Origin of the sequence: Gilliamella sp. Pra-s52, assembly GCF_009795805.1 — a bacterium.
Lineage (GTDB): Bacteria > Pseudomonadota > Gammaproteobacteria > Enterobacterales > Orbaceae > Gilliamella.
The window spans coordinates 1-57,671 of the sequence record NZ_WTEY01000010.1 but is presented as its reverse complement, the minus strand read 5'-3'; the positions used below and the strand labels follow the sequence as shown (position 1 = coordinate 57,671).

Here is a 57,671-nt window from a genome sequence, read left to right as displayed (position 1 = left end):
AAAGTTATTTCTGTAAGTTGATTATTTTACTATAAGCTGTATAGTTTTTAAGAAGGATTAATGTTACAACATTATATTTTATTGCGTAATTTAATATTTCGCTTTATATTATTGCGAATAATCTTATTCTAGCTTTACACTAATCATTTATAAATATAATTTATGCAAAAAAAACGTCTTTCTTTGATTGTAGCTATTATGATCGTTATGGTTATAGTTATTATCTATTTTGCTAATCAACCTAGTACCATTATATTACAGGGTGAAGTTGAATCTAACCGTGTTGATGTCGCCGCTAGAGTACAAGGTCGAGTGATTCAATTTAATTATGATGTTGGGGATGATGTTAAAAAGGGGGATACGCTTCTTACTCTTTCAAGTCCTGCATTATTAGCTCAGCTTGCAACCGCTGAAGCACAATTAAATGTGGCAATAGCAAGTCGCGATACGACGTATAGTACTAGGCCAGAAACAATTGATGTGCAAAAGGCTCAATTAGATAAAGCAAAATCGGATTTAGCTTTAGCTCAAGCTAGTTATGACCGAATTAATCGTTTAGTCAAAAATGGAACGGTTTCAAAGCAAAACTATGATGAATCGTTTAATCAATATCAAGCAGCTGTCAAGGCTTATGAAGCAGCTAAAGCTAATCTGACATTGGCTGAAAATGGTAGTAGCATAGAACAGAAGAAATTAGCTGATACTCAAGTAGAACAATCAAAAGCTGCTTTAGCGCAAGTAAAAGCAGATGTTAATGAATTAACTTTGATTGCTCCTATTAGTGGTCAAATTACTACACGAGTTGCTGAAACAGGGCAGTTGTATAGCCTAGGAACTCCTCTTTATTCTATTATTGATTTAAACGATATTTGGTTTACTTTCAATATTCGCGAAGATTTATTAGGAAATATTAAAGTCGGTGATAAGTTTCAGGTAAAAGTTCCTGCATTAAATAATCAAGTTATTGATGTTAAAGTTACGGTATTAAATGCTTTAGGTCAATATGCTAATTGGCAGGCGACTAAGGCAACCGGTGACTTTGATCTAAAAACCTTTGAAATGCGTGCAAAACCAATCAATAAAGTGGCAGGTCTACGTCCAGGAATGAGTGTTACCACAAAATGGCAACCTCATTAACATAATTAATCTGGTCATCTTACGCAAAAGGACGGCATTCATGTCTAGTTCGCTATTACAAGTGATTAGATGGGAACTGAGTAAATTAGTGAAACAACGATTTTTGTTTTTACTAGTTTTTATCTACCCTTTATTATTTATTTTTTTATTTCTTTATATGTACCATGCCGGTGTTATTACTCAGGTACCTATTGCTGTTGTTGATCAAGACACAACTAAATCATCACGTTTATTAATTCAACAGGTAGCTGCTTCTCCACAATTACAGGTGGCTAAACGTTATCAAGATCTTTCCTCTGCTAAACATGCTTTGATTAAAGGGGATGTTTATGCAGTACTTTTTATTCAGCCTCAGTTTGAAAAGGATCTTATAGCTGGACGCCAACCTGAAGTAGTCGCTTTTTATAATAATCAATATATGTCTGCTGGCACCATTATTTTTCGGGCCATGAGCACAGCATTAAAAACAGCTAATAGTCAAATTGTATTGCAAGGATTATTAGAAAATGGAGTTGCTTTACCTGTTGCACAAAGTCAAATGAAAACGGTTCCAACTAATTTACATCCATTATTTAACCCAACATTAAATTACCTATATACATTAATGAGTGGTTTAATCCCTACCATTTTGCAGATTATTATTATGATAGCAATGGTTACTAGTATCACTCGTGATCGCTTTGACGGAACAAGCTACCAAAAAACATTACAATTAGCTAATTACAACATTTTTACTTTTTTAGTAGGGCGCATTACTCCTTATTTTAGTTATTTTTTATTTTGCCTAATTTTATTTGATAGCGTTTTAATCGCCTATTTTAATTTACCATTGAATGGATATTTGATGTTGCTTATATTCGGTGATATATGTTTTATCTTGACGTCATGTTTATATGGGATTTTTTTTGGGTTAACTGGTTCAACATTAGCGCAGGCATATGGTACTGCAAGTTTAGTTGCATCGCCTAGTTTTGGTTTTACAGGACTTATTTTCCCTCGTATTGCCATGAATACTTTTGCTTATGTTTGGGGGGCTTTATTACCCGTGACATGGTATATACAGATTCGCCTTGATCAAACACTCAGGGCACCAAATATGATGACTTCATTAGAACCATTTATTTATTTACTGATTCAATTCAGTATTGTATCAATGCTTATTATGCTTCATTTACGAAAAATTCGTAGGCGGTTAATATGATTAAATCTTTACTATTAATTTCCTATGATGAATTAAAGCGAATATTTCAAACCAAAGCGATACTTAGTGTTATGTTTTTGGGAATATTTATCTATTTCTTTTTTTATCCTCAACCTTATTTACATGAAGCGATACGTGATGTTCCTATCGCTGTTATTGACCAAGATAATACTAATTATAGCCGAGAGCTAGTTAGGCAGATTGATGCAAATAAATCTATTGAAACAGATTTGCACATTACAGATTTACAGACAGCTAAAAAACTGATTGAAGAACGCAAAATATATGGTGTAGTATTGATACCTTATCGTTTTCAGCAACATATTTTAGCGGGGAAAACGAGTACTGTTTTATATTATGGCGATGCTAGTTATATTTTGATTTATAGTAATGTGGCAACGGCTATTAATACTGTAGCTAGTAATTTTGGTGCTAAAATTTCGATTTCACGCAAAATAGCTCAAGGCGTTGATCCTGCTGTTGCAACAAGTAATGTTTCGCCTTTTAGCACTCAGCTGATTAGTTTATTTAACCCGCAATCTGGTTATGCAACTTATATTATTCCAGCTGCCTTTATTTTGATTTTATATCAAACATTACTTATTGGTAGCATATTGTGTCGTTTATTCAGCAAAAATTCTGATTTTGAAACAACATTTATTAATCAACAAAGTAATGCTACATCTTCAGCGCTATTGCTACTTTCAGGTAAATTGTTCACTTATTTAGTACTTTATTTGATCTATTTTATTATCTATACCGTATTTGCTAATTATTGGTATAACTTGCCACGCTTAGGTAATATCTTCGTTTCCTTGTCGTTTATTATTCCTTTTATTTTTTCTACGGCGTTATTAGGTAAAGTGGTATCACATTTTGTTCATACAGTTAGTGATGTTTTTTGTTTAATTATACCGTCAAGTATGATTATATTTTTTGTTACCGGACTATCTTGGCCAAAAGAATTGATGCCTTCGTTGTTCCAGTTAATTGATTATATATTTCCAGCAGTACCCGCTATTGTTGGTTCTGTAAAAATTAATCAAATGGGTGCAAGCTTTTCTGAGTTTAGTCAGCAATATTGGCATTTGTGGGTATTGACGATTATCTATTTTATTATCGCCTTTATTTTAGAAAAACGTTATATCAAGAAGACGTTTGTTATGGATGTTAATAAAAATGATTAATAATTTCTGTTAAAAAGTAATTCTTATTTTTATCTGACTAAAAATAATTATCAGTTTAGTATTAAAAATACTTTTAACTAAAGTGTGATTAGGAAGTTTTATAAACTGATGAGTATTTCATTTAATATAGTGCAAGGGACATTAGACGAACTTGATGATATATCATTACTTCTTTCTGAATATTGAGAATTTTATGGTATTAAAAGTTGTTATTCTGAATCAAAGAGATTCATTAGAGAAAGATTGATCAACAATGATTCAATAATTTTTCTTGCTTACGATAATAAAATAGCATGTGGTTTTACACAGCTATATTTTTCTTATCCTTCTTTATCCATATCACCAACTATAATTTTAAATGATTTATATATTATAAAAAGTTACAGAAGGCATAATGTTGCAACTCAATTAATGGAAAAAGTAAAAAATTTTGCAAGTAATTCTGGATATAGTGGCATTTTATTATGTGCATCAGTCGAAAATTACAAAGCAAGAGCTTTGTATGAAAAATTAAATTATAAAATTGATGATCAGTTTGTCTATTATTTTTTAAAACTACATGACGAATAATATAAAATTTCATTTGAGCAGGACTAATTAAGCATAGTCTTTAATGGCTATGTAGGGGGGATTAGTTTTTGTGTTGTACATTTTTTTATTTATTTTTTGGTAAAGGTTTAGTGTTTAAATTTATGATACATAGTTATAAGTATAAAAATTTTGCGTTGTTCTTGAAGGATAAATGGTAACACTATATCATAGCCAATCTTAAAGGCTTTATTCTCTAAAATAACAAATAATTGAGTCCTCATGTTAATTAATGCTAAAACTATTCTTGATAAATTAAACCCACATAATAAAGTAAATTACGATTCCGTTTTAAAAGAGGTGATTACTGATTGGCAATCGACAGCTGTTCGCCCCAAACTGTTGATTCATAGTTGCTGTGCTCCTTGTAGTACATATGTTTTAGAGTATTTAGCACAATATGCTGATATTACGATCTATTTTGCTAATTCTAATATTCATCCTCGTGTTGAATATGAATATCGTAGCGTGGTGCAACAAAAGTTTATTACTGATTTTAATCAAAAAACAGGCAATAACGTTCAGTTTTTAGAAGCTCCTTATCAGCCTGCTGAGTTTATTAAGCAAGTTGAACATTTACGAGATGCCCCAGAAGGGGGAGAACGGTGCCATCTCTGTTATAAAATGCGTTTAGATTTGGCTGCTATTAAAGCGCAAGAGTTGGGCTTTGACTATTTTGCCAGTGCATTAACATTAAGTCCTAAAAAAAACAGCCAAAAAATTAATGAACTAGGATTAGAAATTCAAGAAATTTTTTCGGTCAATTATCTGCCTTCTGATTTTAAAAAAAATAATGGCTATAAACGTTCTATCGAGCTTTGTAAAGAGTATGATGTTTATCGGCAGTGTTATTGTGGCTGTATTTTTGCCGCTAAAGCACAAGGTGTTGATTTAAAAAATGTGATAAAAATAGCTAAACAAGGATTAGCTAAAGAAATTTAAACAAGGATTTCCTGTGTTATCAATTTATCAATTAAAGCCGAAGTTTCAAGCACGACTACGTCCTTATGTTGATCGTCTTTATAAGGCTAATATTACAGCTAATCAAGTAACCTTGATTGCCTGTTTGGGATCTGTCATGATTGCTTTTATTGTTGGAATATTGGCATCATATCAATGGATTTTTTATCTTATTCCAATATGGATGTTTATCCGTATGGCACTCAATGCTATTGATGGTATGCTTGCAAGGGAATATCATCAAAAATCAAATTTAGGTGCTTATTTAAATGAAATTTGTGATGTAATTTCTGACAGTGTGCTATTGGTCACTTTTACACAACTTCAAGAAGTAAATAACAATTTAGTTATTTTTTTGGTTTTACTATCCATTTTAACGGAATATAGTGGCATTCTAGGTGTCATGATTGGAGCATCAAGGAGATATGATGGACCAATGGGTAAAAGTGATCGAGCCTTTGTCTTTGGGGTGATAAGTTTAGGTATTGCAACTTATTTATTACCTTTAATGTGGATTAATACGTTATTCTGGATCATCAGCTTTTTACTTATTTATACTGTCATTAACCGAGTTCGAAAAGGCATGCAAGAAACGCAAAAATAACGAGGAAAAATTATGCGTCAACAGCAACAAAAAAGTTTTATTAGCCATGATGGTTGTCGGTTGTTTTATCGCTATTGGCCTGCTACTGATAATAATAAAGGTCTTTCTAAAGCAATTGTTCTTTTTCATCGAGGGCATGAACATTCTGGGCGCATGGCTCACTTGGCTGACGAACTAGAACTACCTGATTATCAAATATTTGCTTGGGATGCTAGAGGAAATGGTCTATCGGAGGGTGATCGTGGTGATGCTCTCAATTTTGCAACGTTAATTAGAGATGCAAACTGTTTTATTGAACATATTAAACAAACTTATTCGCTTTGTTATGAAGATATTGCCATTATTGCCCAAAGTGTTGGGGCTGTCATTGCCTCGGCATGGGTACATGACTATGTGCCCAATATTCGTGCTTTGGTATTAGCTTCACCGGCCTTTAGTGTAAAATTATATGTACCATTAGCCATATCTGGTTTGAAATTGCTGTATAATTTAAAAGGTAATTTTTTCGTTAACAGCTATGTTAAACCTAAATTGTTGACGCACGACGTTGAACGTGCTGAATCATTTACTCAAGACCCATTGATTACTCGACCAATATCTGTTCGATTACTCCTTGATTTATATGAAGTGTCTGATCGTATTGTTAAAGATGCCAATGCCATTAATATTCCAACGCAATTATTAGTTTCAGGCTCGGATTATGTAGTAAAACGTAAACCGCAAAAACAATTTTATGACAATTTAGGTTCTGAACAAAAAGAGTTTCATGTGTTGCCTGGCTTTTATCATGATACTTTTGGTGAAAAAGAGCGAAAATTTGCAATCGATCGTGCAAGGCGATTTATTCTAGGATCTTTTGCCAATGAACCTAAAATTCAGTCATTTACTAATGCCGATATGCTTGGTTACACAAGACAAGAAGCAGATAATTTATCCTTACCGCCATCAGGTTGGATTAGACCTTTATATTGGAAATTTATTAAAGCTAGTTTAGCATACGCTAGCCGACTTTCGGATGGGATAAAATTGGGCACGACAATAGGGTTTGACTCGGGAGGCTCATTGGATTATGTCTATCGTAATGAACCGTCTGGTACCTCAAAACTAGGGCGTTTTTTAGATTATGTTTACTTACAATCTATCGGATGGAGAGGTATCCGTCAACGAAAGACACACCTTGAAGAACTGTTAAAACTCGCTATCAATCAACTTCACGAACAAAATAAGCCTGTCGATATTGTTGATATTGCTGCAGGGCATGGTCGTTATATTTTAGAAACGATTAACCAACTCGCTAATAAACCCAATTCGGTACTATTACGAGATTATAGTGATATTAACATACAAGATGGCCAAGCATTAATAGAGGAAAAAGGATTAACTGATATAGCCCGTTTTGAAAAAGGTGATGCTTTTAATCGTGAACAGCTAGCCCAATTATCACCACAACCAACATTAGCCGTTGTTTCGGGGTTATATGAATTATTTAGTGATAACCAGTTACTGCGTGCATCTTTGTCAGGTTTAGCTGATTCAATCGCTGAAGGTGGTTATTTAATTTATACTAATCAACCTTGGCACCCACAACTTGAATTTATAGCAAGAGCATTAACATCACATAGAGATGGACAACCTTGGATTATGCGCAGACGTACCCAACTTGAAATGGATCAACTTGTCGCAGACGCTGGGTTTAAAAAGATCACTATGCGTATTGATCAGTGGGGGATTTTTACCGTATCACTGGCTCAACGAATTAAATAATAAAGAATGTATGAGTTAAAATATTGTTTTAATAAGCTAACTGCTTATAAGTTAGCATGGTTAGTTGGTTTAACCGTTTTCTTTTTTACTAGCTATAATTTTGCTAATGAACTTACAGCGATGCGAAGTGATGTAGGCAGTTTAGTTTTTGAATGGGAACACTCAATACCTTTATGGCCTTGGACTATCATACCTTATTGGTCAATAGATCTTATGTATGGATTAGCTATTTTGTTGGCTAGTTCTTATCCTACTCTTAAAAGGCTTGGTTTTAGACTTTTATCTGCTCAGATTATTTGTATTTTTTGTTTTTTAATCTTTCCACTTAAATTTAGTTTTGAACGCCCACCATTAGACGGTTTTTCTGGAGTATTGTTTGATGTTTTAATGGGATTTGATAAGCCATTTAATCAAGCACCTTCATTACACATCACATTACTTATCATTTTATGGCAGTTTTATGTTAATTATTTACATACCAAGCTTGCTCGTTATATTTTGCATGTTTGGTGTCTCTTAATAGGCGTGTCAGTATTAACAACTTGGCAACACCATTTTTTTGATATTCCAACTGGATTATGGGTTGGCTGTTTTTGTATTTGGTTATGGCCAGATAACAACTTATCGCCATTAAAAAATAGACAACTAGCCAAACACTATGTTTGGGCTAGTATCTATTTTATATTATTTTTGTTATTTCTGAGTTTAGCAATCTACTTTAATGGATGGTGGCTTTGGTTGCTTTGGCTTTCTGCTTCCTTATTTTTGGTTTGTGTCAATTACTTATTTGTTGGTGCAATAGGATTTCAAAAGCAGACTAACGGACATTTTAATCTTGCCACTACGATTTTATATTTACCTTATTTTATAATCATGTGGATCAATTCACGATTATGGACATTTAAAAATGAATCAGCCGATTTAATTTATGATAATGTTTATTTAGGACGGATACCCTCTAACAATACATTACGAAAATATTCTTGTTTCTCGATTGTTGATCTGTGTGCTGAATTACCTATAGGATGTGTTTCTGGTAATTATTGCTCAATTCCTGTGTTAGATATGACACCACTAACTATTGAACAATGTCAGCAAGCCTCTAAAATGATTGAGCAGTATCATAAACAAGGAAATGTACTCGTTTGTTGTGCATTAGGTTATTCGCGTAGTGCAACAGCAGTAATTGCTTGGCTATTACTAACAAAAAGGGCTTCTAACCTTGATGATGCTATTACGAAAGTCAAGTCAAACCGTCATTCAGTCGTTATTACAACTAAACAACGTTTAATTTTATCAGATCTATTTTTACAAATACAAAAAGGAAACCTATGCTAGGTTATAACAAAACAAAATCACCTAAAATTATAAATCAAACTACACTGGTGATATTTTGTAGCTTATTGGAAATGAGTAAACAATTTTATATTTTTTCATTAGCTATAACGATAATAACATTATGTTTTGGATTGATAGCAAGTTGGTGGATAGGTTCATTGTTATGCGTTATTGGTTGTCTTATCTGCTTGTTGATGGGGTTAATTAGCAAATATTATGCCCTACGTATTGAATTTGATAAAAAGCTGTTTGATTATTTAGCCACTAATGTTGATCAGTTACCAAATAAATTAATGGAATTAGATGAGGCATTACAGCAATTAAATTTAATTAACACCAATCAATTCCCTACAAGATCGATTATTGAACGTCAAAAGGGAACAATAAAATTATTAAAAAAACAAATTTTTTGGTTTATTTTACAAATACTACTATTAGTTGGAATATTAATCAGTGGAATGATTCGTTTTGGTTAAATAGTTAACTTTATAATTGATTTAAGTTTATTATACTGCAAATGTAATTAAGGGGAAAACAATGTCTGATTATCAACGTGATACTTTATTATTGTTTGTGGGTATAGGTGTATTACTCATTATTGCATCAATAATAGGCTTACAACTAAAAAAACGTATGAAAAGCCCAAATAGTGTCATTGATAATTTAAATACTCGCATTAATTCATGGTGGGTAATGGTAGTAATCATTGGCATTGCATTTTTATTAGGTAAATTGGCGGTTATTTTTCTATTTTTCCTAGCATCATGTATTGCCCTGAGAGAATTTCTTACCTTAATTTCAGCTAATGGTTATGATAATTATGCTTTAATGTTTTCTTATTTTATTGCTTTGCCTTTACAATATATTTTAGTGGCTGTATCTTGGTACGGACTATTTAGTATTTTTATTCCTGTTTATGGTTTTTTGTTATTAGCTATTTTGGCAGCAATCACAGGCTCAACGCATAATTTTCTAGAAAGAACAGCTGAAGTTCAATGGGGATTAATGATTACTGTTTATAGTATCTCTTGCGTGCCAGCATTATTAGCATTAAACATTGAACATTACCAAGATCGTAATTTACTTTTGATTGCTTTTTTAGTCTTGGTTGTCGAACTTTCAGATGTCTTACAATATGTTTTTGGTAAATTATTTGGTAAACATCCTATTAGCCCAAATTTATCACCATCAAAAACCATTGAAGGTTTTATTGGGGGAGTGTTATCGGCAAGTTTAATTGGTGCTTGTTTATTTTGGATAACACCTTTTACTTTTATTCAATCGGGTTTGATTTCGTTGATGATTACTCTACTTGGATTTTTTGGAGGACTTGTCATGTCAGCAATAAAACGAGATAGAGGTATCAAAGATTGGGGAAAAATTATTGGTGGGCATGGTGGTGTGCTTGATCGTTTGGACTCTATCTGTTTTGCTGCACCAATTTTTTTTCATATTGTGCGATATTATTGGACATAACTTGTCTAAAATGCCAGTAATTAAAAGTATTGTATAAAAATCATAACTAAAAAAGAGAAAAATTATTTAATTTATGATATAAATAGAGTCATTGTATTAACGTTAAGATATAAATAAGGACTTTATTATGTTAAAAGAAGAAATGGTAGTAAAAAATTCAACTGGTCTTCATGCTCGCCCTGTTACGGCACTAGTTAAATTAGCTGGTCGTTATAAATCATCAATTGAACTTGTTTATAATGGTAAAGCAATCAAATTAAAAAGCATGATGGGTTTACTTGGTGCTGGCGTTAAAGGTGGTTCAACTGTTGAAATCATCTGTGATGGTGAAGACGAGCAAGCAGCAATGGACGAAATTCGTGAATTATTTGCTACTGGTTTTGGTGAGTAATTGCAACCTTAGTTTAGCTAATAATTATTTTTTAGATTTGATTCCGTCGACTTATGTCGACGGAATTGTTTTTTGAAAGGCGTAACTAGATACTTTTAAGTAGACCTAATTTAAAAAGATTAAATTAATCTTTAATTATTGAATTCAATTCGTTATGATCAATAGACGGCAACATTTTGGTAAAACCTTTAGTTAGATAAATTAAATAAATAAACCCAATTGCTAACCAAACCAAACCAACAATCATTGCAGTCGCATCAAGGCTTGTCCACAACCACAATGAAAGCAAAACGCCAATTGCAGGTAATAGTCCATACTTAAATAGCATTGATGCTGTTTTTGCATTATTACCACCAAGGTAGCTTTTGATCACACATAAATTGACAAAAGTAAAAGCTACTAATGCGCCAAAGCTTATCATTGAAACCACTAAACTAAGATCTAATACTAATGACAACAATGAAAAACAGGCAACAAAAATAATCGATAAATAAGGCGTTCTAAAACGTGGATGAATTTTATAAAAAATCTGTTTAGGTAGCACCCCTTCACGTCCCATTGCATAGAAAATCCGTGACACGCTAGTTTGCGCAGTCATTGCCGATGCAAAAACTCCCGTTAAGTAGGCTGCTTGGAAGAAATTATACATAAAATCACCGCCTAATTGGCTGATTTTACCAACTTGACGAACCACTTCTAAACTTGCAGTATCTTTGTTATCAGTAAAATCAGTCCACATTGGGTAAGCTAAGTGAGCACAATAAGAAACCACTAAAAAAATACAACCCGCAATTAACACAGTCCATATAATGGCTTTTGGTAGTGATTTTTGTGCATCATTAGACTCTTCGGCTAGGGTTGCAATAGCATCAAAGCCCAAAAAAGCAAGACACAATATTGCTGCTCCTGACATTAAACCACTAAAATCGCTGGCATTAACTTGCAATGGTTTCATCATTGCTTCAGGAGTTAAATCCACATTAGTTAAACTCAAAAATATAAATAACCCGATAAAAACCATTTGTACAATGATTAAGGTAAAGTTTACTGAATTAATCAGTTTTATACCAAGGTAATTTAAAAAGCTAACACTAATAAGCGAACCCAATACAAAAACATAAGCAGGAATGCTTGGAAATGCTTCATTAAGATAAATACCTAAAACCAAATAATTTAATATTGGCAAAAATAGGTAATCAAGGATTTGTGCCCAGCCCACCAAAAAACCAACTTTTCCACCAAAAGTACGTTGTACATAAGAATAAGCAGAACCTGCAATAGGTAGCTTATTTGCCATACGACAATAGCTTAATGCAGTGAAAAAAATCATAGCAAGGGTGATGATATAGGCTATAGGTAAGTGTCCATTACTGGCAACAGTGACTTCCCCATAAGTGGTAAAGATCCCTAAAGGAACCATATAAGCTAAACCAAATGCAATTAATGCAGGTGTGGTTAAAACTCGTTTCATTTTTATTGCGGACATGACTTACTTTGCTCCTCTGTCCCAAAAAACAATAAAAAACTACTAAGTATAGTTTTGCCTTTTTACCCGCTTAAAGCGGCAGGGAATTCTGACATATTATGATAATTATGCAAGTTAATTTTTAGTAAAATAGTACTAAAACGGGCGAATTATAAACTTTAAAATGTATTACTTGGTATTTCAGGGCGATTTAATTTAAATGAGATACTTAAAACATGATAAGTTTTAATTTTCATATTTGTGATCCAAATCTATTATTTTCTAAACAAAATAAATGTCAGCATAAATAAATTTTTGTATATTGAACATACAAAGCAAAATAAAATTAATTTATTTTGGATAGTTATCATTAATTAAAGAGAGTCTATTTATGCAGTCAATTCCTGTTTTATCGGTTGATTTGACTAGTGATGTTACTAATCAAAAATCTTCCGTTATTAATTTAATGGCTAAAGCTAGCCAAGTTTATTTAACAAATGTTAAAAGTTTTTTTGATGATGTGATGGCTCATGAGCAGGAAATGGAAACAGATATGTTACCAGATATTGCTTTGCCTCATGCCAAAAGTACAGCAGTTAATTCGCCATTTATTGTTGTCGGTAAATATATTGATGGCATAGTTTGGAATAATGATAATAAAGTCAAATTAGTAATTTTAATTGGTGCGCCAGAGCATGCTAATAAAGAACATCTATCTATTATTGCTAAATTAGCATCAAATTTAGCTGATGATGATTTTATTCAGGATTTACTTAACAGCGATATTCAATTTGTAGCTAATAAAATCAGAGGATTATATGAGTAAAAAAAAGATTGTTGCGATTTGTGCATGTACAGCTGGCATGGCGCATACTTATATTGCCAAACAAAAAATTGAAAATGAAGCCAAAAAACGTGGCTGGGATTATAAGGTTGAAACACAAGGTGCTGCTGGAATTGATAATCCATTAACCGAGCAAGATCTTAAAACTGCGGATGTTATTGTATTAGCTACCGATATTTCAATCGAAAATGCTGATAGACTGGAACCTTATAAAAATATCATTAAAGTTAGTACTGGTGAAGCTGTAAAAAATACCGTTACAATTTTTAATAATGCGGATCAAATATCAACCAAAGAGGTTAAAGATAGTATAGGTAAAGAAATATTTAGAGCGTTAAATACAGGTATCAGTAAATTTTTACCAGTCATCATCGCATCAGGAATACTTTTTTCAATTGTGTTAATGACAGGCGATGTTACTAATGGCGATATCTTACCAAGTAATCAATTTTTTGTCGATTTAAAACAGGTTGCACTATATGGTTTTGCCATGATGGTACCCGTACTAGCAGCCTATATGGCTTATTCCATTGGGGGGAATGCAGCTTTAGCGCCTGCATTTATTATGGGATATGTAGTGAATAATCCAATTGGTGCTAATCAAGTCAGCACTGGTTTTATTGGTGCAATGATATTTGGTATCTTAATTGGTTATTTTGTTAAATGGTTTAAAACGGTTAAAGTTCATCCTGTGATAGAGTCGATTATGCCAGTAATGATTATTCCAACAGTAACTTTATTGGTTATGGCTCCCATTTATATTTATGGCTTATCTTATCCTCTTGTTTGGTTTGTTAAAGCTATGGTGGCTACTTTAAAAGGTATGTCTGAGGTAAATGCAGCATTTCTAGGTATTGGCATTGGTATATTGGCCGCGTTAGATATGGGTGGACCATGTAGCAAGGCTGCCACAGCATTTACATTAGCGGCAATGGCGGAAGGCGTTTATTGCCCAAATGGTGTGTTTCGTATGTGCTGTGCTATTCCACCATTAGGATTAGCGGTGTCATCATTGATAGTATCAAGATCTAAATATACCAAAGAAGAAAAAAAATTTGGTATTACAGCGTTCTTTTTATCACTAGCAGGAATAACAGAAGGTGCTATTCCGTTTGCTGCCAAAGACCCTAAACGAGTTATCATTGCAATTGTGGTTGGTACGGCGATAGCAGGTATGCTAGGTATGCTAAATGGTATAGATTCGCTTGTTGCATTTGGTGGTTTAGTGGCATTAGGTGGAGTCACTAAAGGTGCAATGTGGTATGTCATTGACATGTTTATAGGTGCGCTTATTATCGCAGCTATTTTACATTTCACTAAAAAAACAGCTGTTGAGAGCGAAGTAAATACGGAAGTTGAATGATAACAGGTAATTACACTGGCAGTAACTGCCAGTGTAATGATTTACAGCTTTAAAAAACAGAAAAGTTAACCGTGTATTTTGTATTATTGTTGATAAACTGTTTTCCCGCCAACGATAGTGGTTAGTACTTTCACATTTTGAATATCAGTTGTTGGAATAGTAAATGGATTACGATCTAAAATAATTAAATCCGCAAATTTTCCTTTCTCGATTGAACCAATATATGCCTCTTGTTTTAGAACATAAGCCGCATTGATTGTTGCGCTACGTAATACTTCGGTAATGGTTAAATTGCGATCACTGTCTAATCGAGGATGTTCGGCATCGATTTGTCTGGTCATGGCAATTTGGAAATCATACCACTCATTTAATGGATCAATTGGCCAATCACTTCCAAATGCGCAAGTTACACTTGCATTTATATATTGTCCGTGAGCTTCTAAACCGTTATAACGCTCAGGACCAAATAATGTCTTATATTGTTCGATCATCGCTGAGCTACAGCCGGCCCATTGGAACGAGAAAACTACACAAGCGTTCAATTGCTGATATCTAGTAAATTGATGTGACGCACTAAGCTCATTATGAGCAGTACTTGGACGTATGTCTGCATTAGGCAATGCTTTACGCATTTTTTCAATGGAATTTAAAACGACTTCAATCGCACCTTCACCTACTGTATGCATATGTGGATGAAACCCTGCTCGAGATGACTCAAGAATTAAAGCATCTAGCATCTCAGTAGAATAATAAAGATCACCATAACGATCTTTTTCATTTTCAAGCAAATAGGGTTTTAATAGCCTTGCAGTCATTAATGGTGCTTGCATTACGCCGTCAACAAACAACTTAGTATGTGAAATTTTGATTCCTGGTTTTGGTTGCCAGTTTTTATCGTCATAACGTGCTGCAAATTGCTTTACTTTGTTAATAACATTTGGGATATCTTCAATTGATGATACATCATCTGGTGGTAGTTCACGAGCACCAAATAAGCGGACAGATAGCTGGTCTTGTTGCTGTAGTTTTAAAAAAGCATCGGCTTGAACTTCTGTAATTCGGGCATCCATAACTGCAGTGACACCTTGCTTATTGAGTTCCGCTTGTGATAGTTTAGCAATGTTTACAGCTTGCTCATCGGTAAGTTTAGATATGCTATCAAATGCTCGCATAGCTGGCGCATCTTCTAAAATGCCGTTAAGTTCGCCATCTTCAGTACGACCAATTTTACCGTCAGTTGGTTCAGGTGTATTTCTATTTAGTCCAAATTTTTCTAAAGCAGTGCTATTGGCAACTAACGTATGGCAATCGTTTGAAAATAAAATAACAGGGCGTTTTGTATTGAGCTTATCAAGGTCAAAGCGTGTGATATCGGTGCCAATTGGCAAAACTTCTTGTCGTAACCAACCTCGAACTTGTAGCCAGTGATTATTATCGTTTATAGAATCCTTATCTAAATATTGTTGTATAATGGCTAAAGTATCATCAATTGTTAAGCTTTGATAATTCAAATTACATGATGATAATTGCATTCCTCCCCAAAAAGTATGCAAATGCGAATCAATGATACCCGGCATCATGGTTTTACCTTGTAAGTCACAAATGATCGTATGATTATCGACATATTGACTGCTATTTATTTCTTGCGTGGTGCCTGTTGCAATAATATAACCGTTTTCGATTGCTACAGCTTGGCAAACAGTGTCTTGCTTGTCAGCTGTATAAATATAGCCATTAATGTAAATAACATCCGCTTTAACCATGATTAATGATTCCTTAAAATAAAGATCGAAATGAAAAGTGAACGATAGCAGATTTATAAAAAATTTGTCAAATGCAATAATTTTCTTTATTGTGTGCCGAGATTATGCTAAAACTAGTTTATTTGTTACAGCGTCACAAGGTGAGTCAGTGAAATATCAGCAATTAGAGAACCTTGAATGTGGTTGGAAGTGGCACTATTTAGTAAAAAGGCATCAGGACGGTGAACGTATTACACGGCATGTTGAAAACAGTGCAGCTGAGCATGCTGTGAATGAATTATTGTTATTACAACATAATCCAACAGCAGTTATTGATTGGATAAAAGCACATTTAAATCCCGATTTAGATAACCGTATGAAGCAAACTATTCGGGCAAGACGAAAACGGCATTTTAATGCAGAGCAACAAAATACACGGAAAAAGTCTATCGATTTGGAATTTTTAGTTTGGCAACGACTTGCTAATTTGGCTAAACGCCGAGGTTGTACGTTGTCGCAAACAATTACACAACTAATTGAAGATGCTGAGCAGAAAGAGCAATATGTAACAAAAGTATCAACAATTAAAGATGATTTGCTGTCGATGCTTGATGTGAAGCAAAACAGTAAATAACGTAAATTACAGGATAAATAGGTTTAATTATGGGAAAATCCCTTGTTATTGTGGAATCACCAGCCAAAGCTAAAACGATTAATAAATATCTTGGTAAAGATTTCGTGGTTAAATCAAGTGTAGGTCACATTCGAGATCTACCTGTGAGTGGTAGTAGCCAACGAGCTGAAAAAACTGCAAAAGATACAAAAAATAAAACCGAGAAAAAGGTTAAACGTTCAGAAAAGCAGGTCTTAGTTGATCGTATGAGCGTTGATCCTTATAACGGTTGGAAAGCACATTACGAAATTTTACCGGGTAAAGAGCGGGTTGTATCTGAACTTAAAAAGCTAGCAAAAGACGCAGACATGATCTATCTCGCAACCGACTTGGATAGAGAAGGGGAAGCCATTGCATGGCACCTTAAAGATGTTATTGGAGGTGATGATAGTAAATACCGTCGTGTGGTCTTTAATGAAATTACCAAAACCGCAATCAAAAATGCGTTTAATGAGCCATCAATGCTTGATATGGATCGCGTAAATGCACAGCAAGCACGTCGATTTATGGATCGTGTTGTAGGGTTTATGTTATCGCCATTACTTTGGAAGAAAGTTGCCCGAGGATTATCAGCTGGCCGTGTACAATCGGTTGCGGTTCGTCTTGTCGTTGAGCGTGAGCGTGAAATCCACGCCTTTATTCCTGAGGAATATTGGGATCTTTATGCCGATCTAAACACCGCAAAGAAAGATCAGCTTACTTTACAAGTTACACACTACAAAGATAAAGCTTTTGAACCTAAGGATAAAGTTGCGATTGATATTGCTTTGGCCGAGCTCAACAAAAGCCAATATCAAGTCACAAATATTGAAGAAAAGCCAACCAAAAGCAATCCTACAGCGCCGTTTATAACCTCGACTTTACAACAAGCGGCTAGCACACGTTTAGGGTTTGGTGTTAAAAAAACCATGATGTTGGCACAGCGATTATACGAAGCAGGTTACATCACCTACATGCGTACTGACTCGACCAATTTAAGTCAAGATGCTTTAACCATGGTACGCGATTATATTGGTAAAAACTTTGGTGACAAATATCTACCTAAATCAGCTAATGTATACAGTAGCAAAAAGAACTCGCAAGAAGCACACGAAGCGATTCGACCATCAGATGTTACTATCTTAGCTGACAATCTTAGTGATGTTGAAGCCGATGCGTGCAAATTATATCAACTAATTTGGCGTCAATTTGTGGCATGTCAAATGACATCGGCTGAATACAATTCAACAACACTGACTGTTGAATCTGGCGATTTCACTTTAAAAGCTAAAGGTCGTACATTGCGTTTTGATGGTTGGACTAAAGTGCAACCACAGCTAGCTAAAAATAGTGAAGATAAGATATTACCGCAGGTATCGGTAAACGATAAGCTCGATTTAATTAGTTTAAACCCAAATCAGCACTTTACTAAGCCACCAGCACGTTACAACGAAGCGTCATTAGTTAAAGAGCTTGAAAAACGTGAAATTGGACGCCCTTCGACTTATGCGACTATTATTTCGACTATTCAAGATCGAGGTTATGTACGTTTAGATAACCGTCGTTTTTATGCTGAAAAAATTGGAGAAATTGTTACTGACAGACTTAGCGAGAATTTCAATGATTTGATGAGCTATGATTTTACCGCTCGTATGGAGCATGCACTTGATGAAATTGCACATAAAAAACAAGAATGGCGTGAAGTGCTTGACCAATTTTTTAGCGACTTCAGTCAACATCTTGAAGTGGCCGAACAAACGCCTGATAAAGGTGGTATGCAACTTAATCCATTGGTATTAACGCCTGAAATCAAATGCCCAAATTGTAGCCGTGAAATGGGAATTAAAACTGCGGGTACTGGCGTATTTTTAGCCTGTTCTGGTTATGCATTGCCTCCTAAAGAGCGTTGTAAACAAACGATTAACTTAATCCCTGAGCATGAAACACTTAATCTTTTAGAAGAGTCTGAGACAGCCGAAACTGACGCATTAAGAGCACGTAAACGTTGTCCAAAATGCCACACAGCAATGGATAGTTATTTACTTGATAACGAACGTAAATTACATATTTGTGGTAATAACCCAATTTGTGATGGCTTTATTGTCGAGAAAGGTAACTTCAAAATAAAAAGCTATGAAGGTCCAATTATTGAGTGTGAAAAATGTGGTTCAGAAATGCATTTAAAATCAGGTCGTTTTGGTCTTTATATGGGATGTACTAACCCTGATTGTAAAAATACACGTAAAATCTTAAAAAATGGTGAAGTTGCGCCACCGAAAGAAGATCCTGTTGATTTACCTGAGCTTCAATGCAGTAAATCAGATGCACACTTTGTGTTACGTGATGGTGCTTCAGGAATCTTTTTAGCTGCGCATAACTTTCCAAAATCAAGGGAAACACGAGCGCCTTTAATTGAAGAGTTACAACGCTTTAAAGATCGCTTACCAGAAAAATTTATTTACTTAACCGAAGCACCAAATAAAGATCCTGAAGGCAATCCCTCTATTGTTCGTTTTAGTCGTAAAAATAAACAACAGTATGTCACTTCTGAAGTTAATGGAAAATCGACAGGTTGGGTAATGCACTATGTGGATGGCAAGTGGATTAATGGTAAAAAATAGGTAAGAACCTTTAAATTTTATTAAAAGTTTCAAAGGAGTATACCTTTCAGTATAAAACGATTGTTTTTTGTGCTGATGTGTGAAAAACTTACCTCCTAAATTCTCCCTTTTAAAACATTATTAAAAGGGAGAAAGCATACAGTTAAAGGAGCTTTTGTTTGTCATGAAATTGCAGCAATTACGTTATATTGTTGAAGTCGCAAATAACGATCTTAATGTATCGCTAACATCCGAAAAACTGTATACCTCTCAGCCAGGCATTAGCAAACAAATAAAGCTATTAGAAGATGAACTTGGTGTGCAAATTTTTACTCGAACAGGTAAACACCTTTCACAAGTAACCCCCGTTGGTGAAAAAATTATTGCATCGGCTAGAGAAATCCTCAATAAATCTAACGATATCAAAATTATTGCCAAAGAGTTTAGTCAGCCAAATCAAGGATCACTCACTATTACAACCACTTATACTCAAGCCCGTTATGCTTTGCCGTCTGTGATCCAAAAATTTATGAAGCAATACTCAAATATTACTTTACATATGGAACAAGGATCATCTGCACAATGCATATTACAAGCACAAACAGGGCTAGCGGAATTTGCTATTGTGACTGATATTTCACAATTAAATGACGATATGATCGCTTTGCCTTGCTATCACTGGAACCAAGCGGTTATTGTTATGAAAGATCATCCTTTAGCAAAAAGCCGCTTGATATCGATTGAAGAATTATCTAAATATCCGTTAGTCAGTTATGATTTTTCAAATGATGGTTCAGATTTAAATCAAGCCTTCTTAAAGGCTAAGCAATCGCCAAATATTGTTTTTAGTACAACCGATGCTGATTTAATTAAAACTTATGTAAAGCTAGGTGTAGGGGTGGGTATTGTTGCAAAAATGGCGGTAAGTAATAATTCAGATGATAATTTTGTTGTACTTAACGCAGGACATATCTTTCCTTACAGTACGACCTATATTGTTTTTTCACGATCGCTATTTTTACGTAGTTATATGTACGATTTTACTCATCTTTTTGCACCTCATTTGAATCGACAAACAGTTGATAAGCTTATTTTATGTGAAAACAATACCGAAGTATTAGCAATGTTTAACGGGGTAAAATTACCCGTTTGCTAAGTTGATTTATTGTTTTATGCTAATTGAATATAAAATTAACACTAAAGTGCAATGGGATTTGCACTTTAGCTAGGTTTATTATTTATGTCTTGCTTTTAAAATCCCGATCACATCTTGTAGCGATAGATTCTGATCTTGAAGTAAAACTAAAAGATGATAAACCAAATCAGCAGATTCATTTTTTAACTCTTCGCGATCATGTACGGTTGCGGCTAATGCTGTCTCAACGCCTTCTTCACCAACTTTCTGAGCAATACGTTTAGTGCCGTCATGATAGAGTTTGGCGGTATATGATGATTTAGGATCGGCATTTTTACGCCCCGCTATTAACTGTTCTAACTCAAACAAAAATCCCCATTCGGTTTTTACTTTATCAAAACAGCTATTTGATCCTGTGTGACAAGTTGGACCAATAGGATCAACTAAAATCAGTAAAGTATCATTATCACAATCTGCCGAAATACTCACCACATTTAAAAAGTTACCAGACGTTTCGCCTTTGGTCCAAAGTCGCTGTTTGGTGCGTGAATAAAACGTCACTTTACCACTATTTTTTGTTTGCGCTAATGCCTCTTGATTCATATAACCCAGCATCAGCACATCACCAGAAACATAATGCTGAATAATCACCGGCATTAGATTGTTTACTTTTTGCCAATCCAGTTGTTGCAAATCTAGTTGTTGTAAATTTAATTGTTGTAAATCTAATTTTGTATCGCAATTTTGAGTTAACATAATCGAATTTCTACTCCATTTTGAGCTAAATACTGTTTAAGTTCACCAATATTAATAATTTGCTTATGAAATACTGAAGCAGCTAATGCACCATCAACGTTGGCCGTTGTAAAAGCTTGTAAAAAATGAGCCATAGAGCCCGCACCACCCGAAGCAATAAGTGGTACATGACAGACTTCACGAATAGCTTTAAGTTGAGTCAGATCATAGCCATTACGCACACCATCTTGGTTCATCATATTAAGGACAATTTCGCCAGCACCACGCTTTTGCACCTCTTTAACCCAATCAAGCGTGTTCCATTTAGTGGCAATGGTGCGCTTTTCATCTCCTGTAAATTGGTAAACGTGATAATTATCAGATTCTTTGTCATACCAAGTATCAATACCAACAACAATACACTGCACACCATAACGATCGGCAAGGCGAGTAATTAAGGTTGGATCAGCAAGTGCAGGGGAGTTGATTGAAATTTTATCAGCACCAAATGAGAGTATTTGCCCTGCATCTTCAATTGTTTTAATTCCACCAGCGACACAAAACGGAATATCAATCACCTCGGCAACTTTAGCAACCCAGCTTTTATCTACTACACGACCGTCAGATGAAGCCGTAATATCATAAAAAACGAGCTCATCAGCGCCTTCTTGAGCATAGCGTTTTGCTAAAGGGACAATATCGCCAATAATTTCGTGATTTCGAAATTGCACGCCTTTAACCACTTGACCATCACGAACATCTAAACAAGGGATTATCCTTTTTGCCAGCATAAAATTGCCTCCTGAACAGTAAATTTACCTTCAAGCAGTGCTCGCCCGACAATCACGCCAGCAACACCACTATCTTTAAGCGCTTCAATATCATCTAATTGACCAATTCCGCCAGAAGCTTGAAAAGCGATTTGAGGGTATTTTTGACTGATTTCTTGATACAACTTAACATTTGAACCGCTAAGCGTACCATCTTTCGAAATATCAGTACAAAGCACATGTTTCAATCCATAAGGCAAATAGCTATCAATTACGCATTCCAATGTCTGTTTTGAGTCTTCTTGCCAACCGTGGATAGCGACATACTTGTTTCCTTTAGAATCAATTCGTACATCAAGCGCTAATACCAATTTTTCAGCACCATATTTTGTAAACCACTGTTTAACAATTTCAGGTTGTTTAATGGCGGTTGAACCAATCACCACACGCGCAGCACCTGCGGATAATAATGCTTCAACATCATTTTGGGTACGAATACCACCACCAATCTGCACAGGAATTTGAACACCACTAATAAGTGATTTTATTAACGAAATTTGCCTAGCATTAGGATCTTTCGCACCAGTTAAATCCACCAAATGCAATAGCTTAGCACCTTGCTTTTCGTAATCTTGTAAACGTAAAAGCGGATTATTGCCATAATCACGTTTTTGTTCATAATCGCCTTGATGTAATCGCACCACATTACCGTCAATTAAATCAAGAGCAGGAATAATTATTGGGTAAACAGCCATAATTACATCTCCAAAAAGTTTTTGAGCAATTTTGCACCGGCTAAACCAGAACGTTCTGGATGAAATTGCACGCCGTAAAAATTGTCTTTTTGCACGGCTGCGGTAAAGCTTTCGCCGTAATTGGTTTCTGCTATTGTTGCTGAGCATAGAGGCATTGCGTATCCATGTACAAAATAAAAATAAGCACCATCAGGAATTTCTCGAAAAAGATGATGTCCGGCTTTTGGGTAGACTTTATTCCACCCCATATGCGGAAGGGGTAATCCACAATCAGGAATTTCAGTCACTTTTTCATTAATTATACCAAGTGTATGCACATTCCCTTCATTACTATAATCAGCTAAAAGCTGCATACCAAGACAGATCCCTAATACTGGCTGAGTACAAACTTTTATCAGTTCAATTAAATTACGCTCTTTTAGTTTTTGCATCGCTGCTGAAGCAGAACCCACACCGGGCAAAAAAAGCTTGTCTGAATTTAACACTACTTCGGGATCAAGGCTAATAATTGGCTTATAACCTAATCTTTCTATTGCATACTTAACCGATGAAAGATTGGCGCAGCCAGTATCTAAAATGACAACATTCATTTATAGCACTCCTTTTGAGCTAGGTAGTTGGTCACTTTCAATCTTAATTGCTTGTTTTAAGGTGCGAGCAAAAGCTTTAAACAAGCTTTCAACTTTATGGTGATCATTATCGCCTTCTGTTTCAATATGCAAGGTGATTGCCATTGCATAGCTGATTGAATAAAAAAAGTGCTCAACCATTTGAGTGCTCATATCGCCCACTTTCTGGTGGGTAAACTGAGCCGAAAATTTAAGATAAGGGCGACCTGAAATATCCATTGCACATTTTGCTAAACACTCATCCATCGGAATTACTGAAGCATAGCGAGTTATACCACGTTTATCACCGAGTGCTATTTTTAAAGCCTCACCCAAGGCAAGCCCTGTATCTTCGATAGTATGATGATCATCAATATGCAAATCGCCATCGACTTGAATATTAAGTTTAATTCCACCGTGAGTGGTAATTTGATCAAGCATATGATCAAAAAAACCGATCCCCGTATTGATATGACTACCACCTTGACGATCAAGCCATACTTCAACGCGTATTTTTGTTTCTTTGGTGTTGCGTTCAACTTTCGCATAGCGATCTTTAGTGGTTAATTGTTGGGCGATTTCGCTCCAATTTAAATTTTCAGGGTGATAGCGTAGTCCTTTGATTTGCATATTTTCAGCTAACTGAATATCTGTGACCCTGTCACCAATAACGTAACTATTGGCTTTATCTAATTTGCCACTGGTAAGATAAGGTAAAACTAATTGAATTTTTGGTTTACGGCACTCACAATTATCTTTAGGAAAATGAGGGCAGATAAGGACCTCCTCAAAATTAACCCCTTGTGATTTAAAAATCTGCATCATTAAATTATGCGGACCCACAAAATCGGCTTGTGGATAGCTACTGGTACCAAGTCCATCTTGATTCGTCACCATCACTAGCTTATAGCCAGCGGCTTGCAATTTAAGAAGGGCAGGGATTACATTCGGCTCAAAAGCCAGTTTATCAAAGCGATCAACTTGAAAGTCAACGGGTGGTTCGGTAATTAATGTGCCGTCTCGGTCAATAAATAAGTATTTTTGTAACATATTTGCTCCTATTTTATTGCTTTGAGCGCAGAAATAACCGCTTCGCACTCAGCTTGGGTGCCAATGGTAATTCGAATCATATTATCTTGCCCAATCGACTTGCTTTGATCGCGTAAAATAATACCTTTATGCCATAAGGTTTCAAACACTGCTTTATGGTCTTGGAACTTTACGCATAAATAGTTTGACGAACTGGGATAAACTTTTTCAACAATCGATAATTGTGTGAGTAAACTGGCAAATTTTTCTTTTTGTTTATTTAAATTGATGACATGCAACTTCATAGTATTAATCCCCTCTTTACTCAGCGCTTGAGCGGCAATATCGGCAACAGGCGTCGCAAGAGGATAGGGGGCAATCACTTTTTGTAATGCATCAATAACCGGTTTATTTGCGATGGTAAAGCCACAACGTAATCCTGCCAAAGCAAACGCTTTTGATAGTGTGCGTAAAACCACTAAATGTGGATAGTCAGCAAGCCAACTTACGACCGTTGAATTTGGAGAAAACTCAATATAAGCTTCATCAATTATAACTAAGGCACGATCGTAAGCGATATTGAGTAACGTCTTGATATCTTCAGGATCAATCAAGTTACCCGTTGGATTATTTGGCGAACAGACATAAATCAACTTAACTCCCTCAAGATTTTGCTCAATACTTTCAAGATCGAGTTGCCAATCAGCTGTGGTAGGCACGGTTTTAGTATTTATACCTAACGTTTCCGCACTCACTTGATACATACCATAAGTTGGAGGGCAGTACAAAATGCTGTCTTTTTCTGGCTCACAAAATGCACGCATTAATAGCTCAATGGCTTCATCTGCACCCCGGCTAACAATTAACTGCTCAGATTGCACGCCTGCATATTGTGCATAACGCTGAATTACTTTTTCAGGCTGTGGTTCTGGATAACGGTTTAAGGATTGATCGGTCAATTCAAAATGTGGAGCAACAGGATACTCGTTTGCATTTAGCCATACATTACCTTGACCACCAATACGGCGAGCAGATTGATAAGGCGTTAATTGCTGAACATTTTTTCGAACTAATTTATTGATATCCATTTTAACCACCTATTTTTGATTTATTGAATTTAATACCGCAAGTCTAAGGCTAACCGCTTGTTTATGGGCGGTGAGTTGTTCCGCTTCTGCCATTAACTCAACCGCATGACCAATAGCTTTTAACCCCTCTGGTGATAATTTTTGCACCGTCATACGTTTTTGAAAATCTGCCAAACCAAGACTAGAGCAGGTTGCTGTATAGCCATAAGTTGGCAAAACATGGTTCGTTCCTGAAGCATAATCGCCGGCTGATTCTGGCGACCAATCGCCTAAAAATATTGAACCAGCACTGGTTATCTGTTCCACTAACTCATCGGCATTACGGGTTTGGATAATTAAATGCTCAGGTCCATAACGATTACTAATTGCCACACACTCATCCAAATCTTTTGTGACAATCAAACGGCTTTCTTGGAGTGCCTTTTCGGCAATACCTTGGCGAGACAGCTCAGCCAACTGTTTATCCACTTCTTGCGAAACAGCTTGAGCAATCGTTTCATCTGGCGTTAATAACACCACTTGCGAATCAGGACCATGCTCAGCTTGCGATAAAAGATCGGCGGCAATAAAAGCAGGATTCGCTGAACTATCCGCAATCACCAACACTTCAGACGGACCTGCTGGCATATCAATGGCAGCGCCATCAAGTCGCTGGCTAACTTGTCGTTTAGCCTCGGTAACATAAGCATTACCTGGACCAAAAATCTTATCAACTTTAGGAACCGACTCAGTACCTAGCGCCATTGCACCAATGGCTTGCGCACCGCCTAATTGATAAACCTCGCTAACACCACACAACTGAGCAGCATATAAAATCTCGTCAGCGATGGGCGGTGGCGAACATAAAATAACTTGACGACAACCCGCAATTTTAGCTGGCGTTGCAAGCATTAACACAGTAGATAATAAAGGGGCAGAACCACCCGGAATATAAAGCCCAACTGAATCAATAGGACGAGTAACTAACTGACATTTTACCCCCGGCATTGTTTCGACCGTAATGGATTGATAGGCTTGTGCTTGGTGAAATTTTTTAATGTTGGCAACCGCTAATTGCATGGCTTGTTTTAATTCAGGATTAACACGATTTGCGGCGGTTTTAATTTCTTCTTTTGTAAGCTTTATTTGCTCAATTTGAACTTTATCAAATTTGTTACTTAATGCTTTTAGAGCCTCATCGCCGTGCTGTTTTACTTGTGCCAAAATATCGGCTACTGCCTTGCTAATCGAATCCGACGCATTAATTGCAGGGCGAGTCAGTAGTATCTTTCGTTGATCGTCAGTACATTGTTGCCAATAAGAAAGTTTCATCTTATTACTCCATCATTTTTTCAATTGGTAATACAAGAATTGAACTTGCGCCTAATGCTTTTAACTCTTCCATGGTTTCCCAAAATAGAGACTCACTACTCACCATATGTAATGCAACACGATTTTGCTCACCAGTGAGAGGCAAAATAGTAGGGTTTTCTGCACCCGGTAATAAGGCAACAATATCTTCCAAAACAGCGGTAGGGGCGTGGAGCATAATATATTTCGATTCGCGAGCCTGAATAACGCCTTGAATGCGTGTCATGATTTTATCGATTAACGCCTGTTTTATTGGTGGCATTTCGCCTTGACGTTGAATTAAGCAGGCTTTGGATTTATAGATAACTTCGATCTCTTTTAGTCCATTGGCCTCAAGCGTTGCACCGCTAGACACCAAATCACAAATAACATCAGCAAGCCCTGCTCTAGGGGCAACTTCGACCGAACCATTCAGCAAACAGGTCTTAAAGGTAACATTATATTGAGCAAGATAACGGCGGAGCAGATGAGGGTAAGTGGTGGCAATACGCAAATCATTTAAACATTCTGGTCCAGAATATTCAAAATCACGAGGTGCAGCGATCGACAACCGACAGCCACCAAAATCTAAACTGCGCAATTTTTTAAATTGTGGATCTTCGCCTTCGGCCTGCCTATCTAATACTTCTTCTTCTAAAACATTTTCGCCGACAATCCCAATATCGACAACACCATCAATAACCAATCCGGGGATATCGTCATCACGAACACGCAAGATATCAATTGGCATATTTTCGGCAAAAGCGATCAAACGTTGTTCTTGAAGATTAATTTTAATACCACATTGAGCAAGTAACTTTTTTGATTCGTCACTTAATCGACCTGACTTTTGCATTGCAATGCGTAAACGCGAATTATCCAACATATCTTTCTCCAAAGTTATCTAAAAATTTATAAACCACAAACAAAAAACCCTCGGAAGTTTGATCTTCCGAGGGTTCTCTGCTTGCTTTTGCGATATCACCGGAAGATCAACGTCTTCCAGCACCAATCGCCCGAAGACTATTCAGGAATGACGGTGATGATGTGTACTAATAGCATTAGTAATAAAAACGCAAAAACAATTCATAAAAATAAAAAACCTTTAACTGAGTTGATAATTAAAGCTACTGAACAAAATATAACAGAATTTACATGCTCGCAACTTTTTTTTGATTTTTATTTAAAAATTTTTATATAAAAATAGTAAACAAGTTTAGATGTAAATCTTTAAAATAGCATTATCGAATCACTTTTGACTGATGACTAACTTTATAACGGCAATAGTGCTCAAGCTTGTCTAAAAAGTGGATTAAATTTTGGTCTGTAAATTCACTTTTTATAAAATAACACCCATCGCCTGTGATTTTATAAAATTCGATGATTTCCTTAAACGACATGACCATGTTTTCGAACAAGGTGAATTGATTTGAATTCATATAAATTGTAATAAACTGAAGCTGATTTGTTTTTTCTTTAATAGTAAATTTTTCAATAATATGACTATCATACAATTCTTGAACTCGCTGTCCAACAGCCTGTCCTGACAAAAATACTTTTTCGCCAATTTCTTTCCATGATTGGCGACTATTTTTTTTAAGTTCATCTAAAATAGCGCGATCTTTTTTATCCATACTTGCTCATCTTTTTCATATTGAAAGTAGCTAAGTAATAATACTTTCAATTCGTTATGTAACAGATAGCGTAATTATCGCATAATTATCAACTCAAACATAATTTAAGGACAAAACAATGAAACAAGGGTTAATAATTATCGACGTACAAAATGACTATTTCCCAACGGGTAAATTTACTTTAAACAATACAGAATTAACATTACAAAATACCTTAAAACTACAAAAACACTTTAGATCACAACAACTCCCAATCTTTTATATCCAGCATATAAAACCCGATCCTCATGCTGATTTTTTTGCTAACGGAAGTTTAGGTGCTGAAATTCACCCAAGTTTGTTACAGCTTGGTAACTTGCATGAATATCTTGTAAAAAAAGCATTTCCTAACAGTTTTTATCAAACAGAGTTACAACAAAAATTACAACAAGAACAGATTCAACAACTTGTTATTTGTGGAATGATGAGCCATATGTGTGTTGACTCAACAACACGTCACGCATCTGAACTTGGTTATCAACCGATATTAATTCATGACGCTTGTACAACTCGTGATCTTGAATTTGACGGTAAAACGATTCCATTCCAAGTGGTACATAATAGTTTTATGTCTGCCTTAAGCAATTTTGCATCGGTTATAAGTTGTGAAACGTTTATTCAAACCAAATAGATTATTTGATAAATTATCGTATTATGATTAAATGATTATGGCTAATGGATGCCACAAAAGTGATAGCATAACAAACGTCCTAAAATCCTACACCTAATTTATTCTAATCATCTAAAAAAGGCGATATTCCCCACCCAAAAACTATTCAGGAAAGACGTTGATTTTATTGGTATTTTTTGGGTGTTTTGTCAAAAAACAGCTAATATCCTCACTAATATGCAATATACTTAGGCAACACACTAAATCGACCACTCCCCAACAACACTAAACTAAGTGCAGTGAGGGCCATAAAAGCTGGGTATTCCCAACCGCCACCTGAATTACTAAATGACCAGCCATTCACCGAGTGAATAAATGTAATAACAGTCATTTGAATCACTGCTAATAAACTAATAATGCGCGTTAAAATGCCTAAAAGTAATAATAGACCACCACCAATTTCAAACATAATTGTTAAGTAACCTACAAAACTTGGAAAGCCAAGTGATTGAAAATATTGTGCGGTGCCTGTTGGAGTAAAGACAAATAGTTTGGTGAAACCATGCGCTAAAAACATAACACCTAATGCAATTCGTAATATTAGCGAAGCTAGATCTATTTGGTAGTATTTCATTTTTGATGTCCTATAGGTTGATTATTACGATCAATTATTACTGTTTGTTTATCATAATGGTTATTATTTTGTAGATAAATAAGCTATTATGTGATTTATTGTCATAATAAATGGAACAATTGATTTGTGTAGGTGAAAGCAAATGGATAGATCTAACAAATTACTAGAAATGACGGTTTTTGTGGCGGTGGTTGATTGTAGTAGCTTTGTTGATGCGGCAATTAAGTTAAATATGTCTAAGCAGGCGGTGTCACGTTATATTCAAGCATTAGAAGATCGCTTGCAAGTTCGGTTATTGCAACGAACCACTCGCAAAATGGTTATTACTCACGAAGGGCAAATTTTTTATTTGCAAGCTAAAGCCATTATTAATGCCACTATAGAAGCTGAAAATAACCTCACTTTAGATCAAGCAAGTCCTCAAGGTATTCTTCGGGTTAATGTGCCTGTGAGTTTTGGTATTTTGCACTTGGCACCTTTATGGCAAAATTTTATCGATAAATATCCCAAAATTGAACTAGATATTACATTATCAGATCGTGTGGTTGATTTGCTTGAAGAGGGTTACGATCTTGCTGTTCGAATAGGCCAGTTAGAAAGTTCGTCGCTGATTTGTCGTAAGTTGGCCACTACGCAAATTATCGCCGCCGCGTCGCCTGATTATATTGCTAAGTATGGCATGCCGAATGATCCTAACGATTTGTTCAATCATAAAATTGTGATGTATAGTCAGTGGGCTAAAAAAGAGCAATGGCACTTTTATAAAGGTAATACCCGTCAGTCAGTTAACTTAAAAGCGAATGTCTATTGTAATAATGGTGATACTTGTCGCCAAATTATGTTACAAGGCGGAGGTATTTCGTTGCAACCTGATTTTATTATTGGTCAAGACCTAAAAATAGGGCGATTGGTGCGTGTTTTGTTGGATTACAATATTGAGGATTTGAATATTTATGCAGTTTATCCAAGTCGTAAATTGTTACCACTTCGAACTCGTTGTTTAATTGATTTTTTAGTTAGTGAACTAAATGATTATCAATGGTCTGTTAACTAAAAAATAATAGTTATTATTTGAAATATTTTCTGAAATCATATAATTTATTGAAATAATACAATTAGATTTAATATCAATTTTAATAAAATAAATGAATAATAAATAAGGAATTAGAAATGAGTTTATTTTCACGCTTGTTTGGCAAAAAGTCCCAACCGCAGTCTCAACTTTGCCAAGCAGATGATGTATTGATCGAAAATACCAATATTAAAGAAGCATTATCGTTAAGTATTGTATTTAAAGGTTCGGTCAACTTTAATGAAAGTGATTTGTTAGATTCGCTGCGTAAGTTAAATCCCACGCTAAAAAACGCACAATATCAAACTCCTTTTGGGCAGTTGGATGAGGGATCTTATGCCTTAGTAGGTTGGGGAAAGCATGTGGTAAAGCTGTTTGGTATTAATGCACCTTATCCTGTTGATATTTTAGAGGAGTGTGTTACTCCTGCTCATTATAGTCAGGAGCTTAAAGAACAAATTCGTCATAACGATAGCCATTTGCTTTTATATTATGTGGGATATGACCAAGATGTGCTTGAGCAATATTTAGCTTTAACTTATGTAGCAGCTTGTTTTGAGCCATTTAATGCCTTAGCGGTGATTAATCCTAATGGCCATACTTCTTTGCCTGTTAATGTTATTCATAAACTAATCGCAGATAAAGATGGTATTAATAGTTTATGTTATTGTTTACCGACGTTTTTTTGTGGTTTTGTTAAATATGATGTCGAAAACGTTAAAGGTGTTTGGATGCGTACCTATGGTGCCAGTGTTTTTTGTTTGCCAGATTTTGCTGTATTGGCAAATACCCATGATGAGGGCGAATACTATTTTGATATGTTTGGTAATATTCTACAGTATTTGCGTGATAGTGGTGCAACAATGGTACCAGGAGATACTATGGAAGTAGGGGATAATAAAATAATGTCACTACGTGCACCTAAAGGTGATGAGTATTTTTTAAAAGATACAGGCTATGTTTTGGTGGTTGAAATTAATAATAACTCAATCTGATAAATAGCAACGTGTTAAAAAAGCAATCTAATAAACTAAAACGCCTAATTTTAAATAGGCGTTTTAGTTTATGCTAATTTCTTTCATCATTATAGGCTACCACTAAATAGATTATTTTCCGATTGTTTAACTTGGCAAAACCATAACCACCCATCATGATGGAAATAGAATGCAATATTGTTATCAGTGCAAATAAGCAGGCTATCATCACAAATGCAATCTAAGCAAGTTGTCGATATTTCTATTCCTTTAGTATTGGCATCATAGTAGTAGCCTGATTTAATCGAATAATGTTTTACTATTTGATTAAATGCCTCAAAAGTATTGTTATCAATTTTTACACAATAGTGATTTAAATGGTTATCAAGATGTTTAATATTACTGGAAAATTTTTTCCATTTGCTATGAAGCAAAAAGTGATATCGTTGTTTTCTGTTTGTTTGTATAAAATTGTTTATAAAAAATTTTAAATGATTAATTTTTTTGCTAAAAAGATTCCATTTAATTGTTTTTTTGATATTTCGATTTGTTTTGCGATGACCTCTACATAAAATTTATCGCTTTGAACAATATAATGCCAATAATCACCACAATCATAATGTTGCCAATCAGGAAAATGGGATTGTCGTTCATTTTTTAATTGTTCAAGCCATGATGATTCTGGAATAATCCAATAACAAGCATTAAAATCATCACCATCACAATGGCTATAGTAAGCAAGCTGTTTGTTTCGTTCAAAACGCATTGCCCAAACATCAGAAAACTGAAATATTCCTGTAAATTTAGAATATTTTGCTGGTTTGTACCATATTTTACAATAGGCGGTTAACTTATCGCCGCTAGATTTTATAACAAGATCATTGTTGGGTGCTTGCCAAAAAGGAAGTTCAATGGGATAGGCAAGATCTTTTACTTGTGATTGTTGATAAGTGATACCATGAGAGGTTAAAGTTGTTTGAATATGCTCTTCAACGTGACAATTAAGGCATTTATCTCTTGCAATCATAAAACTAAGAATATAAGTTGGACGAAGAGCAATATCAAAAATACGATCGATTTTGTCATGAACCATTATTGTAAAATCATCTAATTTAGCCTTAGCTATGCTACTGTCATTTTTATAGGTGAATGTACTGTTGAAGGTCTGCTCAAGATTGTCCAATAATTGTTCAAATGTGCAATCCTCATTAATTAAAAATCTTAACCATTTTTGGGGTGTATTCATCTGTTCCTACTTAGCACTATTCTTTTGCGATTAATTTAAGGGCGATCTGGCAAAAATATTTCCCTGTTTTCGATAATATTTAATGAATTTTATTCTTTTTTGAGATGAATTGTTAGGTTAAATTGATTTTTGTTGTCTAAATCGATGATACAGTATGTAAAATCAGTAAACAAACTAGGCAAATAGCACTAAAATTTAGTTGAAAATTTAAAGTAATTTAACTACTCATATTGTTAAGTGATAATTTTACTGTAAAGTTTAATAGGTTTATAGAAAAATGGATTACATAGAATAATAATTCATTTCCATCCCGATACTTAAAATAGAAAAGATATAACGAAAAAATTTGTTTTTATTCTTATCCTTATTTTTAGCCTTTGTGGATGTGCGTATAAAAATATTTTACCGAACAAAGACGTTATTATAAAATTAAAAGCCGATGAAAACACCGGTATTATTGCCGAATCCAAACAATATTCATACCAATTTACTAGTCCAGATGCGTTACAGAAACTCAAAATTTATCGTGAATTTTTAACCGAATATAAGAATTATGTTAAAAGTGTATCAATCACTTTTTATCAAGAAAATATAGATGGTGAAATTACTGCTCGGTATACCAATTTTATCTTCAAAAAAACATTAGGTGATAAAAAATTCCTTGAAAAGGATAAATCAAATTTGGTTTTAGAAGATGGCTATTATCAAGTGCTATTTACAACCAAAGGGATGGCTTATAAGCAAGCCAATACGTTGTCTGAACAATATTTATTGTCAAAACCAATAAGCATATCATTTAAAACAAATCATGAAATAAATATCATTTGATATTAGTGGGGAGGATTATATTTCCAATTTTTATTCCTATGGCAATGATTTGTTGTGCTGTCGGCTTTTGTTAAAATATCTATCATATTGACTTGTTTAGCATTAATTTTATACTGTTACGTTAAAATATTAATTATTGACCGATGAAGATTTTGATTGAATTGCTTAATTATCTCCTTTTCCCTATACGCAAGCCCAATTTTTGCCAGTTAACACAGTCTTTACAACATAAAACAATTATTATTACTGGCGCTAGTTTTGGAGTTGGTGAGGCGTTATGTTATCTTTTGGCTGATATTGAGTGTCAACTGATTTTAGTGGCTAGAACAGCAGATAAATTGCAATTCATTAAGCAATCGTTATCAAACAAAAAAGCAAAAGTTGCACTGTTTAGTGCCGATTTGCGTGATGCTAAACAGTTAGATAGTTTTATTACTTATTTAGAACCTTATCATGTTGATGTCTTTATTAATAACGCAGGTATATCAATTTGCCGCCCAATTATGCAATCGTTAGATCGTATGCATGATTTTGAAAGAACCATTAAGCTAAACTATTTGGCTCCCGTTAAATTGTGTTTGGCATTAGTTCCTAAATTACAACAAGCGAAAGGGCACATTGTTAATGTTTCGGCAATAAACGTTTTGTTAGCACCAACAGTTAATTGGGCGGCTTATCAAGCATCTAAAACCGCTTTTGACCAGTGGCTACGTTGTGCTAGTAGCGAGTTTGAAAACCAGCAGATAGCCGTTTCGACAGCTTATTTGCCTTTAGTTAAAACCCGAATGATAGCGCCGACTAAAATCTATAAAAAACTTCCTGCATTGCAACCTAACCAAGCGGCAACTATTATTAGTCGTTTGCTTGTTACCAAAAAACGTCAATATAAACCATGGTGGGCGATTTTGGGGCAACTGGCTTCTGTTATTTTTAACGGCGTTTGGTGCAAATTAAATTATTATTATATTAAGAAAAAACAATGATAAAATCGATTTTAGCTTTGTATAAAACGCAATTATTGACCTTTAAAGGCATTAGGTATTTATTTACTAGTATTCGTCTTGTTGGTATGAATTTAATGGCTTTGCTATATATTCGCCAAAGACTTTGCCCTGAGCAAATTGCGATTAGCCAAGATGGTGTTTGTATTAATTACCGCACACTTTATTGTCAATCTCAACATTTGGCAATGCAATTAGCGTTACATTGTGGTATTAAACCTCATCAAAAAGTCGCTATTATGGCAAGTAATCACACAATTTTGGTTCATGCTTTATTTGCAGTGGCAAGGCTTGGGGCTGATATTTATTTATTAAATACTGAGCTATCGGCGGCACAAGTTAATGATATTAGCAATAATGTGCAATTTGATTGGGTCATTTATGATCCTGATGTTACTGCGCTACCACCTATAAAAAACAGCTTGCCAACTTATCATGAAAGCCAAACTTCTGTTTATTCATTATTAACCGCTTTGCCGTTAACGCCTCAAACTAAAATTAAAGTGACGCACTTTGCTAAGGTGACAGTTTTAACCAGTGGTACAACGGGGCGCTTTAAGATGGCAGGGCGTAGCAGTAAAGCGCAGAATTTTATGCGTCCATTTTTGCAGTTATTAGTAAAATTGAAACTTAGCCATTATAAAAAAATCTATATTGCTACACCGATTTATCATGGTTTTGGTATAGCGACTTTATGTATGTCGGTATTATTAGGGGCAACCATGTTTTTAACTAGGCGATTTGAAGCTAAAAGATCATGTCAATTAATTGCTGATAATCAAATTGAAGTGGTGACATTGGTGCCTTTAATGTTAAATCGAATGTTGACATATTCTGTTGATCAACTTAAAAGCCTGAGTTGTATTATTACTGGTGGAGCACCGATTACTGCGATGTTGGTTAAACAAACATTAGATCAGCTTGGTAAGGTTTTATTCAATTTGTATGGCACGTCTGAAGCTGGCGTTTGTATGATTGCCACTCCCGATGATTTAGCTATCAAGCCAACGACAATAGGTAGGCCACTTAAAGGGCTTTGCGCTAAATTAGTAGCAAAAGAAGATAAAAAGGAGCTTTATATCAAATGTGCTTGGTCAACGTTGGGCAAGCGTTGGGTTGCAACTGGGGATTTGGCTGATAAAGATGCTGAGGGATTTTATTATCTAAAAGGTCGAGTAGATGATATGATTGTTTCAGGTGGGGAAAACGTTTATCCGTTTGAACTAGAGCAACATTTACTATCGCATCTTGAAATTAAAGATACCGCTGTTATTAGTGTTCCTGATACAGAATTTGGGCAACGGTTAGTGGCTTTTGTTGTTTTAGTACCTAATAGTAAATTAACCGAAACAGTACTATTTTGTTGGTTAAAGTCTCAAATTGCCCGTTATCAAATGCCGAAAAAGATCAATATTATCGATCAATTACCTATGACAAAGATCGGTAAAGTTGATCGAAAACGACTAACTCAACTGTATTTGTCTTGTTAGTCATATTTTGTAATTTAATGATATTGAATTGGCTGTCCGTGTTGTTCATTTGGTTGTTCGTCGTTAACTAAAAGTAGGCAGGTATTACTTGATAATACGGCTTGTTGTAATCGTTGTTTGTCTTGTTCATTAAGATCGTTGATGCACGCAACGATATAACTGCAGGTTTGGCTTCGTAGTGCCTTTTCTATTGTCGATATTAGATTTTCGTTTTTTAAATTACTTAAATGAACAACTTTTTGTTTGTCTAACCCTGCAGTATTAATCCATGAACGTTTTAACATTGGGCGTTCAGAAAGCCATAATTGCCATTTTTTGGCTTTATTAAGTGATTTTAATAAAGAGCGTTGTTGCTGTAACAGTTGTTGAAAAGGTGATTCAAAATGAATTGCCATAAGTTGTTGTGATGAATGTTCAATTAGCATAATAACCTCAATACTGTGTCTATATACAGTGTATATTAATACAGTATTTTGGTGTTGTAAACTCTATTTGTGATTATTTTTTGTATTATTTGTTAATTAAATCACTTTAAGATCGCAAATATTGGTACGATAAAATCCCTAAAAATGTCATTAAAACAGAGCCAATTACATGAATCAATATGGCTGCTAAGCCCCAAGATATTCGACCTTCTTGTAAAAAGTTAACAATTTCGGCTGAAAAAGTCGAAAAAGTTGATAGTCCACCACAAAAACCGGTTATCACAAGCAAACGCCATTCGGCAGAAAGGTTAGAATGGTTAAAAAAGGCAATGGCAAAACCAATAATATAACCTGCAACCAAATTAGACAGTAATGTGCCTAGCGGAATTGCAAAAGCAATAATATTTAATTTAAGCGATAAAAACCAACGCAACAAACCACCCGCCACCGAACCGATCGAAATAGCTAAAATCAGTTTTAACATATGATATGTCCTTGCTTATATACTGAAATAAAAAGTTATTTTATAAAATTGAAATATGAATTTGCTATCGATATCAATAATAATTGATGCATAAACATTTGAAGCGATCATACCAGTAGAAAATAGAAATAGGAAATTCTAAGCAGATTGAGATAGAATGTTGAGTATTATTAAGTATTGAGGTTTATATATGTTTACAGGTATTGTGCAAGGTGTTGGTCAGATTATTGATATTGAAGATAAAGATAAATTAAGAACATATAAAGTTAAATTGCCACATCAATTGGCCAATAAAATTGAAATTGGTGCTTCAATTGCTAATGATGGTTGTTGCTTGACGGTGACAGGTTTTGAGCAAGATTGGGTATCGTTTGATATTATGCAAGAAACCTTAGCGTTAACGACATTAGGCGATAAGAAAGTCCATGATTTTGTTAATATTGAACGTAGTGCAAAATATGGCGATGAAGTAGGTGGACATATTATGTCTGGTCATATTTCTTGTACTGCAACGATTGTTGATATTCAAAAAACCGCAACCAATTGCCAAATGATGTTACAGTTGCCTGTAGAGTTTAGTAAGTATGTATTATATAAGGGCTTTATTGGGATTGATGGTGCAAGCTTGACAGTTGGTAAGGTTAACGATAGTTGTTTTCAGATTCATCTAATTCCTGAAACGCTTGCCATTACCACATTAGATGCTAAAAAAATTGGGGACAAAGTTAATATCGAAATTGATTCTCAAACTCAAGCAATTGTCGATACCGTTGAGCGAGTATTAGCAACAAAAAATTGGGTTAATTAAATCGTTAAAATATCAAGATGAAAGTTACTTTAAAACTTAGAATAAAGGTTAGATAAAATAATTAAGATTAGGGGGATTGGATATAAGGATAATCTGTACCCCCACCTAGTAAGGCGGGGGATTTTATTATTTTGATGATGTTCTTGGATCTGGTCCGTATTGGTTTGCACCTGGAGTTGGAGTCATTACTAGAGATACGCCTATTAAAACTGCTCCAGCGATAAAATAAGCAAGGCACCACCAACCACTCATTCCTGCATCATGTAGTCGTCTAACATTGTAGGATAACATTGCTAAGAAGCTAACAATCAAAAATATAACCAAACTCACTACGAGTTGAATTACCTTTATAACAAAATACTTTTTATAGCCATTAAGTCATGAATTAATGGCTTTATTTAATACTTAATACTCCTTATGTATTTTTTATTTTATAAAAACTGTGCGACTATATAATAAGATAATGATTATTTCAAATTTTCATATTAGCAAGGTAATAGTATTTTATTAACGAATATTCTTTTAGTTGATTGTATTCGAAAGTTTGTTAATTTTGAGTGTTTTTTAAAATAGGAGATAAAAAGATCTAATCATTACTCAAAAAACGGTCAGGAAAGGTATTGATTTTATTGAAGTTTTTTATTTTTCTTTTTTTGTTTAAAATCAATAAGTTGGGTGGCACTAAGCAACCTAATAATCCTTTTCAATCCTATCTTGTGCTCTTTATCAATAAGTTGGTTATTTTTTACAGTAGAGTTTTTGACTAATTGTAGAGAGATTTTTGTTGTTCAATATTGCATTAATTATCGGCAGTTTAAAGACTATTTTATTGGTTTGTGGTATGATTAGCGCCAAATTCAATGGCAATAAGTTATGGTGATTATGAGTTATCAAGTTTTAGCACGCAAATGGCGACCAAAATCATTTTCTGAAGTAGTGGGGCAGGAGCATGTCCTTAAAATTTTGTCTAATGCTCTATCACTTGGTCGTGTTCATCATGCTTATTTGTTTTCAGGCACGCGGGGCGTGGGTAAAACATCAATTGCACGTTTATTAGCAAAAGGACTCAATTGTGAAACGGGTATTACGGCAACGCCTTGTGGGGTTTGTGATAATTGTCGTGATATTGAGCAAGGGCGATTTGTTGATTTGCTCGAAATCGACGCAGCATCGCGAACCAAGGTCGAAGACACGCGCGAAATCCTTGATAACATTCAATACTTACCAACCAAAGGGCGGTTTAAGGTCTACTTGATTGACGAAGTTCATATGCTGTCACGCAGTAGCTTTAATGCATTACTAAAAACCTTAGAAGAGCCGCCCGAACATGTTAAATTTTTATTGGCAACTACTGATCCTCAAAAGTTGCCAATTACTATTTTGTCACGCTGTTTGCATTTGCATTTAAATGTGCTTGATTCGACGTTAATCAGCAAACAACTGGATCATATTTTACAGTTAGAACAAATTAGTCATGATCCTAAAGGCATTGGCCTATTGGCTAAAGCTGCTAATGGTAGTATGCGCGATGCGCTAAGTTTAACTGATCAAGCCATTGCTCTTGGTAACGGTAAAGTCGACGCTGAATCAGTATCAGTAATGCTTGGTACACTTGATAAATCGATCCCATTTTCGTTGCTCGAAGCATTGCATCATTGTGACGGTAATGCCTTAATGCAACAAATCGAGTCTGCGGCAATTCAAGGTGCTGATTGGGACAATTTATTAGCCGAAACCATTACGCTATTGCACCAAATTGCGTTATTACAAGTGGTGCCAACCGCATTAGGCGATTATACCGATAACGAAGAACGTATCCGTTTTTTAGCACAATATATGGCTCCGAATGATGTGCAGTTGTTTTATCAAATTTTGTTAATGGGTCGTAAAGAGCTTGCTTTTGCTCCCGATAAAAAAATTGGTGTTGAAATGAGCTTTTTGCGGGCTTTGGCTTTTATGCCAAAGGACGTTGATGCAGTTGTTCCTCCAACTGCACTACAGCCACAATCGCAAACCCAAACTCAACATCAATCACAAACTCAATCCCAAGCTCAAGTTCAAGTTCAAACGATGGGGAAAACGAATGTATCGAAGCAAGCAGAGGGTAATAAGTCAGTTAATTCTCAAACGCAAATTTCGCATGCAACAACACCAGCACAAACTACAAAGGCACCACAAGTAAGTCAGCTAGGACATAATTCGGTTAACCATTCAGAGCCCGTTAAACCCTTTTCACTTGAAGCACAACAATCAGCGCTTGGTTCGCCTTTATCTGAACCTGAACAACCGCATGTTTCTTCTAAACCTGCGCATGATAAGTCGTTAGTTGCCAGCCCTAAAGTTGAACAAACGACTAAATCAGGAGGTGATGATTTAGCGATTCCTGATGAGGTTTCGTCGGTGACTAAGAGTATTTTAGAAATGCGTATGCAGTTGATGAAAGAGGAACAAAATCCAAAAAAGTCTAAAGCGGTTGATGCAACTAAGGCCGCTCAACCTAAAAGTTCAGTCATCAACGCATCACTTGAGCGGATTAAGCAAAATTCTGTTTCTGTTGAGTCTGTCAATACTGATAGCGGTGATAGTCGTATCGATAATGATGACGAGGAAGAAGAAATCACTGCTGAAAATTATCAATGGCAAGCTAGTGGCTTAATTCCGATGAAAGAAGAGCTTGTTGTGGATACGAAAGCTTTTCGTGAGTCTCTTAACGGTGAAAAAACACCCGAAATGACTAAAAAGTTGATTGCCGAAATGGCTCAAAAGGATGCATGGTGTGCTGAAATTGAGCAATTGGATTTGTCACCTTTGATTAAGCAAATTGTCGTTAACTCTTTTTTTGAACAAACAGATGATGGGATGATTGTGTTGCACCTGCGTTCAAGCGTTAAGCATTTGATTAATTCGATATCGAATGTGATTAAAGTAAAAAAAGCCCTTTGTAAACATCGTAATCAAGAGCTTGATGTGAATATTATTATTGATGATGATCTAAATTATAAAACACCAATCGAAATGCGCGAGGAGTTGTACCAAGAAAAACTTGCGCAGGCAAAGATAGCCGTTGCCGAAGATCCAAAAGTGGCAACAATTTGCCGATATTTTGACGCTAAGATTGATGAAGCAAGTGTTCGTCCTGTATAATCATGGTCATATTTTTTTAAACGAGGAATTATTATGTTTTCAGGTGGAAAAGGTGGATTGGGCAACTTAATGAAACAAGCCCAACAAATGCAAGCAAAAATGCAACAAGCGCAAGAAGAGATCGCTAAATTAGAAGTTACAGGCGAATCAGGTGCAGGTATGGTTAAAGTGACCGTTAATGGTACACATAGCTGTAAACGTGTTGAAATCGATCCATCGCTATTAACCGAAGATGATAAAGAAATGCTAGAAGATCTTATTGCGGCAGCTTATAACGATGCAAGCCGCCGTTTAGACGAAGCGCAAAAAGAGCGAATGGCGCAAGTAACAGGTGGCATGCAATTACCACCAGGTTTTAAAATGCCGTTTTAAAAATAGATTATTTTGAGTGTGAGCAGGAAGAAAAATTATATTTTCTTTCTGCTTTTTTGCTAAAAATTATTTTCCAATAAAGATAAAATCGTTTACTAGTTTTTCATTATCATAAGTAATATCACTTAATCGCTTTTTGTAAATTTCACATAAGTCATATATCGAAATTTCTTTTACTTTCACATTATCGAAATCGCTTATCTCTTTGCTTTCTCCTTTGGTAATAATCCAAACTTGTTTATTTTTGCCTGTTAATGGAATTGTTTTAGGGGTGATTCCACCATCATTTTTTTTAATGTTGAAAGTTAATTGTGCTTTTTGGTTTAGTTTATTTATGTAGTTTTCTATTTGTTCTTCTTTAAACGATTCAAAGTTTTTTTGCAGCGTACAGTCATACATTACAGCTAAATTTTCGATAATAAAAAAGCCATCGGCCTTACCCGCTTGATTATCACGATCAAATTGAAATATTTTATTTAAACCAATCACTTTTAATAAATTGAAGACTGAATCTTCAAACGCCAGTGGTTCGTTAATATACTTGATTTGTTGGACAGAATTTATTAAAAGTGCTTGATAGCCTTGGGCATCAATTTTATTTTTCAAAGATTTATCATCAGATAAGCTCTGTTGATTGTTTTCTGTTGCTTGATCTCTGATGATTTTAATATTTGTTGCAAATCGTTGACCTGAATCTTTTTCATTAGCAGTAAATGCCACTCGTAGGCCTATTTCTATTTCATCTATAGGTAAATTATCAAAATCCTTTTTGGTAAAGTAATAATCCTTTCCTTCATCCAATGCTCTTACAAATCCATAATAGGCATCTTCATTATTTTTATCTTTACAAAGTTTTTTTATTTGACTAATCATATATAACGCTCCTTAATGGAATAAATTATGACTTCAAAACATAATTTTTGATTATTGAATAACTACAACCTCTATAGACAAAGCGACTATTTTAATCAGTATTATATATAGATTCATTCCATATATCATTTAGTAAAATGATATATGCTGTAATTAACTTTTGATTTGCCTGTCTATTTATACAGTTTTTCTTTATTATTTGTTTGCTATCGGGTAAACTAACCAATTATTTGCTTAATTGTTATGCTTTATTTTTAAGGATATATTGTGATTGGTCGTTTACGTGGCACCATTATTGAAAAACAACCCCCGAAAGTTCTGATTGAAGTTGGTGGCGTCGGTTATAATGTGTTTATGCCGATGACCTGTTTTTATGAATTACCTGAAAACGGGCAAGAAGTTATTGTATTAACTCATTTTGCTGTGCGTGAAGATGCGCAAGTACTTTATGGGTTTAATCAAGAGCAAGAGCGCGAGTTATTTCGTGAGCTTATTAAAGTTAATGGTGTGGGACCTAAATTAGCGTTAGCTATTTTGTCAGGTATGTCAGCATCGCAATTTATTGGTGCGGTTGAACAGGGCGAAATTAAGACTTTAGTTAAGCTACCCGGTGTGGGCAATAAAACAGCACAGCGGTTAATTGTTGAAATGAAAGATCGTATTAAGCATTTAGGAGAACCATTATCCAATACTAGTACGTTTGTTGATATGGATAACGTTCAAAAATCGGCTAATCAAATTGAAGGCGAGGCGGTTTCGGCTCTAATTGCATTAGGCTATAAACCACAAGAAGCTAGCCGTATTATTAGTAAAGTCATTAAACCTGAAATGGATAGCGAAACGCTGATTCGTGAAGCCTTAAAGTCGGCACTGTAAATAGGGATTGATTATGATTGAAGCGGATCGTTTGATTGCGCCACAAGCGCAAAAGGAAGAAGAATCACTAGATCGTGCAATTCGTCCTAAATGTTTGGATGAATATATTGGGCAACCACAGGTGCGTGAACAGATGAAGATCTTTATTCAAGCAGCCAAACAACGTAAAGATGCACTCGATCATGTGTTGATTTTTGGGCCACCAGGATTGGGGAAAACCACGTTAGCTAATATCGTTGCTAATGAAATGAATGTTAATCTACGGACTACTTCTGGCCCTGTGCTCGAAAAAGCTGGCGATTTAGCTGCTATGCTGACCAATTTGGAGCCTAATGATGTGTTGTTTATTGATGAAATCCATCGATTGTCTCCTGTTGTTGAGGAAATTTTATATCCAGCAATGGAAGATTATCAATTGGATATTATGATTGGTGAAGGACCTGCTGCGCGTTCGATTAAAATTGATCTTCCCCCTTTTACGTTAATTGGTGCAACAACGCGTGCTGGGTCATTAACTTCGCCACTACGTGATCGTTTTGGTATTGTGCAACGTCTTGAGTTTTATCGTGTCGAGGATTTGGAGTATATTGTGAGTCGTAGTGCCAAATTTTTGGGGATGGATTTGTCTGATGAAGGTGCACATTTAATTGCTAAACGTTCTCGAGGTACCCCTCGGATTGCTAATCGTCTTTTGCGCCGTGTGCGTGATTATGCCGATGTAAAATCAAAAGGTGTTATCGATCAAAAAATAGCTACTCAAGCACTTGATATGCTTGATGTTGATAACGAAGGGTTTGATTATATGGATCGTAAATTATTGCTAGCCATTATTGAAAAATTTATGGGTGGGCCCGTTGGTCTCGATAACATTGCTGCAGCTATCGGTGAAGAACGTGAAACGATCGAAGATGTACTTGAGCCTTTTTTAATTCAACAAGGTTATATTCAACGAACGCCTCGTGGCAGAATTGCAACACCACATGCGTATCGGCATTTTGGCATTATTCAAGATGCATAGGCGGATATGTTTAATTTATTATTAATATTTTGTTGATAAATATGTGATTTATTATTCTAACACCACTATAAGGTGGTGTTAGTTTTTAAGATATTCATTTGATGTCGTTTATCCCAACTCTTTTTCAGTAAAAATCCCACTAAATAAATCGGTACTTAAATAACGTTCGCCAGAAGAGGGTAAAATAACGACGATGGTTTTGTTGGCGTTTTCAGGTAATTTTGCGAGGCGATCTGCTGCAAAAACTGCGGCGCCAGATGAGATCCCCGCTAATATGCCTTCTTTTTCCATTAATTCTCGAGCTGTGTTGATGGCTTGTTCATTGGTGACTTTTTCAACTAAGTCAATTAAGCTTAAATCTAAATTATCAGGAATAAATCCTGCACCAATACCTTGGATCTTGTGTGGCCCCGGTTTTATTGGTTCACCAGCGAGTGCTTGGCTAATGACTGATGAGTTAGTTGGTTCAACGGCAACCGCAGTAATATCCTTTCCTTGTGTTTTTTTAAGGTAACGTGTTACACCTGTAAAAGTGCCTCCAGTTCCGACGCCAGCAATAAAAATATCGACTTTACCATCGGTATCTTGCCAAATTTCAGGACCCGTTGTTTTTTCATGAATTTCTGGATTGGCTGGATTGCTAAATTGTTGTAGCATAATATTTTTTGTAGGATCATTTGCGACAATTTCTTCAGCTTTTTCGATAGCGCCTTTCATTCCTTTGGCTGCTTCGGTTAATACTAAGTTAGCGCCAAGCGCTTTAAGTAGCTTTCTACGCTCTATACTCATGCTTTCAGGCATTGTTAATGTTAATTTATAACCACGAGCGGCTGCAACAGCGGCGAGCGCAATGCCCGTATTGCCACTGGTGGGTTCAACTAATTCAACGTCAGAATTTAATAAACCTCGTTTTTCAGCATCCCAAATCATATTCGATGCAATGCGGCATTTAACACTAAAACTCGGATTGCGTGATTCGACTTTGGCTAATATGTTGCCATGACCAAAGTGTTTTAATCTGACTAATGGAGTATGCCCAATGGTTTGTGAGTTATCATCAAATATGTTACTCATATCAAAATCCTTAATTAATCGTTTTAAAATAAATAGTATTGTACTACTGATTATGAATAATCATTATTATAAATATAATCCAAAAAGACGATACTAATTAATCATTATAACAATATTCACTTTAGTCATAAGAATAATCTTATGATAAGAAAAATAAACACTAATCCCGTATAATGTTTTTTTAATTTTATTTTTATCATCATCTTAAATGATAGATTTTTTGTTATTATATTAACGCAATTAATAGATTAATTTGACCGTAGCTTAATGAGAAAACGACTAAAACCAACAAGATCAAAGCCAAAAATAGAAATATTAGGACCGTTCCAAAAGTCTTTAATTTGTACCTTGATAATGGGTAGTATTACAGGAATATTGTTAGGGGCTGTGTGTTGTGTTTTATTCATTTTTGTAATTGATTTTTATTTTGTCGATACTTTACTTTTTTTTGACGTAGTTAATCGTTTTTTAGGTTTGAATTTATTGAATTTTAATAGTTGTATATGTGGGATTTTTTTAATTACTAGTCTGTTGTATATAGTGAAAATGTTTTTTTCGCCAGTTTTTTCTATAGTTAGCAATAATAAAATTATTGTATCACGAAAATTTAGGCGAGATATTTGTTATGATATCAATAGTGATCTTAATGTTAAAATTACTATGCGATTATCTCGTCAGCATGATGGAATAAATAGGTATAGATCTTCAGCATTCGTAAATTCATGTTTGTTATGTTTGACTTTCAAAAATGATAAGATTAAGTTAAATAAACGTTGGGTAAGTGGTTTTTATTCGTATGAGGAAACAAGCGCATTTATCTACGCTTTGAAAAGTCGTCAGGTTCAATTTTATTTTAAAGGCTATGGTGCTAAATATTTTTCTCAATTAATGGGTTTTAAATCATCAAATCATTGATAATGATTTATTAAAGGCTGGTATTTAATTTTATAATTTTATGCAATAGTTATGTAACTATTTTGTTTACGACATTAAATTGGCTTTTATTAGAAATCATTGATATCACTTTCCATCTCAAACTCAATTTTTTTAATTGCTTGTTCACAGCGGTAAATTCGATTATCAAGTGCAGCTATTTTGCTTTGATTAATGATGTCAGATGATAGTTCTAACTCGTATTTCATTTCTTGCAATCGACGTAAATAATCTAAATGGCGCATGTGTTTTTGAGCTAGGGTTTCTTCAATAATGATTTGGGGCTCTTTTTTGCGCAAATTGTGGGTGGCTAGTTCACGTGTTAGGGCTGTAATTTGGTTGACTAACATGTCTGATAAAAAAGTGATTTGTTCGACTTTTTCTGATTCGATATTAGCAACTAATGTTTGATAGGTGTGTTTTATTTTTTCAAGATAAAATGTTTTGTCTGTCACAATTTTATTGGTTTGAAATAGTTGTTCGTCAAAATAGGGCTCTTGATATTGCTTTTCGTTTGCTAAATTGATTTGTTGTTCTAGCTGGTTAATTTGATTTTGTAGTGTTGTGAGTAAATCTGCCATTATTGTCGGCCTTTTTAATAAGGTAAGGTATCATCTGAACCAAAGTAATCACCTAAGTGCAATTTGGCTAAATTTATAATTTTCATAAATGCTTCAAATGTTAGTTTATTGTCTTCTGAGCTATTTTCTGCGATGATTTTTTTAGCAATCAACTTTAATTTTAATTGATTATAACAGTCAATTAAGTTAAGTGGTAAAGGTGATAGTGCGCGTCGTCCTAGCCAAAATATCCCTTGTAAAGGTAAACTTAAGGCAAATAATATGGTTATTGCTGTTACTGCAATTTGAGCAGGCAGGCAATATTGCCAAACTAGTAAGCCAATAATGATAGGGGGCAAGTATTTATTTGCGGTTTTTATGTGGTTAATGATTTTTAATTCAGGAAATGAATGCATTAGCTGTTTGTCCGTCGGACAAAGCTTCATATACCTTATCCCTGCTTTAATTGTGTTTATTAGGTTCATCTTTTGCGGATTCCTCGACATTCACTTCTTATTGTCTTAAAATAGTGTTATTCAAATTGGAGACTCCTCTATTTTATCTCAAAAAGCAAGATATCAGAAGTCACCTAGTGTAGTCACATTGATTTTATCATGTGCTGAGTTACCAATTTTGATTGGTATATGTCTTTTTATTCAATCTATAGGAATTACTATGTCATCAAGTAATAACGCTCTTGTTCTTAATTGCGGAAGTTCATCATTAAAATTTGCCATTATAAACCCTGAAAACGGTGATGAATTTTTATCTGGTTTAGCTGAATGTTTTAACCTTCCTGATGCACGTATTAAGTGGAAACTTGACGGTGTTAAAGGTGAAGCCTCTTTAGGTGCAGGTGCTGCACATAGTGAAGCAATTCGTTTTATTGTTAATAGCATCTTTCCACAAAAACCAGAATTATTAGATAGCATTAAATCGATTGGTCATCGTATTGTTCATGGTGGTGAAAAATATACTCAATCGGTAGTTATTGATGATTCAGTATTAAAAGGAATCGAAGAAGCAGCAGCATTTGCACCATTACATAATCCTGCTCATTTAATTGGTATTCGTGAAGCATTTGCAGCGTTTCCACATTTAAAAGCTAAAAATGTAGCTGTATTTGATACTGCTTTCCATACTACAATGCCAAAAGAAGCATATTTATATGCTATTCCTAACGAACTTTATACTAAACATGGTGTTCGTCGTTATGGTGCACATGGTACTAGCCATTATTATGTTAGTCGTGAAGCAGCAAAATTATTAAATAAACCAGTTGATCAAACTAATGTTATCACTTGTCATTTAGGTAACGGTGCTTCAATTACAGCTGTTAAAAATGGTAAATGTGTTGAAACTTCAATGGGCTTAACACCACTAGAAGGTTTAGTAATGGGTACTCGTAGTGGTGATATCGATCCTGCTATTATGTTTTTCTTACATGACAATTTAAAAATGTCTGTTTCTGATATTAATAATCTATTAAATAAAAAATCAGGTTTATTAGGTTTAACAGGTGTAAGTAGTGACTGCCGTTATGTAACTGATAATTACGAAACAGATGAAAATGCTAAAAACGCTTTAGATGTTTTTGTTCACCGTTTAGTTAAATATATTGGTGGTTATGCAATGCTTTTAGATGGTCGTTTAGATGCTATCATCTTTACCGGTGGTATTGGTGAAAATTCTGAAGAGGTTCGTCGCATGGCGTTACAAAAATTAAGTATTCTTGGTTTTGAACTTGATCAAGAGCGTAACTTAGCTGCTCGTTTTGGTAAAGGTGGCACAATCACTAAAGATGGTTCAGCTATCGCAATGGTAATTCCAACTAATGAAGAGCTTGTGATTGCTCAAGATGCTGCGCGTCTAACTGCGTAATATTCAATAAAAACCGCCTTAATGGCGGTTTGTTTTTATTTAATAAAGAATTAAGAGGTAAAATTATGTCTCGTACAATTATGCTCATTCCAACCGGTACTAATGTCGGGTTAACCGGTGTGAGCCTTGGTGTTATTCGAGCAATGGAGCGTCAAGGTATTAACTTAAATGTGTTCAAGCCAGTAGCACAACCAAGATCTGGTGGTGATGCTCCAGATAACACAACAACTTTAGTTAGCCATAACACGTCAATTCCAACTTTGAAACCGCTTAAAATGAGCCATGTTGAAAACCTATTAGGTTTGAATCAACAAGATGTGCTAATGGAAGAAATCGTTGCACTTTATGCTGAAAACACTAAAGGTGCTGACGTTGTTTTAGTTGAGGGTATTGTACCAACATCTGATTATCCTTTTGCTAATGAGCTTAATAATAATATTGCTAAAACACTTGGTGCTGAAATTATTTTTGTTGTCAATATGGGTAAAGATTCACCAGAGCAACTTAAAGATCGTATTGAAATTGCACGTTCTAATTTTGGTGGTATCAAAAATGAAAAAATCATTGGTGTTATTGTTAATAAAGTTAATGCACCAGTTGAAGAGCAAAGTCTTGCTCGTCCTGATGTGGCAGAAATTTATCATACGCCTAAATTTGACGGTAAAAAAGTCACAATCAAAGATTTAAATGAGTATAGCCCACTCCCTGTTCTTGGTTGTATTCCTTGGAATATGGACTTAAGTGCTTGTCGATCTGTTGATATTGCTAAACATTTTGATGCAAAAATTATTAACGAAGGTGATATCAAAAACCGTCGTATCAAACATATTTCTTTCTGTTCACGTAGTGTTCCTAATATTATCAGTCATTTACAACCAAATGCTCTTTTAGTAACATCAGCCGATCGTTCAGATGTATTAACCACTATTTGTTTAGCTGCAATGAATGGCGTCTCAATTGGTGGTGTTTTATTAACTGGTGGTTATGAAATCGATGAAAAAGTCGCAAAATTATGCCAACCAGCTTTTGATACAGGTTTACCTGTATTTACTGTTAAAACCAATACTTTCCAAACCTCTATCAATTTACAACAATTCAATTTGGAAATTCCTGTTGATGATAAAGAGCGCATGGAAAATACCCAGAATTTTGTTGCTGATCATATAGATGCAAATTGGATTAAATCATTAAATGAAGTAGTGAATTCTGCACGTCGTCTATCACCACCAGCTTTCCGTTATCAATTAACTGAACTTGCGCGTAATGCTAAGAAAGTTGTTGTATTACCAGAAGGTGATGAGCCAAGAACAGTCAAAGCTGCGGCAATTTGTGCTGAACGCAACATTGCAAAATGTGTGCTTATTGGTAATCCTGATGAAGTACGTAAAGTTGCTGCTTCACAAGGTGTGATTTTAGGACAAGGGGTTGAGATCGTTGATCCTGAAAATATTCGTGAAAAATATGTTCCTCGTCTTGTTGAATTACGTAAAAACAAAGGCATGACTGAAGTTATTGCTCGCGAGCAATTAGCTGATAACGTAGTACTTGGTACGATGATGCTTGAAGCTAACGAAGTTGATGGTTTAGTATCAGGTGCGGTTCACACAACAGCTAACACTATTCGTCCACCATTACAATTAATTAAAACAGCACCAGGTAGTTCACTTGTTTCATCAGTATTTTTTATGTTAATGCCTGATCAAGTTTACATTTACGGTGACTGTGCAATTAATCCTGATCCAAATGCACAAGAATTAGCTGAAATTGCGATTCAATCAGCTGATACAGCTATCGCATTCGGTATTGAACCACGCGTTGCAATGATCTCTTATTCAACAGGTAGTTCAGGTCAAGGTGCTGATGTAGAAAAAGTAAAAGAAGCCACTCGTATTGCTCAAGAAAAACGCCCAGATCTTATGATCGATGGTCCATTACAATATGATGCAGCCGTAATGCCTGATGTGGCTAAATCAAAAGCGCCTAATTCGCAAGTTGCTGGTAAAGCAACTGTATTTATCTTCCCTGATCTTAATACGGGTAATACGACTTATAAAGCAGTACAGCGTTCTGCAGATCTTGTTTCAATTGGTCCAATGCTACAAGGTATGCGTAAGCCAGTTAATGACTTGTCTCGTGGTGCATTAGTTGACGATATCGTTTACACTATAGCATTAACCGCAATTCAATCGGCTCAAGAACAAAACGCTTCAAAATAAGTTTAGTAATACATTTTGACTATAGATAAAAGGTGATGAAATATCACCTTTTTTTAATTAAATTGCGCCAAGTAATGAGCTTTAAAAAGTTTGAGTTATAACGATTCAGTTTTAAAGTATTTTGTTCTAGAAATTTGAGAGAAGGTCTTCAAAAACTTATTTTAAGTCAAGTCTAAGCATTCAAAGTTGATAAAAACAATAAATAATAAAAAGTTATAAATGATTTTATCCCTCCATGTTGGTTTTTAATAGTGTTAATAACATTTTCATAAATTGTTCTTTATCACCTTGTAATGTTGAAAAAAAATCTTTATCTATTTGTTCAACCAAAGGTACAGTTTCATTCGCTTTATTCAATCCTTTTTGTGTTAATTGAATGGATTTTGCCCGGCTATCTTTAATTGAGCAAGAGCGTTTTATATAATCCTTTTTTTCTAAATTCTCTAATATTTGGGAAATTGTCATCACATCGATATTTGTTTTATTTGATAAAATAACTTGTGTTATTTCGTCTGGTTGCTGTGATAGATAAGCAAGTGTTGCAAGCACAATAAATTGAGGATGAGTGATAGACTGTTTTTTCAAGCAATTTTTGATATTTGTATGCCAAGACGAATAAGTTTTCATAAAAACAAAACCAATAGATTCAGAATCAGTTTGGAATTGAGTCAAAAACTTATTGTCCTTTGTCATAATTTACCCTTCAACTAAGCTATTTAATTTGTAAGCTTTATCAATAATATCATCTGAAATCTGTTTTATAAAATCATAAGATGCTTTAGTATCCATTTTTTTGTTCGGTTTTAGAGAAATTTCTGATTTTAATGCATATTGATTATGCGATATTTCAATAATTTGATGTGAGAAAAAAAGTAAACCTATTTCAGGCATATCAAATTGTTCTGTAAATTCTTGCTCATCAATAATCTTTGATAAAGTAACTTCCATTTCTGGTATATTTTGTAATTTGAAAATACCTTTAGATCCTGTTTTTAAGTCACCAAATATACGAAATTCTTCAAGATCAGTTTCCCATAATTTTCTTAAATTAAGATCAGTATAGTATTGCCAAATTTGAGTTGGTTTAGCTTTGGTTGGTAATATGAAAGAAATTGAAATGGTATCCATAGCGTCTCCTTTTAATAAGTTGACTTATTATAAGTTTACTTATTAACTGGGTAAAGGGAATTTAATTTTTTTGATTTGCTGACTTATCACAAGGTTAGTCTGATGACCATGATATTGAATTCTGTAATAAGGTGATTTGAAAATTATTGATAATATAAAATATTTATAATTGTTTTTAATTAATGCTCTCAATTTATTTGGTAAATGGTACAATATCACCCTAATTTTGTATTAGTTCATAGTTTAGGAATAAAATTGATGAAAAAAGACATCCACCAGCAACGCATTTTAATTCTTGATTTTGGTTCGCAAGTTACTCAGTTAATTGCTCGTCGTATTCGCGAAATTGGTGTTTATTGTGAACTTTGGCCGTGGGATGTATCGGAAGAAAAAATCAAACAATTTAATCCCAAAGGTATTATTTTATCAGGTGGCCCTGAAAGTACTACTGAACCAAACAGCCCACGAGCACCCGGATATGTGTTCAATGCAGGTGTGCCAGTATTGGGGATCTGTTATGGCATGCAAACTATGGCAGTTCAAGTAGGTAAAGGAGGGCAAGTTACCGCTTCTAATCAACGAGAGTTTGGTTATGCCAAAGTGGATATTGTTGGATCATCTAAGTTAACTGATGGCATTTTAGATAATACGACTGATACAGGGATTAACCAACTCGATGTATGGATGAGCCATGGCGATAAAGTCACAACGCTACCAGACAGTTTTACACTTATTGGTCGTACCGAAACATGTCCATTTGCTATTATGGCTAATGATGAAAAACAATTTTATGGTGTGCAATTTCACCCAGAAGTGACGCATACGATTAAAGGTTTTGAATTACTGCAACGTTTTGTGATCGACATTTGTCACTGCGAAAAACTTTGGACTCCATCATCAATTATTAGTGACGCTATTGCTCGCATTAAAGAAAAGGTTGGTAATGACAAAGTGTTACTTGGCTTATCAGGTGGAGTGGATTCTTCTGTAACTGCATTATTATTACATCAAGCTATTGGTGATCAGTTAACTTGTGTATTTGTTGATCATGGTTTATTGCGCCTGAATGAAGCGCAGCAAGTTATGGATATGTTTGGTAATAAATTTGGCTTAAATATTATTGCTGTAAACGCCGAAGATCGCTTTTTAGCTGCACTAAAAGGTGAAGCGGATCCGGAAGCTAAACGTAAAATTATTGGACGTGAATTTGTTGCTGTATTCGATGAAGAAGCAGCAAAACTTAAAGATGTAAAATGGTTAGCACAAGGTACTATCTATCCTGATGTTATTGAATCGGCAGCAGCCGACACAGGTAAGGCTCATGTGATTAAATCACATCATAATGTTGGTGGTTTACCTGAAGATATGAAAATGGGCTTAGTTGAACCATTAAGAGAGCTATTTAAAGACGAAGTACGCAAAATAGGTTTAGAACTTGGCTTACCTTACGATATGCTTTATCGCCATCCATTCCCAGGACCAGGTTTAGGTGTACGAGTTCTTGGTGAAGTTAAAAAAGAGTATTGTGACTTATTACGTCAAGCTGATGCTATTTTTATCGAAGAACTTTACAAAGCTGAACTTTATCATAAAGTTAGTCAAGCCTTTACTGTGTTTTTACCTGTACGTTCAGTAGGTGTAATGGGGGATGGGCGTAAATATGATTGGGTTGTTTCACTGCGGGCAGTTGAAACGGTTGACTTTATGACTGCTCATTGGGCTCACTTACCATATGAATTCCTTGGGCGAGTTTCTAACCGCATTATTAATGAGGTTAACGGCATATCCCGTGTTGTGTATGATATAAGCGGAAAACCGCCAGCTACTATTGAGTGGGAATGATTGCATTTAATATCATGTAATCTCATATTGTCTTTTTTTGTTATTTTAAGCCTTGTTTATCAAGGCTTTTTTGTTTCATTTTGTCTTATTTTGTCTCATTTAAGCTCACTTTTTTTGACGGTAGCTTTGACGGTATCATAATTTTAACATAGAATATTTTACTAAAATTACCGACACGCATGACGGTATAGGAGATAAATATGTTAACAGAAACTAAGCTTAAATCAATAAAGCCAAAAGACAAACAATATAAAATTCCAGATCGAGATGGGTTGTATGTTGCCGTATCTAAAGCAGGTACGTTGTCTTTTCGTTATGATTACCGCATTAACGGGCGACGAGAAACAATCACTTTTGGTAAACATGGTGAATTATCACTATCTGAAGCAAGAGATAAGCTACTTGAAGCAAAGAAATTAATTGCAAATGGGCTTTCACCCGCAAAGGAAAAGCAACGTGAAAAGCAAACAAAAAATAATGATGTTTTTGGGTATTGGTTGGATAAATGGTTTAATGATGTTGATTATGCAATTAGTACCAGAGATGTAGTGCAAGGAATAATCGCAAGAGATGTTGCTCCAAAATTCGGTAAATTGTTATTGTCAGAAATAACTCCAACAATGTTGAGGCAATATTGTGAGAAAATTAAAGAACGCGCACCTGTAACGGCGGTAAGAACACGAGATATTGTTGGCATGGTCTTTACATACGCGAAGGCGAGGGGGGCTAATTATGATAATCCTGCTGATTATGTAAAAGGATCTTCAATAGCGACTTTCACACCAAGGGATAGAGCGTTAACAAAGCAAGAAGTGGGTATATTTTTTAACACATTGAAAATTAGCAAAACGTCTCTTCAATTAAAGATCGCACTAAAGCTAATTATGCTAACAATGACAAGAAAAAGTGGAATAGTTGATGCAACGTGGGATGAAATAGATTTTAAAAATGCGGAATGGACAATCCCTGCCGAACGCATGAAAGCGAGCAGACAGGGGGCAGGTAGACCTCATGTTGTTTATTTATCTAAACAAGCAATCGATTTGTTTATGCAGTTAAAGATATTATCAAGCGAATCACCATTTGTTTTACCAAGCTTTGGGCAATCAAAGTACGGGAATATATCAAAATCATCACTAAACAGAGCTTGCACGCATACTATTCAATTGGCTCAAAAGAACGGTTTTAATCTCGGTGATTTTACTGTACATGACATGAGAAGAACCGCATCAACTCACCTACATGAAGCTGGATACAATTCTGACTGGATAGAAAAGGCTTTAGCTCATGAGCAACGAGGCGTTAGAGCTGTTTACAATAAAGCTGAATACTCAGAGCAAAGGCGAAAACTATTACAAGATTGGGCGGATATGATAGATAAATGGACTACTGAATATACGAGTTAGCCTTTTCTTGTAGCCAATTTTTTACTTGAGCTTCGTCCCAGACGACCCTCTTGGCTGATATTTTTATTGGTCGAGGGAAGTTTTCTGTTTGTATTTTTCTATATATTGTTGCTCGGCTAAAGCTTGTTATAGATTTTACGCCTTGCAACGATACTGCTTTTGTTAAAATAATTTTTTCCATGATTACTCCTATAATTTCTTCTCATCTCTCATCAATAAATAACACTCAGTAATTCGCAGTGTTTATTCACTGTAAACTCTCTTTTTGACTCTACCGTCAGTTGTTTTTAGTGGTTTTTTCATCGTTCGCCGTCTCATTCAATATAAACCTAGACATTACTCCGATGCTCAACATTACATACCCGTCGCGCAAATACTCAGTATCGTCTAAAATATGAGAGACAATAACGCCACATTGATTACCAGTACGATTGCTGTGCTCATCAATTTCATGCAACTTTAGAATATCTCCGACTTGATAATTTCGGTCGTTGTAACGAATTTCAGCCTTTTTTATGCCTTTTATAACGTCCATGAAATGCTCTGATTTAATTTTTAGTTCGTGTGTTGTCATAATTGTTTCCTTTAGATAATAGAAATCGCACGCCAAATAGTCAGCGCAGATATTTGTAATAAATTAATAGAATAGGGTGGTTGTTCAGTGTGTTATTAACAGATTTTGGGGATTAAAAAAGGGCATAATGCCCTTAATTTATAGTTTCTGTAATTGTTTCTTTTCTAGCTGTTGTTTAAACATTGAAGCAACAAAAGCACCGTCGCCAAAATGATCGTGAAGTCTTACACCGAAATTAGACCCCAGCATTTTAAAAACATCATATAAACGATTATCTATGTAGAAATCGTTCAACCAAATCATGTGATGAACTAAACAAATCAAATTGGTTCTGTTTACCTCAATCATATCTTTTCTTGTTTTTGTAACCCCACCCAACCACTTAATAGCTTCGTCGAACTTACTAGCAAGTAAATCCTGATAACGTGGGATTTTGAATTGTTCATAAAGTTTAGTGTAGATGGCTTGATAATGCTCACCTGTTCTAAATGAACGTTCATTTACCGCTTGTTTGATTGCTTGTTGCTGTTCGGTGTTAATTGTTGTTGGATGTAATATTTGCATTAATCGTTTTTCACATTCAATGAAATATTTTCTTGCTTGCCTTCCTTTTTCAGTTCTCTCAATCATGGCTAATTCTTTCGCCATATCTAAAGTAATATGATAGTCTTTTGAACGACGATCCCCACCTCTATTTTTGATTACTCTTTTTTGAGTAACCAAAACAAAATCAATATTTTCAATAAATTGATAATCATTTATACGACGAATGATCCAATCATTGAATCTTGTATCAACCTCTAAAAAGGAATGTAAAAGTTTAGCATTGACGGATTTTACTTCTTCTTGGTTTATAACACTGTTAAAGATAGGGATAATTTGATTTTGCATGATGTTGCACCTTGTATTTAGTTTCTACACTAAGCCCAAATAGGGCGATCAAGAGGTTAGAAAACCGTACAAGTCGGCTGGACTTATTCCCATTTATGGTATTGTATTCGTCGCCCTCTCGATCATAGAACGAAATTTAGGTACAAAAAAATCACACTAACGGGGCGATATATCCGCTTGTAAAGGTTTCTACACCTCAAGGGTCAATATATCGCAATATGATATTTGAAGTCAATATTTTAAAAGATATTAATAAAGATAGTAATTATGAAAAAGATTTAGTAGGTGATCGGGCTTCAACTACCGCATACGACGGCGGGACTTATTCCTCTTTCGAGTATTGTATTACGTCCTCTCGACCCGATCATAGACATGATCAAATACCTAAAAATAGGCATAAAAAAACCGCTAGCTTTCGGGTGCGGAAGTCCGCGTATGTTGTAGTGATTACAACTATACAACCCGATAAAATTATTGTCAAACTAAAATGGAATCTCATCATCTATAAACTCATCTTGCTGAGCCTGAGCCTGAGCCGGTGCGTGCGGTTTAGGTTGTTGTGCTTGTTGCTCATCATGCTTTTTAGTCAATTGAATTTGAGATACACGCAAACACGGTCTTGTGAATGTTGCGCCATCTTTCTGCCATTCTTCAACATAAAACTCACCACCGACCACAACTAAATCTCCTTTTTTGATATTTGGAGCATAACCTTCTGCCGCTTTACCCCATAGCACACACTTAATCCATGATGTTTTTTGATTATCTCCGTAGCCTGCTTTAACTGGTAATTGAAATTCTGCTACTGCTGTATTGTTTTGTAGATAACGTAGTTCAGCGTCTTTACCAACGTTACCTGTTGCTGTCATTGTGTTAA

At 34.9% G+C, this 57,671-nt stretch carries 58 protein-coding genes and 1 other annotated feature; of the genes, 31 read left to right on the top strand and 27 right to left on the bottom strand.

Going from position 1 to position 57,671, the window contains the following annotated elements:
- Positions 1 to 162 precede the first annotated feature (162 nt).
- The 11 genes from GQ594_RS08310 to GQ594_RS08260 all read left to right on the top strand — a co-directional run bounded on the left by GQ594_RS08310 (position 163) and on the right by GQ594_RS08260 (position 10,646).
- Positions 163 to 1,137: an HlyD family secretion protein gene (locus GQ594_RS08310; RefSeq protein ID WP_160412191.1), complete on the top strand. Its 975-nt coding sequence runs from the start codon at positions 163 to 165 to the stop codon at positions 1,135 to 1,137.
- A gap of 40 nt (positions 1,138 to 1,177) precedes the next feature.
- Positions 1,178 to 2,338, top strand: a complete 1,161-nt coding sequence (locus GQ594_RS08305) for an ABC transporter permease (RefSeq protein ID WP_160412189.1) — start codon at positions 1,178 to 1,180, stop codon at positions 2,336 to 2,338.
- Positions 2,335 to 3,525, top strand: coding sequence for an ABC transporter permease (locus GQ594_RS08300; RefSeq protein WP_160412187.1), 1,191 nt, complete (start codon positions 2,335 to 2,337; stop codon positions 3,523 to 3,525). The genes GQ594_RS08305 and GQ594_RS08300 overlap by 4 nt, the downstream gene beginning before the upstream one ends.
- Positions 3,526 to 3,768: 243 nt before the next feature.
- Complete coding sequence (locus GQ594_RS08295) at positions 3,769 to 4,095, top strand: GNAT family N-acetyltransferase (protein WP_160412186.1); 327 nt, start codon at positions 3,769 to 3,771, stop codon at positions 4,093 to 4,095.
- Between the two features lie 240 nt (positions 4,096 to 4,335).
- Positions 4,336 to 5,055 carry an epoxyqueuosine reductase QueH gene (locus GQ594_RS08290; protein ID WP_160399703.1) on the top strand — a complete coding sequence of 240 codons (720 nt, stop codon included), beginning with the start codon at positions 4,336 to 4,338 and terminating at the stop codon, positions 5,053 to 5,055.
- Between the two features lie 13 nt (positions 5,056 to 5,068).
- Positions 5,069 to 5,677 carry a CDP-alcohol phosphatidyltransferase family protein gene (locus tag GQ594_RS08285; protein ID WP_160412184.1) on the top strand — a complete coding sequence of 203 codons (609 nt, stop codon included), beginning with the start codon at positions 5,069 to 5,071 and terminating at the stop codon, positions 5,675 to 5,677.
- Between the two features lie 12 nt (positions 5,678 to 5,689).
- A complete protein-coding gene (locus GQ594_RS08280) occupies positions 5,690 to 7,441 on the top strand; it encodes a bifunctional alpha/beta hydrolase/class I SAM-dependent methyltransferase (protein WP_160399705.1) in 1,752 nt (583 codons plus the stop codon).
- A gap of 6 nt (positions 7,442 to 7,447) precedes the next feature.
- Entirely contained in the window at positions 7,448 to 8,779 is a 1,332-nt protein-coding gene (locus GQ594_RS08275) for a phosphatase PAP2/dual specificity phosphatase family protein (RefSeq protein WP_160412182.1), read from the top strand.
- Positions 8,780 to 8,850: 71 nt separating this feature from the next.
- Entirely contained in the window at positions 8,851 to 9,255 is a 405-nt protein-coding gene (locus GQ594_RS08270; protein WP_160399707.1) for a hypothetical protein, read from the top strand.
- Positions 9,256 to 9,316: 61 nt separating this feature from the next.
- Positions 9,317 to 10,255: a phosphatidate cytidylyltransferase gene (locus GQ594_RS08265; RefSeq protein ID WP_160412180.1), complete on the top strand. Its 939-nt coding sequence runs from the start codon at positions 9,317 to 9,319 to the stop codon at positions 10,253 to 10,255.
- A 127-nt stretch (positions 10,256 to 10,382) separates the two neighbouring features.
- Positions 10,383 to 10,646: an HPr family phosphocarrier protein gene (locus tag GQ594_RS08260; protein ID WP_160399709.1), complete on the top strand. Its 264-nt coding sequence runs from the start codon at positions 10,383 to 10,385 to the stop codon at positions 10,644 to 10,646.
- 124 nt (positions 10,647 to 10,770) lie between these two features.
- Here the strand turns inward: GQ594_RS08260 and GQ594_RS08255 are convergent, their stop codons facing one another.
- Positions 10,771 to 12,132 (bottom strand): APC family permease, encoded by a 1,362-nt coding sequence (locus GQ594_RS08255; RefSeq protein WP_160399710.1) that lies wholly within the window; start codon positions 12,130 to 12,132, stop codon positions 10,771 to 10,773.
- Positions 12,133 to 12,502: 370 nt separating this feature from the next.
- Between GQ594_RS08255 and GQ594_RS08250 the strand changes: the two genes are divergently transcribed.
- Entirely contained in the window at positions 12,503 to 12,937 is a 435-nt protein-coding gene (locus GQ594_RS08250; RefSeq protein ID WP_160399711.1) for a PTS sugar transporter subunit IIA, read from the top strand.
- Positions 12,930 to 14,318 (top strand): PTS fructose transporter subunit IIC, encoded by a 1,389-nt coding sequence (locus GQ594_RS08245; RefSeq protein ID WP_160412178.1) that lies wholly within the window; start codon positions 12,930 to 12,932, stop codon positions 14,316 to 14,318. The genes GQ594_RS08250 and GQ594_RS08245 overlap by 8 nt, the downstream gene beginning before the upstream one ends.
- An 83-nt stretch (positions 14,319 to 14,401) precedes the next feature.
- Here the strand turns inward: GQ594_RS08245 and GQ594_RS08240 are convergent, their stop codons facing one another.
- Positions 14,402 to 16,081, bottom strand: a complete 1,680-nt coding sequence (locus GQ594_RS08240) for an amidohydrolase (protein ID WP_160412177.1) — start codon at positions 16,079 to 16,081, stop codon at positions 14,402 to 14,404.
- Positions 16,082 to 16,229: 148 nt separating this feature from the next.
- Between GQ594_RS08240 and matP the strand changes: the two genes are divergently transcribed.
- The 3 genes from matP to cysB all read left to right on the top strand — a co-directional run bounded on the left by matP (position 16,230) and on the right by cysB (position 20,468).
- Entirely contained in the window at positions 16,230 to 16,694 is a 465-nt protein-coding gene (matP, locus tag GQ594_RS08235; protein WP_160399714.1) for a macrodomain Ter protein MatP, read from the top strand.
- A gap of 29 nt (positions 16,695 to 16,723) precedes the next feature.
- Complete coding sequence (gene topA, locus GQ594_RS08230) at positions 16,724 to 19,333, top strand: type I DNA topoisomerase (RefSeq protein ID WP_160412175.1); 2,610 nt, start codon at positions 16,724 to 16,726, stop codon at positions 19,331 to 19,333.
- A 163-nt stretch (positions 19,334 to 19,496) separates the two neighbouring features.
- Positions 19,497 to 20,468 carry an HTH-type transcriptional regulator CysB gene (cysB, locus tag GQ594_RS08225; protein WP_160399716.1) on the top strand — a complete coding sequence of 324 codons (972 nt, stop codon included), beginning with the start codon at positions 19,497 to 19,499 and terminating at the stop codon, positions 20,466 to 20,468.
- A gap of 78 nt (positions 20,469 to 20,546) precedes the next feature.
- On the opposite strand, the gene hisIE is transcribed toward cysB, so the two are convergent.
- The 9 genes from hisIE to GQ594_RS08180 all read right to left on the bottom strand — a co-directional run bounded on the left by hisIE (position 20,547) and on the right by GQ594_RS08180 (position 28,395).
- The gene (gene hisIE, locus GQ594_RS08220) at positions 20,547 to 21,203 is read right to left on the bottom strand and encodes a bifunctional phosphoribosyl-AMP cyclohydrolase/phosphoribosyl-ATP diphosphatase HisIE (RefSeq protein WP_160412173.1); all 657 of its coding nucleotides are present in this window, start codon (positions 21,201 to 21,203) and stop codon (positions 20,547 to 20,549) included.
- The gene (gene hisF / locus GQ594_RS08215; RefSeq protein ID WP_160412171.1) at positions 21,197 to 21,973 is read right to left on the bottom strand and encodes an imidazole glycerol phosphate synthase subunit HisF; all 777 of its coding nucleotides are present in this window, start codon (positions 21,971 to 21,973) and stop codon (positions 21,197 to 21,199) included. Before hisF ends, hisIE begins: the two co-directional genes overlap by 7 nt.
- Positions 21,955 to 22,692 carry a 1-(5-phosphoribosyl)-5-[(5-phosphoribosylamino)methylideneamino]imidazole-4-carboxamide isomerase gene (gene hisA, locus GQ594_RS08210; RefSeq protein WP_160399952.1) on the bottom strand — a complete coding sequence of 246 codons (738 nt, stop codon included), beginning with the start codon at positions 22,690 to 22,692 and terminating at the stop codon, positions 21,955 to 21,957. Before hisA ends, hisF begins: the two co-directional genes overlap by 19 nt.
- A 17-nt stretch (positions 22,693 to 22,709) precedes the next feature.
- Positions 22,710 to 23,297: an imidazole glycerol phosphate synthase subunit HisH gene (gene hisH, locus GQ594_RS08205; protein WP_160399719.1), complete on the bottom strand. Its 588-nt coding sequence runs from the start codon at positions 23,295 to 23,297 to the stop codon at positions 22,710 to 22,712.
- Positions 23,298 to 24,365 (bottom strand): bifunctional histidinol-phosphatase/imidazoleglycerol-phosphate dehydratase HisB, encoded by a 1,068-nt coding sequence (gene hisB / locus GQ594_RS08200; RefSeq protein WP_160412168.1) that lies wholly within the window; start codon positions 24,363 to 24,365, stop codon positions 23,298 to 23,300. It abuts the gene before it with no gap.
- A gap of 8 nt (positions 24,366 to 24,373) precedes the next feature.
- On the bottom strand, positions 24,374 to 25,432 hold the full coding sequence (hisC, locus tag GQ594_RS08195) for a histidinol-phosphate transaminase (protein WP_160399721.1): 1,059 nt from the start codon (positions 25,430 to 25,432) through the stop codon (positions 24,374 to 24,376).
- A gap of 9 nt (positions 25,433 to 25,441) precedes the next feature.
- On the bottom strand, positions 25,442 to 26,743 hold the full coding sequence (gene hisD / locus GQ594_RS08190; protein WP_160399722.1) for a histidinol dehydrogenase: 1,302 nt from the start codon (positions 26,741 to 26,743) through the stop codon (positions 25,442 to 25,444).
- 4 nt (positions 26,744 to 26,747) lie between these two features.
- The gene (gene hisG / locus GQ594_RS08185; RefSeq protein WP_160399723.1) at positions 26,748 to 27,647 is read right to left on the bottom strand and encodes an ATP phosphoribosyltransferase; all 900 of its coding nucleotides are present in this window, start codon (positions 27,645 to 27,647) and stop codon (positions 26,748 to 26,750) included.
- 38 nt (positions 27,648 to 27,685) lie between these two features.
- Positions 27,686 to 27,810, bottom strand: a sequence feature (His leader region).
- Between the two features lie 192 nt (positions 27,811 to 28,002).
- Positions 28,003 to 28,395, bottom strand: coding sequence for an Lrp/AsnC family transcriptional regulator (locus tag GQ594_RS08180; RefSeq protein ID WP_160399724.1), 393 nt, complete (start codon positions 28,393 to 28,395; stop codon positions 28,003 to 28,005).
- A gap of 118 nt (positions 28,396 to 28,513) precedes the next feature.
- Here GQ594_RS08180 and GQ594_RS08175 point away from each other — a divergent pair, with 118 nt between their 5' ends.
- On the top strand, positions 28,514 to 29,065 hold the full coding sequence (locus GQ594_RS08175) for a cysteine hydrolase family protein (protein WP_160412166.1): 552 nt from the start codon (positions 28,514 to 28,516) through the stop codon (positions 29,063 to 29,065).
- 211 nt (positions 29,066 to 29,276) lie between these two features.
- Here the strand turns inward: GQ594_RS08175 and GQ594_RS08170 are convergent, their stop codons facing one another.
- Positions 29,277 to 29,678 (bottom strand): DoxX family protein, encoded by a 402-nt coding sequence (locus GQ594_RS08170; RefSeq protein ID WP_160412165.1) that lies wholly within the window; start codon positions 29,676 to 29,678, stop codon positions 29,277 to 29,279.
- A 142-nt stretch (positions 29,679 to 29,820) separates the two neighbouring features.
- Between GQ594_RS08170 and GQ594_RS08165 the strand changes: the two genes are divergently transcribed.
- Together GQ594_RS08165 and GQ594_RS08160 are read left to right on the top strand one after the other, a co-directional pair.
- The gene (locus tag GQ594_RS08165; protein ID WP_160412163.1) at positions 29,821 to 30,732 is read left to right on the top strand and encodes a LysR family transcriptional regulator; all 912 of its coding nucleotides are present in this window, start codon (positions 29,821 to 29,823) and stop codon (positions 30,730 to 30,732) included.
- A gap of 116 nt (positions 30,733 to 30,848) precedes the next feature.
- Entirely contained in the window at positions 30,849 to 31,745 is an 897-nt protein-coding gene (locus tag GQ594_RS08160; protein WP_160412161.1) for a DUF4261 domain-containing protein, read from the top strand.
- A gap of 89 nt (positions 31,746 to 31,834) precedes the next feature.
- On the opposite strand, the gene GQ594_RS08155 is transcribed toward GQ594_RS08160, so the two are convergent.
- Together GQ594_RS08155 and GQ594_RS12045 are read right to left on the bottom strand one after the other, a co-directional pair.
- Positions 31,835 to 32,158 (bottom strand): hypothetical protein, encoded by a 324-nt coding sequence (locus tag GQ594_RS08155; protein WP_160412159.1) that lies wholly within the window; start codon positions 32,156 to 32,158, stop codon positions 31,835 to 31,837.
- Positions 32,159 to 32,211: 53 nt separating this feature from the next.
- Positions 32,212 to 32,970: a hypothetical protein gene (locus GQ594_RS12045; protein ID WP_202112534.1), complete on the bottom strand. Its 759-nt coding sequence runs from the start codon at positions 32,968 to 32,970 to the stop codon at positions 32,212 to 32,214.
- A 971-nt stretch (positions 32,971 to 33,941) separates the two neighbouring features.
- On the opposite strand from GQ594_RS12045, the gene GQ594_RS08145 reads away from it, so the two are divergent.
- The gene (locus tag GQ594_RS08145; protein ID WP_160399727.1) at positions 33,942 to 34,781 is read left to right on the top strand and encodes an SDR family NAD(P)-dependent oxidoreductase; all 840 of its coding nucleotides are present in this window, start codon (positions 33,942 to 33,944) and stop codon (positions 34,779 to 34,781) included.
- Positions 34,778 to 36,289 (top strand): class I adenylate-forming enzyme family protein, encoded by a 1,512-nt coding sequence (locus GQ594_RS08140; RefSeq protein WP_160412158.1) that lies wholly within the window; start codon positions 34,778 to 34,780, stop codon positions 36,287 to 36,289. Before GQ594_RS08145 ends, GQ594_RS08140 begins: the two co-directional genes overlap by 4 nt.
- Before the next feature lie 14 nt (positions 36,290 to 36,303).
- On the opposite strand, the gene GQ594_RS08135 is transcribed toward GQ594_RS08140, so the two are convergent.
- The gene (locus tag GQ594_RS08135) at positions 36,304 to 36,714 is read right to left on the bottom strand and encodes a SulA-like leucine-rich domain-containing protein (RefSeq protein ID WP_160399729.1); all 411 of its coding nucleotides are present in this window, start codon (positions 36,712 to 36,714) and stop codon (positions 36,304 to 36,306) included.
- A gap of 106 nt (positions 36,715 to 36,820) precedes the next feature.
- A complete protein-coding gene (gene crcB, locus GQ594_RS08130; protein WP_160399730.1) occupies positions 36,821 to 37,198 on the bottom strand; it encodes a fluoride efflux transporter CrcB in 378 nt (125 codons plus the stop codon).
- A 190-nt stretch (positions 37,199 to 37,388) separates the two neighbouring features.
- Here crcB and GQ594_RS08125 point away from each other — a divergent pair, with 190 nt between their 5' ends.
- On the top strand, positions 37,389 to 38,006 hold the full coding sequence (locus tag GQ594_RS08125) for a riboflavin synthase subunit alpha (RefSeq protein ID WP_160412156.1): 618 nt from the start codon (positions 37,389 to 37,391) through the stop codon (positions 38,004 to 38,006).
- A 126-nt stretch (positions 38,007 to 38,132) separates the two neighbouring features.
- Here the strand turns inward: GQ594_RS08125 and GQ594_RS08120 are convergent, their stop codons facing one another.
- A complete protein-coding gene (locus GQ594_RS08120; RefSeq protein ID WP_160412154.1) occupies positions 38,133 to 38,336 on the bottom strand; it encodes a DUF805 domain-containing protein in 204 nt (67 codons plus the stop codon).
- 552 nt (positions 38,337 to 38,888) lie between these two features.
- On the opposite strand from GQ594_RS08120, the gene dnaX reads away from it, so the two are divergent.
- Both dnaX and GQ594_RS08110 read left to right on the top strand, forming a co-directional pair.
- Entirely contained in the window at positions 38,889 to 41,150 is a 2,262-nt protein-coding gene (dnaX, locus tag GQ594_RS08115) for a DNA polymerase III subunit gamma/tau (protein ID WP_160412152.1), read from the top strand.
- Positions 41,151 to 41,183: 33 nt separating this feature from the next.
- Positions 41,184 to 41,522: a YbaB/EbfC family nucleoid-associated protein gene (locus tag GQ594_RS08110; RefSeq protein ID WP_065635232.1), complete on the top strand. Its 339-nt coding sequence runs from the start codon at positions 41,184 to 41,186 to the stop codon at positions 41,520 to 41,522.
- Positions 41,523 to 41,588: 66 nt separating this feature from the next.
- On the opposite strand, the gene GQ594_RS08105 is transcribed toward GQ594_RS08110, so the two are convergent.
- A complete protein-coding gene (locus tag GQ594_RS08105) occupies positions 41,589 to 42,395 on the bottom strand; it encodes a cold-shock protein (RefSeq protein WP_160412150.1) in 807 nt (268 codons plus the stop codon).
- 267 nt (positions 42,396 to 42,662) lie between these two features.
- On the opposite strand from GQ594_RS08105, the gene ruvA reads away from it, so the two are divergent.
- Complete coding sequence (ruvA, locus tag GQ594_RS08100) at positions 42,663 to 43,271, top strand: Holliday junction branch migration protein RuvA (RefSeq protein WP_160399741.1); 609 nt, start codon at positions 42,663 to 42,665, stop codon at positions 43,269 to 43,271.
- A gap of 13 nt (positions 43,272 to 43,284) precedes the next feature.
- Complete coding sequence (gene ruvB, locus GQ594_RS08095) at positions 43,285 to 44,289, top strand: Holliday junction branch migration DNA helicase RuvB (protein WP_160399742.1); 1,005 nt, start codon at positions 43,285 to 43,287, stop codon at positions 44,287 to 44,289.
- Between the two features lie 108 nt (positions 44,290 to 44,397).
- Here ruvB and cysK read toward each other — a convergent pair whose 3' ends face one another.
- A complete protein-coding gene (cysK, locus tag GQ594_RS08090) occupies positions 44,398 to 45,363 on the bottom strand; it encodes a cysteine synthase A (protein WP_160399743.1) in 966 nt (321 codons plus the stop codon).
- Positions 45,364 to 45,717: 354 nt separating this feature from the next.
- Here cysK and GQ594_RS08085 point away from each other — a divergent pair, with 354 nt between their 5' ends.
- The gene (locus GQ594_RS08085; protein WP_160412148.1) at positions 45,718 to 46,278 is read left to right on the top strand and encodes a hypothetical protein; all 561 of its coding nucleotides are present in this window, start codon (positions 45,718 to 45,720) and stop codon (positions 46,276 to 46,278) included.
- A gap of 89 nt (positions 46,279 to 46,367) precedes the next feature.
- On the opposite strand, the gene priC is transcribed toward GQ594_RS08085, so the two are convergent.
- Positions 46,368 to 46,877 (bottom strand): primosomal replication protein PriC, encoded by a 510-nt coding sequence (gene priC / locus GQ594_RS08080; protein ID WP_160412146.1) that lies wholly within the window; start codon positions 46,875 to 46,877, stop codon positions 46,368 to 46,370.
- Positions 46,878 to 46,891: 14 nt separating this feature from the next.
- Positions 46,892 to 47,341 carry a terminus macrodomain insulation protein YfbV gene (gene yfbV / locus GQ594_RS08075; RefSeq protein WP_272914558.1) on the bottom strand — a complete coding sequence of 150 codons (450 nt, stop codon included), beginning with the start codon at positions 47,339 to 47,341 and terminating at the stop codon, positions 46,892 to 46,894.
- Between the two features lie 190 nt (positions 47,342 to 47,531).
- Here yfbV and GQ594_RS08070 point away from each other — a divergent pair, with 190 nt between their 5' ends.
- Together GQ594_RS08070 and pta are read left to right on the top strand one after the other, a co-directional pair.
- Positions 47,532 to 48,737, top strand: coding sequence for an acetate kinase (locus GQ594_RS08070; RefSeq protein WP_160412142.1), 1,206 nt, complete (start codon positions 47,532 to 47,534; stop codon positions 48,735 to 48,737).
- Positions 48,738 to 48,802: 65 nt separating this feature from the next.
- Positions 48,803 to 50,953, top strand: coding sequence for a phosphate acetyltransferase (pta, locus tag GQ594_RS08065; RefSeq protein WP_160412141.1), 2,151 nt, complete (start codon positions 48,803 to 48,805; stop codon positions 50,951 to 50,953).
- 225 nt (positions 50,954 to 51,178) lie between these two features.
- Here pta and GQ594_RS08060 read toward each other — a convergent pair whose 3' ends face one another.
- Together GQ594_RS08060 and GQ594_RS08055 are read right to left on the bottom strand one after the other, a co-directional pair.
- Positions 51,179 to 51,646, bottom strand: coding sequence for a MarR family winged helix-turn-helix transcriptional regulator (locus tag GQ594_RS08060; RefSeq protein ID WP_085246561.1), 468 nt, complete (start codon positions 51,644 to 51,646; stop codon positions 51,179 to 51,181).
- 3 nt (positions 51,647 to 51,649) lie between these two features.
- Complete coding sequence (locus GQ594_RS08055) at positions 51,650 to 52,081, bottom strand: hypothetical protein (protein WP_160399750.1); 432 nt, start codon at positions 52,079 to 52,081, stop codon at positions 51,650 to 51,652.
- A 258-nt stretch (positions 52,082 to 52,339) separates the two neighbouring features.
- On the opposite strand from GQ594_RS08055, the gene guaA reads away from it, so the two are divergent.
- Both guaA and GQ594_RS08045 read left to right on the top strand, forming a co-directional pair.
- Positions 52,340 to 53,923 carry a glutamine-hydrolyzing GMP synthase gene (guaA, locus tag GQ594_RS08050; RefSeq protein WP_160412140.1) on the top strand — a complete coding sequence of 528 codons (1,584 nt, stop codon included), beginning with the start codon at positions 52,340 to 52,342 and terminating at the stop codon, positions 53,921 to 53,923.
- A gap of 200 nt (positions 53,924 to 54,123) precedes the next feature.
- On the top strand, positions 54,124 to 55,329 hold the full coding sequence (locus GQ594_RS08045) for a tyrosine-type recombinase/integrase (RefSeq protein WP_160413085.1): 1,206 nt from the start codon (positions 54,124 to 54,126) through the stop codon (positions 55,327 to 55,329).
- Here GQ594_RS08045 and GQ594_RS08040 read toward each other — a convergent pair.
- The 4 genes from GQ594_RS08040 to GQ594_RS08025 form a co-directional block, all read right to left on the bottom strand.
- The gene (locus GQ594_RS08040; RefSeq protein WP_160413083.1) at positions 55,310 to 55,510 is read right to left on the bottom strand and encodes a helix-turn-helix transcriptional regulator; all 201 of its coding nucleotides are present in this window, start codon (positions 55,508 to 55,510) and stop codon (positions 55,310 to 55,312) included. The genes GQ594_RS08045 and GQ594_RS08040 overlap by 20 nt on opposite strands.
- Positions 55,511 to 55,606: 96 nt before the next feature.
- Entirely contained in the window at positions 55,607 to 55,903 is a 297-nt protein-coding gene (locus tag GQ594_RS08035; RefSeq protein ID WP_160413081.1) for a DUF3850 domain-containing protein, read from the bottom strand.
- A 138-nt stretch (positions 55,904 to 56,041) separates the two neighbouring features.
- A complete protein-coding gene (locus GQ594_RS08030) occupies positions 56,042 to 56,794 on the bottom strand; it encodes an antA/AntB antirepressor family protein (protein ID WP_160413079.1) in 753 nt (250 codons plus the stop codon).
- A gap of 482 nt (positions 56,795 to 57,276) precedes the next feature.
- A partial coding sequence (locus tag GQ594_RS08025; RefSeq protein ID WP_160416515.1) for a single-stranded DNA-binding protein occupies positions 57,277 to 57,671 on the bottom strand: 395 nt, incomplete at its 5' end.

What these genes read in the sequence shown, in the direction of transcription:
- GQ594_RS08310 (WP_160412191.1), top strand. Translation starts at nt 163, where the DNA reads ATGCAAAAAAAACGTCTTTCTTTGATTGTAGCTATTATGATCGTTATG.
- GQ594_RS08305 (WP_160412189.1), top strand. Translation starts at nt 1,178, where the DNA reads ATGTCTAGTTCGCTATTACAAGTGATTAGATGGGAACTGAGTAAATTA.
- GQ594_RS08300 (WP_160412187.1), top strand. Translation starts at nt 2,335, where the DNA reads ATGATTAAATCTTTACTATTAATTTCCTATGATGAATTAAAGCGAATA.
- GQ594_RS08290 (WP_160399703.1), top strand. Translation starts at nt 4,336, where the DNA reads ATGTTAATTAATGCTAAAACTATTCTTGATAAATTAAACCCACATAAT.
- GQ594_RS08280 (WP_160399705.1), top strand. Translation starts at nt 5,690, where the DNA reads ATGCGTCAACAGCAACAAAAAAGTTTTATTAGCCATGATGGTTGTCGG.
- GQ594_RS08275 (WP_160412182.1), top strand. Translation starts at nt 7,448, where the DNA reads ATGTATGAGTTAAAATATTGTTTTAATAAGCTAACTGCTTATAAGTTA.
- GQ594_RS08270 (WP_160399707.1), top strand. Translation starts at nt 8,851, where the DNA reads ATGAGTAAACAATTTTATATTTTTTCATTAGCTATAACGATAATAACA.
- GQ594_RS08265 (WP_160412180.1), top strand. Translation starts at nt 9,317, where the DNA reads ATGTCTGATTATCAACGTGATACTTTATTATTGTTTGTGGGTATAGGT.
- GQ594_RS08260 (WP_160399709.1), top strand. Translation starts at nt 10,383, where the DNA reads ATGTTAAAAGAAGAAATGGTAGTAAAAAATTCAACTGGTCTTCATGCT.
- GQ594_RS08255 (WP_160399710.1), bottom strand. Translation starts at nt 12,132, where the DNA reads ATGTCCGCAATAAAAATGAAACGAGTTTTAACCACACCTGCATTAATT.
- GQ594_RS08250 (WP_160399711.1), top strand. Translation starts at nt 12,503, where the DNA reads ATGCAGTCAATTCCTGTTTTATCGGTTGATTTGACTAGTGATGTTACT.
- GQ594_RS08245 (WP_160412178.1), top strand. Translation starts at nt 12,930, where the DNA reads ATGAGTAAAAAAAAGATTGTTGCGATTTGTGCATGTACAGCTGGCATG.
- GQ594_RS08240 (WP_160412177.1), bottom strand. Translation starts at nt 16,081, where the DNA reads ATGGTTAAAGCGGATGTTATTTACATTAATGGCTATATTTATACAGCT.
- topA (WP_160412175.1), top strand. Translation starts at nt 16,724, where the DNA reads ATGGGAAAATCCCTTGTTATTGTGGAATCACCAGCCAAAGCTAAAACG.
- cysB (WP_160399716.1), top strand. Translation starts at nt 19,497, where the DNA reads ATGAAATTGCAGCAATTACGTTATATTGTTGAAGTCGCAAATAACGAT.
- hisIE (WP_160412173.1), bottom strand. Translation starts at nt 21,203, where the DNA reads ATGTTAACTCAAAATTGCGATACAAAATTAGATTTACAACAATTAAAT.
- hisF (WP_160412171.1), bottom strand. Translation starts at nt 21,973, where the DNA reads ATGCTGGCAAAAAGGATAATCCCTTGTTTAGATGTTCGTGATGGTCAA.
- hisH (WP_160399719.1), bottom strand. Translation starts at nt 23,297, where the DNA reads ATGAATGTTGTCATTTTAGATACTGGCTGCGCCAATCTTTCATCGGTT.
- hisB (WP_160412168.1), bottom strand. Translation starts at nt 24,365, where the DNA reads ATGTTACAAAAATACTTATTTATTGACCGAGACGGCACATTAATTACC.
- hisC (WP_160399721.1), bottom strand. Translation starts at nt 25,432, where the DNA reads ATGGATATCAATAAATTAGTTCGAAAAAATGTTCAGCAATTAACGCCT.
- hisD (WP_160399722.1), bottom strand. Translation starts at nt 26,743, where the DNA reads ATGAAACTTTCTTATTGGCAACAATGTACTGACGATCAACGAAAGATA.
- hisG (WP_160399723.1), bottom strand. Translation starts at nt 27,647, where the DNA reads ATGTTGGATAATTCGCGTTTACGCATTGCAATGCAAAAGTCAGGTCGA.
- GQ594_RS08180 (WP_160399724.1), bottom strand. Translation starts at nt 28,395, where the DNA reads ATGGATAAAAAAGATCGCGCTATTTTAGATGAACTTAAAAAAAATAGT.
- GQ594_RS08175 (WP_160412166.1), top strand. Translation starts at nt 28,514, where the DNA reads ATGAAACAAGGGTTAATAATTATCGACGTACAAAATGACTATTTCCCA.
- GQ594_RS08170 (WP_160412165.1), bottom strand. Translation starts at nt 29,678, where the DNA reads ATGAAATACTACCAAATAGATCTAGCTTCGCTAATATTACGAATTGCA.
- GQ594_RS08165 (WP_160412163.1), top strand. Translation starts at nt 29,821, where the DNA reads ATGGATAGATCTAACAAATTACTAGAAATGACGGTTTTTGTGGCGGTG.
- GQ594_RS08160 (WP_160412161.1), top strand. Translation starts at nt 30,849, where the DNA reads ATGAGTTTATTTTCACGCTTGTTTGGCAAAAAGTCCCAACCGCAGTCT.
- GQ594_RS12045 (WP_202112534.1), bottom strand. Translation starts at nt 32,970, where the DNA reads ATGAATACACCCCAAAAATGGTTAAGATTTTTAATTAATGAGGATTGC.
- GQ594_RS08145 (WP_160399727.1), top strand. Translation starts at nt 33,942, where the DNA reads ATGAAGATTTTGATTGAATTGCTTAATTATCTCCTTTTCCCTATACGC.
- GQ594_RS08140 (WP_160412158.1), top strand. Translation starts at nt 34,778, where the DNA reads ATGATAAAATCGATTTTAGCTTTGTATAAAACGCAATTATTGACCTTT.
- GQ594_RS08135 (WP_160399729.1), bottom strand. Translation starts at nt 36,714, where the DNA reads ATGCTAATTGAACATTCATCACAACAACTTATGGCAATTCATTTTGAA.
- crcB (WP_160399730.1), bottom strand. Translation starts at nt 37,198, where the DNA reads ATGTTAAAACTGATTTTAGCTATTTCGATCGGTTCGGTGGCGGGTGGT.
- GQ594_RS08125 (WP_160412156.1), top strand. Translation starts at nt 37,389, where the DNA reads ATGTTTACAGGTATTGTGCAAGGTGTTGGTCAGATTATTGATATTGAA.
- dnaX (WP_160412152.1), top strand. Translation starts at nt 38,889, where the DNA reads ATGAGTTATCAAGTTTTAGCACGCAAATGGCGACCAAAATCATTTTCT.
- GQ594_RS08110 (WP_065635232.1), top strand. Translation starts at nt 41,184, where the DNA reads ATGTTTTCAGGTGGAAAAGGTGGATTGGGCAACTTAATGAAACAAGCC.
- GQ594_RS08105 (WP_160412150.1), bottom strand. Translation starts at nt 42,395, where the DNA reads ATGATTAGTCAAATAAAAAAACTTTGTAAAGATAAAAATAATGAAGAT.
- ruvB (WP_160399742.1), top strand. Translation starts at nt 43,285, where the DNA reads ATGATTGAAGCGGATCGTTTGATTGCGCCACAAGCGCAAAAGGAAGAA.
- cysK (WP_160399743.1), bottom strand. Translation starts at nt 45,363, where the DNA reads ATGAGTAACATATTTGATGATAACTCACAAACCATTGGGCATACTCCA.
- GQ594_RS08085 (WP_160412148.1), top strand. Translation starts at nt 45,718, where the DNA reads ATGGGTAGTATTACAGGAATATTGTTAGGGGCTGTGTGTTGTGTTTTA.
- priC (WP_160412146.1), bottom strand. Translation starts at nt 46,877, where the DNA reads ATGGCAGATTTACTCACAACACTACAAAATCAAATTAACCAGCTAGAA.
- yfbV (WP_272914558.1), bottom strand. Translation starts at nt 47,341, where the DNA reads ATGAACCTAATAAACACAATTAAAGCAGGGATAAGGTATATGAAGCTT.
- GQ594_RS08070 (WP_160412142.1), top strand. Translation starts at nt 47,532, where the DNA reads ATGTCATCAAGTAATAACGCTCTTGTTCTTAATTGCGGAAGTTCATCA.
- pta (WP_160412141.1), top strand. Translation starts at nt 48,803, where the DNA reads ATGTCTCGTACAATTATGCTCATTCCAACCGGTACTAATGTCGGGTTA.
- GQ594_RS08060 (WP_085246561.1), bottom strand. Translation starts at nt 51,646, where the DNA reads ATGACAAAGGACAATAAGTTTTTGACTCAATTCCAAACTGATTCTGAA.
- GQ594_RS08055 (WP_160399750.1), bottom strand. Translation starts at nt 52,081, where the DNA reads ATGGATACCATTTCAATTTCTTTCATATTACCAACCAAAGCTAAACCA.
- guaA (WP_160412140.1), top strand. Translation starts at nt 52,340, where the DNA reads ATGAAAAAAGACATCCACCAGCAACGCATTTTAATTCTTGATTTTGGT.
- GQ594_RS08045 (WP_160413085.1), top strand. Translation starts at nt 54,124, where the DNA reads ATGTTAACAGAAACTAAGCTTAAATCAATAAAGCCAAAAGACAAACAA.
- GQ594_RS08040 (WP_160413083.1), bottom strand. Translation starts at nt 55,510, where the DNA reads ATGGAAAAAATTATTTTAACAAAAGCAGTATCGTTGCAAGGCGTAAAA.
- GQ594_RS08035 (WP_160413081.1), bottom strand. Translation starts at nt 55,903, where the DNA reads ATGACAACACACGAACTAAAAATTAAATCAGAGCATTTCATGGACGTT.
- GQ594_RS08030 (WP_160413079.1), bottom strand. Translation starts at nt 56,794, where the DNA reads ATGCAAAATCAAATTATCCCTATCTTTAACAGTGTTATAAACCAAGAA.